46 protein-coding genes (2 of these 46 only partly in view) are annotated in these 57,671 nt (G+C 62.5%); 23 read left to right on the forward strand and 23 right to left on the reverse strand.

All coding sequences use genetic code 11. From position 1 onward, the window contains the following. On the forward strand, positions 1–457 hold the 3' portion of the coding sequence (locus tag ISP20_RS19185) for a TolB-like translocation protein (protein WP_204637742.1). 530 nt of this gene lie to the left of the window's left edge; 457 of the gene's 987 nt are visible here — the last part of the coding sequence; its start codon lies off the left edge, out of view; the stop codon is at positions 455–457. An 18-nt stretch (positions 458–475) separates the two neighbouring features. Here the strand turns inward: ISP20_RS19185 and ISP20_RS19190 are convergent, their stop codons facing one another. The 4 genes from ISP20_RS19190 to bioD form a co-directional block, all read right to left on the reverse strand. Then, positions 476–1,498: an alpha/beta hydrolase gene (locus ISP20_RS19190; protein WP_204637743.1), complete on the reverse strand. Its 1,023-nt coding sequence runs from the start codon at positions 1,496–1,498 to the stop codon at positions 476–478. A gap of 158 nt (positions 1,499–1,656) precedes the next feature. Further along, on the reverse strand, positions 1,657–3,864 hold the full coding sequence (gene dcp, locus ISP20_RS19195; RefSeq protein WP_204637744.1) for a peptidyl-dipeptidase Dcp: 2,208 nt from the start codon (positions 3,862–3,864) through the stop codon (positions 1,657–1,659). Positions 3,865–4,017: 153 nt separating this feature from the next. Further along, positions 4,018–4,368 (reverse strand): hypothetical protein, encoded by a 351-nt coding sequence (locus tag ISP20_RS19200; RefSeq protein ID WP_204637745.1) that lies wholly within the window; start codon positions 4,366–4,368, stop codon positions 4,018–4,020. A gap of 51 nt (positions 4,369–4,419) precedes the next feature. Continuing rightward, complete coding sequence (gene bioD, locus ISP20_RS19205; protein WP_204637746.1) at positions 4,420–5,091, reverse strand: dethiobiotin synthase; 672 nt, start codon at positions 5,089–5,091, stop codon at positions 4,420–4,422. 128 nt (positions 5,092–5,219) lie between these two features. Between bioD and ISP20_RS19210 the strand changes: the two genes are divergently transcribed. After that, positions 5,220–5,714: a GAF domain-containing protein gene (locus ISP20_RS19210; protein WP_204637747.1), complete on the forward strand. Its 495-nt coding sequence runs from the start codon at positions 5,220–5,222 to the stop codon at positions 5,712–5,714. 184 nt (positions 5,715–5,898) lie between these two features. On the opposite strand, the gene yihA is transcribed toward ISP20_RS19210, so the two are convergent. Further along, the gene (yihA, locus tag ISP20_RS19215; protein ID WP_204637748.1) at positions 5,899–6,534 is read right to left on the reverse strand and encodes a ribosome biogenesis GTP-binding protein YihA/YsxC; all 636 of its coding nucleotides are present in this window, start codon (positions 6,532–6,534) and stop codon (positions 5,899–5,901) included. A 110-nt stretch (positions 6,535–6,644) separates the two neighbouring features. Between yihA and ISP20_RS19220 the strand changes: the two genes are divergently transcribed. From ISP20_RS19220 to ISP20_RS19240, 5 genes are all read left to right on the forward strand, one after another. Beyond that, positions 6,645–7,424, forward strand: a complete 780-nt coding sequence (locus ISP20_RS19220; protein ID WP_204637749.1) for a c-type cytochrome — start codon at positions 6,645–6,647, stop codon at positions 7,422–7,424. Between the two features lie 69 nt (positions 7,425–7,493). Continuing rightward, entirely contained in the window at positions 7,494–8,357 is an 864-nt protein-coding gene (locus ISP20_RS19225) for a thiol:disulfide interchange protein DsbA/DsbL (RefSeq protein WP_204637750.1), read from the forward strand. Positions 8,358–8,528: 171 nt separating this feature from the next. Further along, positions 8,529–9,185 carry a thiol:disulfide interchange protein DsbA/DsbL gene (locus ISP20_RS19230; protein ID WP_204637751.1) on the forward strand — a complete coding sequence of 219 codons (657 nt, stop codon included), beginning with the start codon at positions 8,529–8,531 and terminating at the stop codon, positions 9,183–9,185. A 127-nt stretch (positions 9,186–9,312) separates the two neighbouring features. Then, a complete protein-coding gene (locus tag ISP20_RS19235) occupies positions 9,313–10,122 on the forward strand; it encodes an endonuclease/exonuclease/phosphatase family protein (RefSeq protein WP_204637752.1) in 810 nt (269 codons plus the stop codon). Next, positions 10,119–10,568 (forward strand): hypothetical protein, encoded by a 450-nt coding sequence (locus ISP20_RS19240; RefSeq protein ID WP_204637753.1) that lies wholly within the window; start codon positions 10,119–10,121, stop codon positions 10,566–10,568. Before ISP20_RS19235 ends, ISP20_RS19240 begins: the two co-directional genes overlap by 4 nt. Here the strand turns inward: ISP20_RS19240 and ISP20_RS19245 are convergent. Then, positions 10,467–12,089 carry a glycoside hydrolase family 17 protein gene (locus ISP20_RS19245; protein ID WP_204637754.1) on the reverse strand — a complete coding sequence of 541 codons (1,623 nt, stop codon included), beginning with the start codon at positions 12,087–12,089 and terminating at the stop codon, positions 10,467–10,469. The genes ISP20_RS19240 and ISP20_RS19245 overlap by 102 nt on opposite strands. Positions 12,090–12,294: 205 nt before the next feature. Here ISP20_RS19245 and ISP20_RS19250 point away from each other — a divergent pair, with 205 nt between their 5' ends. The 6 genes from ISP20_RS19250 to ISP20_RS19275 all read left to right on the forward strand — a co-directional run bounded on the left by ISP20_RS19250 (position 12,295) and on the right by ISP20_RS19275 (position 21,467). Further along, entirely contained in the window at positions 12,295–14,373 is a 2,079-nt protein-coding gene (locus ISP20_RS19250; protein WP_204637755.1) for a transglycosylase SLT domain-containing protein, read from the forward strand. Positions 14,374–14,393: 20 nt separating this feature from the next. Next, the gene (locus ISP20_RS19255) at positions 14,394–15,332 is read left to right on the forward strand and encodes a complex I NDUFA9 subunit family protein (protein WP_204637811.1); all 939 of its coding nucleotides are present in this window, start codon (positions 14,394–14,396) and stop codon (positions 15,330–15,332) included. 137 nt (positions 15,333–15,469) lie between these two features. Then, positions 15,470–16,699, forward strand: a complete 1,230-nt coding sequence (locus ISP20_RS19260) for a multifunctional CCA addition/repair protein (protein WP_204637756.1) — start codon at positions 15,470–15,472, stop codon at positions 16,697–16,699. Between the two features lie 166 nt (positions 16,700–16,865). Further along, a complete protein-coding gene (locus tag ISP20_RS19265; RefSeq protein ID WP_204637757.1) occupies positions 16,866–18,824 on the forward strand; it encodes a sulfatase-like hydrolase/transferase in 1,959 nt (652 codons plus the stop codon). Between the two features lie 88 nt (positions 18,825–18,912). Beyond that, positions 18,913–19,848 carry a glycosyltransferase family 2 protein gene (locus ISP20_RS19270; protein ID WP_204637758.1) on the forward strand — a complete coding sequence of 312 codons (936 nt, stop codon included), beginning with the start codon at positions 18,913–18,915 and terminating at the stop codon, positions 19,846–19,848. Further along, on the forward strand, positions 19,845–21,467 hold the full coding sequence (locus ISP20_RS19275) for a hypothetical protein (protein ID WP_204637759.1): 1,623 nt from the start codon (positions 19,845–19,847) through the stop codon (positions 21,465–21,467). The genes ISP20_RS19270 and ISP20_RS19275 overlap by 4 nt, the downstream gene beginning before the upstream one ends. 22 nt (positions 21,468–21,489) lie before the next feature. Here the strand turns inward: ISP20_RS19275 and ISP20_RS19280 are convergent, their stop codons facing one another. Further along, positions 21,490–22,683: a class I SAM-dependent methyltransferase gene (locus ISP20_RS19280; protein WP_204637760.1), complete on the reverse strand. Its 1,194-nt coding sequence runs from the start codon at positions 22,681–22,683 to the stop codon at positions 21,490–21,492. 99 nt (positions 22,684–22,782) lie between these two features. Next, positions 22,783–24,984, reverse strand: a complete 2,202-nt coding sequence (locus tag ISP20_RS19285) for a TonB-dependent receptor (RefSeq protein ID WP_239536166.1) — start codon at positions 24,982–24,984, stop codon at positions 22,783–22,785. Positions 24,985–25,195: 211 nt separating this feature from the next. On the opposite strand from ISP20_RS19285, the gene ISP20_RS19290 reads away from it, so the two are divergent. Both ISP20_RS19290 and ISP20_RS19295 read left to right on the forward strand, forming a co-directional pair. Beyond that, on the forward strand, positions 25,196–25,837 hold the full coding sequence (locus ISP20_RS19290) for a hypothetical protein (protein WP_204637761.1): 642 nt from the start codon (positions 25,196–25,198) through the stop codon (positions 25,835–25,837). Between the two features lie 58 nt (positions 25,838–25,895). Next, the gene (locus tag ISP20_RS19295) at positions 25,896–26,642 is read left to right on the forward strand and encodes a pteridine reductase (RefSeq protein WP_204637762.1); all 747 of its coding nucleotides are present in this window, start codon (positions 25,896–25,898) and stop codon (positions 26,640–26,642) included. A gap of 31 nt (positions 26,643–26,673) precedes the next feature. On the opposite strand, the gene icmH is transcribed toward ISP20_RS19295, so the two are convergent. From icmH to tssB, 9 genes are all read right to left on the reverse strand, one after another. After that, complete coding sequence (icmH, locus tag ISP20_RS19300; protein WP_204637763.1) at positions 26,674–27,498, reverse strand: type IVB secretion system protein IcmH/DotU; 825 nt, start codon at positions 27,496–27,498, stop codon at positions 26,674–26,676. Position 27,499: 1 nt separating this feature from the next. After that, positions 27,500–28,837 (reverse strand): type VI secretion system baseplate subunit TssK, encoded by a 1,338-nt coding sequence (gene tssK / locus ISP20_RS19305; protein ID WP_204637764.1) that lies wholly within the window; start codon positions 28,835–28,837, stop codon positions 27,500–27,502. Beyond that, positions 28,837–29,889: a type VI secretion system lipoprotein TssJ gene (gene tssJ, locus ISP20_RS19310; RefSeq protein ID WP_204637765.1), complete on the reverse strand. Its 1,053-nt coding sequence runs from the start codon at positions 29,887–29,889 to the stop codon at positions 28,837–28,839. The genes tssK and tssJ overlap by 1 nt, the downstream gene beginning before the upstream one ends. Beyond that, a complete protein-coding gene (tagH, locus tag ISP20_RS19315) occupies positions 29,886–31,229 on the reverse strand; it encodes a type VI secretion system-associated FHA domain protein TagH (RefSeq protein WP_204637766.1) in 1,344 nt (447 codons plus the stop codon). Before tagH ends, tssJ begins: the two co-directional genes overlap by 4 nt. Beyond that, positions 31,226–32,239 (reverse strand): type VI secretion system baseplate subunit TssG, encoded by a 1,014-nt coding sequence (gene tssG, locus ISP20_RS19320; RefSeq protein WP_239536168.1) that lies wholly within the window; start codon positions 32,237–32,239, stop codon positions 31,226–31,228. Before tssG ends, tagH begins: the two co-directional genes overlap by 4 nt. Beyond that, on the reverse strand, positions 32,209–33,975 hold the full coding sequence (gene tssF / locus ISP20_RS19325) for a type VI secretion system baseplate subunit TssF (RefSeq protein WP_204637768.1): 1,767 nt from the start codon (positions 33,973–33,975) through the stop codon (positions 32,209–32,211). The genes tssG and tssF overlap by 31 nt, the downstream gene beginning before the upstream one ends. A 21-nt stretch (positions 33,976–33,996) precedes the next feature. After that, a complete protein-coding gene (gene tssE / locus ISP20_RS19330) occupies positions 33,997–34,425 on the reverse strand; it encodes a type VI secretion system baseplate subunit TssE (protein ID WP_204637769.1) in 429 nt (142 codons plus the stop codon). An 11-nt stretch (positions 34,426–34,436) separates the two neighbouring features. Then, entirely contained in the window at positions 34,437–35,918 is a 1,482-nt protein-coding gene (gene tssC / locus ISP20_RS19335) for a type VI secretion system contractile sheath large subunit (RefSeq protein WP_204637770.1), read from the reverse strand. A 61-nt stretch (positions 35,919–35,979) separates the two neighbouring features. Then, positions 35,980–36,483, reverse strand: a complete 504-nt coding sequence (gene tssB, locus ISP20_RS19340) for a type VI secretion system contractile sheath small subunit (RefSeq protein WP_204637771.1) — start codon at positions 36,481–36,483, stop codon at positions 35,980–35,982. Positions 36,484–36,858: 375 nt separating this feature from the next. On the opposite strand from tssB, the gene tssH reads away from it, so the two are divergent. From tssH to tssM, 8 genes are all read left to right on the forward strand, one after another. Further along, positions 36,859–39,525: a type VI secretion system ATPase TssH gene (gene tssH, locus ISP20_RS19345; RefSeq protein WP_239536170.1), complete on the forward strand. Its 2,667-nt coding sequence runs from the start codon at positions 36,859–36,861 to the stop codon at positions 39,523–39,525. A 9-nt stretch (positions 39,526–39,534) separates the two neighbouring features. Then, positions 39,535–41,094, forward strand: a complete 1,560-nt coding sequence (locus ISP20_RS19350; protein WP_204637772.1) for a sigma 54-interacting transcriptional regulator — start codon at positions 39,535–39,537, stop codon at positions 41,092–41,094. Then, positions 41,091–41,783, forward strand: a complete 693-nt coding sequence (gene vasI, locus ISP20_RS19355) for a type VI secretion system-associated protein VasI (RefSeq protein WP_204637773.1) — start codon at positions 41,091–41,093, stop codon at positions 41,781–41,783. The genes ISP20_RS19350 and vasI overlap by 4 nt, the downstream gene beginning before the upstream one ends. Next, on the forward strand, positions 41,771–43,225 hold the full coding sequence (tssA, locus tag ISP20_RS19360) for a type VI secretion system protein TssA (RefSeq protein ID WP_204637774.1): 1,455 nt from the start codon (positions 41,771–41,773) through the stop codon (positions 43,223–43,225). The genes vasI and tssA overlap by 13 nt, the downstream gene beginning before the upstream one ends. A gap of 11 nt (positions 43,226–43,236) precedes the next feature. Then, positions 43,237–43,989 (forward strand): DUF2931 family protein, encoded by a 753-nt coding sequence (locus tag ISP20_RS19365; protein ID WP_204637775.1) that lies wholly within the window; start codon positions 43,237–43,239, stop codon positions 43,987–43,989. A 61-nt stretch (positions 43,990–44,050) separates the two neighbouring features. Further along, a complete protein-coding gene (locus tag ISP20_RS19370; protein WP_204637776.1) occupies positions 44,051–46,084 on the forward strand; it encodes a phospholipase effector Tle1 domain-containing protein in 2,034 nt (677 codons plus the stop codon). 12 nt (positions 46,085–46,096) lie between these two features. Then, a complete protein-coding gene (locus ISP20_RS19375) occupies positions 46,097–46,735 on the forward strand; it encodes a DUF2931 family protein (protein ID WP_204637777.1) in 639 nt (212 codons plus the stop codon). Between the two features lie 104 nt (positions 46,736–46,839). Beyond that, positions 46,840–50,541, forward strand: a complete 3,702-nt coding sequence (gene tssM / locus ISP20_RS19380; protein WP_204637778.1) for a type VI secretion system membrane subunit TssM — start codon at positions 46,840–46,842, stop codon at positions 50,539–50,541. 72 nt (positions 50,542–50,613) lie between these two features. On the opposite strand, the gene ISP20_RS21870 is transcribed toward tssM, so the two are convergent. From ISP20_RS21870 to ISP20_RS19410, 6 genes are all read right to left on the reverse strand, one after another. Next, complete coding sequence (locus ISP20_RS21870) at positions 50,614–50,871, reverse strand: PAAR domain-containing protein (RefSeq protein ID WP_204637779.1); 258 nt, start codon at positions 50,869–50,871, stop codon at positions 50,614–50,616. A 295-nt stretch (positions 50,872–51,166) separates the two neighbouring features. Next, entirely contained in the window at positions 51,167–51,697 is a 531-nt protein-coding gene (locus ISP20_RS19390; protein WP_204637780.1) for a hypothetical protein, read from the reverse strand. A gap of 89 nt (positions 51,698–51,786) precedes the next feature. Then, positions 51,787–52,734: a hypothetical protein gene (locus ISP20_RS19395; RefSeq protein ID WP_204637781.1), complete on the reverse strand. Its 948-nt coding sequence runs from the start codon at positions 52,732–52,734 to the stop codon at positions 51,787–51,789. A gap of 18 nt (positions 52,735–52,752) precedes the next feature. Then, positions 52,753–55,734, reverse strand: a complete 2,982-nt coding sequence (locus tag ISP20_RS19400) for a T6SS effector BTH_I2691 family protein (RefSeq protein WP_204637782.1) — start codon at positions 55,732–55,734, stop codon at positions 52,753–52,755. After that, positions 55,731–56,681 (reverse strand): DUF4123 domain-containing protein, encoded by a 951-nt coding sequence (locus ISP20_RS19405; protein WP_204637783.1) that lies wholly within the window; start codon positions 56,679–56,681, stop codon positions 55,731–55,733. Before ISP20_RS19405 ends, ISP20_RS19400 begins: the two co-directional genes overlap by 4 nt. Beyond that, positions 56,678–57,671: the end of a type VI secretion system tip protein TssI/VgrG gene (locus ISP20_RS19410; protein ID WP_204637784.1), read on the reverse strand. Its footprint extends 1,133 nt past the window's final position; only the last 994 of its 2,127 coding nucleotides appear in the window; the start codon falls outside the window, past its right edge; its stop codon occupies positions 56,678–56,680. Before ISP20_RS19410 ends, ISP20_RS19405 begins: the two co-directional genes overlap by 4 nt.

Here is a 57,671-nt window from a genome sequence, read left to right on the forward strand (position 1 = left end):
GCGTCCGGCCGAGGATGACGACTTCCGCCTGTTCCGCTCGCAATACCGCAACGGTGCTTACCAACCGCCGGTAGCGGTGGCGCTGGGCGATGCCTCCGCGCACAAGCTCGATCCTGCCGTGGCGCCCGACGAGTCCTTCATCGTGTTCGATGCCAACTTCAGCAGCAAGGACGATCCGGACCGTCTCTATATCGCGTTCCGCGAAGGCGATGGCTGGGGCAAGCCGATCGACCTGGGCAAGGACATCAACGTGAAAGGCCCCTGGGGCGCACACCTGAGTCCGGACCATCGCACGCTCTACTTCAGCAGCACGCGCTCGCTGCCGGTGCATTACCCACGCACACCGCAGCAGGCCCAGGACGACATCGCGCGCATGCAGTGGGACAACGGCAGCGAAAACATCTGGTCGGTGTCGCTGGCGCCGTGGCTGGATGCGCCTCACCCCTCGGGCGGCTGACCGGCGACGTTCTCGCCGTCACAGCCCCGTGGCGGCGAGACGTTCGCGCAGGAAGGCGCGCGTGCGTGCGAACGCTTCACGCGCTTCCGGCAAGGCGAAATCGAACTGGTATTCGTGGCCAAGCTTGGGTCGATGCGGCGCCGGGTAGAACAAGGCATCGACCGGAACCCCCTCGCCCTGCAACGCCTCCGCCAATGCCATCGATTGCGGCGCCAGCGGATCGCCGTTGCCAACGGAAATGAAGGTGGGAGGAAAATGCCTCGTCACGCGCGGCACGATGGAAAACGTATCGTGCTGGGGTGGTGGCGAGGTCGAACCGAAGTACGACCACACCACCGTGCGGCCGAACCATGACGGCGACGAGGTCATGGACCCTCCGTCGAGCGGACCACAGAACAACACCACGCCACGCAGGTGCGCGGACGAGACGCCGGAAGACATCGCCATCGCCTGCGCGTACTCGGTCGATGTCGCGATCAGCGCCAGCTGCGCGGCCAGCTGCGCCCCGGCCGAATCGCCGCCGAGCACCAGCCGGGACATGTCCAGCTGCAGTCGTTCCGCGTTGTCCGCAAGAAACGTCAGCGCGCGATTGAGCTGATGCACTGGCAACGGATAACGATGTTCCGGCGCCAGCGAATAGTCCACGGTGACCACCGCATAGCCATCGGCGGCCAGCATGCGCGCGTAGTTGGCCACGTCGCCGCGGCTGCCCGCCACAAAGCCGCCGCCATGAATCCACACGATCACCGGCAAGGCCTTGCCATGCATCGACAGAGGCCGATGGATGTCCATCAGCGCGTCGAGATCGGCCGGGTCGTAGCGCACGCCGGACTCGCTGTGGATCCCCGGCGGCACTTGGCTCGCCAGGGCGGCATTGGCCCGGGCGCCCCCATGATCGAACACCAGGCGGATCAGCATGGCCGACGGCCAGGGGCTGACCTGCACCGCTAGGGCGCCAAGCGCAACCAGCGTAACCAATCCGATACATACGCCCCACAGCAGGCGTTGCGGACGACGACCGGACGAACCTTGCGCAACCATGCAGGAACCTCGCAAGCGACGATGCCGAAAGAGGCCGTCGGGCCACCTGTTTCGTACGCCACCGATTCTTGCACGGTTAGCCCGATGCCATGGCGCGTGCGGCACAAAAAAAAGGGCCGGCAGAGCCGGCCCTCTTCGTCGCAACAAGCCTTGCGGCCTTACTTCTTCTGCGGCGCTTCCTTCAGACCACGGTTGAGCAGCATCGGCTCGATGCTCGGGTCCTTGCCGCGCCAGTTCTTGTACATGGTGGCCAGGTCCTGCGTGTTGCCCTGCGAGAGGATCATCGCGCGGAAGCGGTCGCCGTTCTCGCGGCTCAGGCCACCCTTGTCGACGAAGCCCTGGAAGGCATCGTCGGCCAGCATTTCGGTCCACAGGTAGGCGTAGTAGCCGGCTGCATAGCCGCCGCCGAAGATGTGCTGGAAGTAGCTGGAACGGTAGCGCGGCGGCACGTAGCTGAGGTTGATTTTGGCCTTGGTCAGCGCGTCCATCTCGAACTTGTCCGGATCCTGCTTGGGCGCATCCGGGCCGAGGCTGTGCCAGCTCATGTCGAGCAGCGCGGCGCCGACCAGTTCGGTCATGTCGTAGCCCTTGTTGAAGGTCTTGGCCTTCTTGATCTTCTCGACCAGCTCGGCCGGCATCGGTTCGCCGGTCTTATAGTTCTTCGCGTAGTTGGCGAAGATCTTCGGATCGGTGGCCCAGTGCTCGTTGAACTGCGACGGGAATTCCACGAAGTCGCGCGCGGTGTTGGCGCCCGACAGGCTCGGGTACTGCGTGTTGGCGAACATGCCGTGCAGCGCATGGCCGAACTCGTGGAACATGGTGATCACGTCGTCCGACGACAGCAGCGCCGGCTGGCCCGGGGCGGGCTTGGTGAAGTTGGCGACGTTGAACACCACCGGCTTGGTGCCCATCAGCTTGGACTGGTCGACCAGGTTGCTCATCCAGGCGCCGCCGTTCTTGTTGTCGCGCTTGAAGTAATCGCAATAGAACAGCGCCATCGAGGTGCCGTCCTTGTCGAACACTTCGAACACGCGCACGTCCGGCTGCCAGACGGGGATGTCCTTGCGTTCCTTGAAGGTCAGGCCGTAGAGCTGGTTGGCGGCATAGAACACGCCGTTCTGCAGCACGTTGTCGATCTCGAAGTACGGCTTGATCTGCGATTCGTCCAGATCGTACTTGGCCTTGCGCACCTGCTCGGAGTAGTGCTCCCAGTCCCATGCCTCGACCTTGAAGCCGCCCTTCTGCTGGTCGATCACCGCCTGGATGTCCTTGGCTTCCTGCTCGGCGCGCGCGGTGGCGGCCGGGGCCAGCTTGTCCATGAAGCCGATCGCCGCTTCCGGCGTCTTGGCCATCTGGTCTTCCAGCTTCCACGCGGCGTAGTTCGGGTAACCCAGCAGCTTGGCCTGTTCGGCGCGGATCTGCGCGATGCGGGCGATCATGTCGCGCGTATCGTTGGCGTCGCCCTTCTCGGCGCGGCCCCAGGAATTCTTGAAGATCGCTTCGCGCGTGGCGCGATCGTTGAGGCTCTCGAGCACCGGCTGCTGGGTGGTGTTCTGCAGCGGCAGCACCCACTTGCCGTCGAGCTTGCGGGCCTTGGCGGCTTCCACCGCGGCCTGTAGGTCGCTGTCGGACAGGCCGTCGAGCTTGGTCTTGTCGTCGGTGACGAAGGCGCCGTCCTTGGTCGCGGCCAGCAGCTTGTTGACGAACTGCGTGCTCAAGCTCGATTCCTCTTTGTTGAGGTCCTTGAGCTTGGCCTTGTCGGCATCGGACAGCTTGGCGCCGCCGTGCACGAAGTTCTTGTAGGTCACTTCGACCAGGCGCTTGGATTCGGGATCGAGCTTGAGCGAATCGCGCTGGTCGTAGACGGTCTGGATGCGCTTGAACAGCTTGTCGTTCATCACGATCGCGTCCTGGTGCTCGGCGAGCTTGGGCGCTTCGTCTTCCTGCACCTTCTGCAGGGTGTCGTTGGTGTTGGCACCGCTGACGGCGTTGAACGCCTGCATCACGCGCTGCATCAACTGGCCGGACTTCTCCATCGGGATGAAGGTGTTCTCGAAGGTCGGCGCCTCCGGGTTGTCGGCGATCTTCTCGATCTCCGCCAGGTGCTGCTTCATGCCTTCCTCGAAGGCCGGCTGGTAGTCGCCATCCTTGATCTTGTCGAACGGCGGCGCCTGGAACGGCAGCGTGCTGGGTTCGAGGAACGGATTGACGGCGCTGACCTCGGCCGGTGCGGCGGCCGTGGAAGCCTTGGCCGGCGCGGTGCTGGCGGGCGCGGGTGCGGGCTGGGCGGCCTGCTCGTTCGACTGCTGCGAGCAGGCGGCGAGCGCAATGGACGTGGCTATGACAAGCGTGCGGAGACGAAGCATCGAGGTTCCCCATGGAAACGAGACAAACGGACGCTGAGACTAACCACAGCCCGACACGAGTGCCAAGGGCTGGAAGTACCGGAGGTCATTTCCAGGGGTGGGCCGCCGTTGCGCAAGCGCAGCATCGGCGGCTACCCGGCGCGCCGGTCTCGCTCAGGCCTGGCGCATGTCGCGCAGCTGCCAGCTGTTGCCGATCAGCAGGTTGAGACGGTGCCGCACGATCCGCATGGGCAGATCGGTGATCAGGTCCATGTCCGTGTGCAGATCGCTGACCCGCGCGCTGGCCGTGGCCTGCGGATCGACCGCGCCCAGCGACGGATCGACGTCGTCCGGCTCGTCCTGCATGGCGCGCCAGCGTTCGAACAGATCGGGGCTGCGCATGGCGTTCTGCACCGCAGCAGCCAGGTCGTTCGGACCGGCACCGTCATAGCTCAGGGTGGGCACCGGCCCACGGGCACGGGCCAGGTCGGCGACGGAAAGGTAGTAGTGGCTGCGAATGGCCATGGTGCCTCCTGCGGTGTCGACGCACGTATCCAAACATGCGCCATGTGAACGTCATTCCAAGACCAGGGTGAGATCCAGGTGAGCCGCGGCATCCTGCGGCGGCACACCGTGCGGAAGAATGCCCAGGCACGGCGCAGGCAGCTGGTGGCGCAGGGTTTCGATGTTCTCCTCCACTGCATCCATGGCCGGATCGATGCGGTTGCCGATCCAGCCCACCAGACGGCAACCGTCGGTGGCGATGGCGCGGGCGGACAGCAGCGCGTGGTTGATGCAGCCCAGCCGCAGGCCCACCACCAGGATCACCGGCAGCTGCCATTGCCGCGCGATATCCGAAGCGAGCAGGCTGCGCGACAACGGCACCAGCCAGCCGCCGACGCCTTCCACCAGCACGTCGTCGTGCATGCCGCGCAGTCGCTCGAACGCTTCGTAAAGCGGGGCTAGGCGAATCTCCACGCCCTCGTGCGCCGCCGCCAGATGGGGCGACAGCGGTTCGCGCAGCGCCACCGGATTGATCCATTCGTACGGCATCGGCGAGCTGCTGGCGGCCTGCAGCGCGAGCGCATCGTCGTTGCGCAGGCCCTGGGGCGTTTCCATGCAGCCGCTGGCCACGGGTTTCATGCCGCAGACCTGATTGCCGCGCCCCCGCAGCAAGTGCAACAGCGTGCAGGTGGCATGGGTTTTACCGACACCGGTATCGGTGCCTGCAATGAAGAATGTCGACATGAGCGATCCCCTGATGGTGGTGCCCGGCGCTGCCGTGCCGATGACACGTCGCAGGCGCATAATACGGCCTTTGCGGTCGCCCGCTCGCCGCCCTCGGGCGAGCAGCGGACTCGAGAGGATTCGATCCCATGTATGAAGTGAAGACGCAGGCCTACGCCAGCAAGCGCGAACACTACGAAGACCTGTGCAACCAGGCTCGCGGGCTGCTGGAAGGCGAGCCCAATGTGATCGCCAACGCGGCCAACTTCGCCGCACTGGTCTATCACAGCCTGCCCGATTTCAACTGGTCCGGCTTCTATCTGTACGACGGTACCGAGCTGGTGGTGGGTCCGTTCCAGGGCAAGCCGGCGTGCATCCGCATCGCGCTGGGCCGCGGCGTGTGCGGCACGGCCGCGCAGACGCGCGAGACGCAGGTGGTGCGCGACGTGAATGCGTTCGACGGCCACATCGCCTGCGATGCGGCGTCGCAATCGGAAATCGTGGTGCCGCTGGTGCGCGCCGACGGCAGCCTGTTTGGCGTGTGGGACGTGGACAGCCCGTCCATCGCCCGCTTCGACGAGGAAGACCGCGCCGGCATGGAAGCGCTGTGCGCGATTTTCATGGCGGCCGTGGATAAGGATTGAGCTGGTCGAAAGATCCACGCTCCCCACCGTCATTCCGGCGCACGCCGGAATCCAGTAGCGATGCATAGGGTCTTCGCGCTGCACCCAACGCAGGCCATGATCGGGCGACAGCCTTCCCCTGAGGCCACTGGATTCCGGCCTGCGCCGGAATGACGAGCGAAAAGAACGGGACTCGAACCGGCGCTTACTGCCGCGGCGTATTGAGCAACGTCATCACCATGTCGCGCGCTTCCTCCACGCCGGTGGGCGTCTGCGAGGAAAAAATCTGCGCCGTGGCCTGCGTTTCGCTGGCCGTCAATTCCTTGCGCAAGGCCGCCAGCGACTGGGCCGCCTGGCTCCGCGACAATTTGTCCGCCTTGGTCAGCAAGACGTGGCAAGGCAGGTGGGTGGCGAAGCAGAACTCCAGCATCATCCGGTCGAAGTCCTTGAGCGGATGGCGAATATCGGTGATCAGCACGACTCCGCGCAGGCTGCGGCGGTGATGCAGATAGGCATCGATTTCCTGCTTCCAGTGCTCGCGCAACGCCTCGGGCACCTTGGCGTAGCCATAGCCCGGCAGGTCGATGAGCCGCGCCGGCTGGGCCGCCTGGCCTTCCTCCTGGATCAGCGTGGGCAGCGAAAAGGCCACCATTTGCTGCGTTCGTCCGGGCGTCTTGGAGGTGCGCGCCAGGCCGCGATGCGCGGTCAAGGTATTGAGCGCGCTCGACTTGCCGGCATTGGAGCGGCCAGCAAACGCCACCTCCGCGCCGGTATCGGCCGGAAGCTGTGAAATTCGGTGGGCAGCCAGTACGAACTGGGCGCCTTGCAATGGATTTGGCATGGTTTGACCGGCTAAGGTGGCGCAGAGATAATCCGGTAGTTTCTGCCAGTTGCGGACGTGCTGGCCAGCGCGGACCGTGCAGCCATAGCAGTTTTTCGGGAGACAAGTGTATGAGTTTTCGGCCTGCAGGTTTTCGGCCCGCTGTTGTTCGTTATGCCGTAGTCCTCGTGTTTGCGCTGTCTTCCGGAGCAATCCTGGCACAGGAAGCGAAGAATCCCGCCCCCGCGGCGACGGCGGCTGCGCCCGCTGCGGCACCTGCCGCTGCTGAAGCGGCGGCCAAGCCGGGCGAGGCCACCGCGGCCGTGAAGCCGGGCGACGCCACCGCCGGCCAGGGCAAGGCTGCCGCCTGCGGCGCCTGTCACGGTGTGGATGGCAATTCCACCGACCCGCAGTACCCCAAGCTTGCCGGCCAGAGCGAGGCGTACATCGTCCACTCGCTGGAGAGCTTCAAGTCGGGCAAGCGCCAGAACCCGATCATGCTCGGCATGGCCTCGCCGCTGTCCGAACAGGACATGCATGACATCGGCGCCTATTTCGCCAGCAAGACATCGCTTCCGGGCGTGGCCGACCAGGCCCTGGTGGAGCGCGGCGAGCAGCTCTATCGCCAGGGCGACACCAGCAAGGGTGTGCCGGCCTGCATGGCGTGCCACAGCATCGATGGCCGCGGCAATCCGGGCGCGCGGTATCCGCAGCTGACCAGTCAGCATGCGCAGTACATCGAAGCCACCCTGAAGGCCTGGCACGACGGCACGGTGTGGGGTGACGACGCCCACGCGCAGATCATGCCGGGCATCGCCAAGAAGCTGGACGAAAAGGACATCGCCGCGGTCGCCAGCTACGTCGAAGGCCTGCACGCCGCCGAAGGCGCAGGCCCTTCCGCCGCCAAGTAAACGCCTAAGACACGCCGGCCGTTGGCCGGCGTGTCCGTTCCAAGCCAAGCAATGTATTCGAGGATCACCATGCTGAAGCGTCTGTCGTTCCTGTGTATCGCCCTGCTCGCGCTCGCCGCGTGCAGCAACAACAACGACAACGCCAGCCAGGCGCCGCAGCCCACGCCGGCTCCTGCCGCCACGGCACCGGCCACGCCGCCGGCACCCGCAGCCACCACCGCGCCGGCAGCAGCCAGCACCGCAGCGCCGGCGGCCGCCAGCACCACCGCACAGGCAGCACCGGCCGCTCCTGCCGCACCGGCCACGCCGTTCGTCGACGACGGCAAGTGGGTGGAAGGCAAGCACTACTTCCGCATCGAGCCGGCGCAGGCCAAGGTCAGCAACACCGACAAGATCGAAGTGACCGAAGTGTTTTCGTACGGCTGCCCGGCGTGCAACCAGTTCCATCCGACCATGAACAAGCTGGTGCAGGAACTGCCGTCCAACGCCGTCGTGGCGTATCTGCCGGCCTCGTTCATGCCGCAGGAAAACTGGCCGATGCTGCAGCGCGCGTTCCTCACCGCGCAGGCGCTCGGCGTGGCTGATCAGGCCAACGACGCGATGTACGACGCCGTGTGGAAGTCGCAGGAACTCAGCGCAATGCAGGGCGCGGGCCTGAAGCCCGCCTCGGCACTGCCCACCATCGACGACGCTGCCAAGGTGTATGCGAAGTTCGGCGCCGATCCGAAGGAATTCGCGGCGGTGGCCAACTCCTTCGCCATCAACACCAAGGTCAAGCGCGCCGACGAAATGCTCAAGGCCTACGGCGTGGAAGAGACGCCGACGCTGGTGGTCGACGGCAAGTACCGTTTCACCGCGCGTTCGGCCGGCGGTTACGACCAGGCAGTGGAACTCGCCAAGTGGCTGGTGTCCAAGGAAGCGGCGGGCAAGTAGAGGTAAAGAGTCAAGTCGCCCGCTGCGCGGGCTGTAAAGGGTTAATGGGAAGAGCGGCTAGCTGTGAGCTGCAAGCCCTTTCTTTTTCCCTTTACCATTTACCCTTTACAGCCCGCGCAGCGGGCGGATTCACTCTCGACCACCATCACGCCCTTCGAAGAGATCTCCTCAATGTTCAAGCGTTTTGCTCCGCTGCGCGCGCTCAGCCTGATCGCCGGCCTGCTGCTGGCCACCGCGTGCACCGCCACCGGCTCCAGCGACGTCGCGCCGTACACCGACGGCGCCGAGTACGTGTCGCTGCCGGCACCGGCCCATCGCCTCAGCAATGAGGGCAAGGTCGAAGTGGTCGAGGTGTTTTCCTATGGCTGCATCCATTGCGCGCATTTCGCGCCCATCGCCGAGCAGATGCGCAAGCAGCTGCCCGCCGGTGTGACGTTCAAGCTGTTGCCGGCCGTCTTCAGCGACGAGTGGCTGCCGTTTGCCCGCGCCTACTACGCCGCCAAGAAACTGGGCGTGCTGGATCAGACCCACCTGGAACTGTTTCACGCCAAGTTCGACGAGCACTATCCGATCTCCAACCTGGATGAGCTGGCCGATTTCTACGCCATGCACGGCGTGAAGCGTGATGAGTTCATGCGCATCGCCAGCTCCGACGAAGTGACCCAGCAGATCCGCAAGGATTCGGAGCTGGTGAAGCAATGGCAGGTCGACGGCACCCCGACCATCGTGGTCGACGGCAAGTACCGCTCTGCCAACGTGAAGACCCTGGCCGAACTGTCCGCCGTCACCCAGTGGCTGGCCAAGCGCGAGCTGGCTGGCGCCAAATAAGCCCCATCGTGGCCGCGGGGAACTTGCCCCGCGTTCACAACCGACCGGGCATCCTGAGGGTCTGACTTCAGTCTGATCGCCGCCGAGATGGCGGCGATCACCCTTTTGCGACTACTCTCCCCGCCCGATGAATCGCGCCGACCCGACTCCCGCCCGAGCCCCTGAACGCCGTTTGCGTCTGCTGAGCTGCAATATCCTGGCGGGCGCCAGCGTGCAGCGGTACCGCGAATACGTCACCCGCAGCATCAACGCCGTGCTGCCCGGCCGCAGCAAGCTCGACAACCTCGACCGGCTCGCCGAAGTGTTGCCGCAATTCGACGTGATCGGCCTGCAGGAAGCCGACGCCGGCAGCCTGCGTTCGGGCTTCCTCAACCAGACGCGCTATCTCGCCGAAGCAGCGGGCATGCCGTTCTGGAGTCATCAGCCGAATCGCCCGATGGCGCGGCTGGCGCACTCCTCCAATGGCCTGATCAGCCGTCTGGAACCGAGCAGCGTGCTCGACTATCCGCTGCCCAGCCGCATCCCCGGCCGTGGCGCGTTGCTGGCCCGTTTCGGCGAAGGCGACGAGGCGTTGGCGGTGATGATCGCCCACCTCTCGCTCAGCGCACCTGCGCGTGCGAGGCAGTTGGGCTTCATCGCAGAGGTGTTGCAGGACTTTCCGCACGCGGTGCTGATGGGCGATCTCAACACCGAAGTGCGCAGTCCGGAAATGAAACATCTGTTCGCCAAGTCCAGCCTGGTGCCGCCGGATCAATCGACGCCCACCTTTCCCAGCTGGAAGCCGCGTCGGGCGCTGGATCACATTCTCACCTCCGAGAAAATCCAGCTCGACAAGGTATGGGCGTTGCCGCAGGCGTTCTCCGACCATTTACCGATAGCGGCCGAGATTCGCCTGCCCAGCCATATCGCTCCACACCCGCACCGGATGCGCCGATGAATCGAGTTTTACGCCTTTCCCTGCCCTGGTTGACGCTGATCGTGATCGGCGTGTGCGCCTATGCGCTGCGCTATGGCCTGGTGGAATCGCCCGACGTCGCGCACCTGTGCGAGAACGGCCGCTCGTTCACCTGCGATATGCGGCACGCCACCGTGATGGGCTTCGTGCTGGCGCCCTTGAGGCTCAGCGCCAGCTACAGCTATCAGATGGGCATTTACGGTTGGGTGGCCTTGCTCGCCGCCGTGCTGGCGCTGTTCTGGAAGAAGCCGGCGACAGCATGGTTTTCCGCGGCGACCGGCATGGTCGCCGTCGTGTTGTATTGCTTTGCGCCCGGCGCGCTGGCGCTATTGGTGGGCTGCTTGCGGCTGGTGCGTCTGCAGTCGTCCGGCTCGACGCCATTCGATCATCACCGCACCGGCACTGGCCAGATTCAGAGCCAGCCATAGCCAGGTGGTCGGATTGAGCCCGATCTCCTGCGCCACCACGACGGCGGCCAGCAGGGGCAGCAGGCAGGCCATAAAGCGCTCTTCGATGATCGGCACCACGCAATGGCCTGCCGATTCCATCAGCGCGACGATGAAGAAGCCCACGGCGGGCGGCCAGAACAGGCCCAGCGGGAAATCGCGGTAGCGCCCGTCGAACACCAGCAACAGACCGTAGAAGGCCAGGCCAAACATCCATCCAAAACGCCAGCGCCGATCCGGCAGCTGGATCGGTGCGGTGCCTGCCAGCCGAGCGGCGATGCGCCGGGCCAGATAAATCGCGGTGAGCAACGACAATACGCAGAGCAGGCCGGTGAACACCCACTCCATCGCGTTGCGGCAGTCATAGATCATGCGTCGACCCTGCCACGCGATGGACATGGCTGCAGCAAAACCCGCGAGCACGAGCGCGATGCGACTGCGTGCATTGCCCAGCTCACGACGCCAGAGGCCGGCCAGCAAAAACAGCGCAGCGCCGGCCGCGCCCGCGTACCAGCCGACGATCCAGTTCGGTTCTTCGACCACCGGACCCTGCATGCCGAATTTGGGCCGCGCATCCACGTCGAAGATGCCCCAGTAGCCGCCGACCGTGCCTTCCTGATCGCGTTTCCACGGCTGGTCGAAGGCTTCGATCACGTTGTACGGCATGTCCACGCTGCCGGCGTAGACCAGGAATTCGCGCAGATAACGAGCCTCGTTGACCAGGCTCGCGCTGGCCTGCCGGCGCGGACGACCTTCGCTCGGCCAGCCGGTTTCGCCGATCATCACCTCACGGCCGGCGAAGCGCGCTTTCATCTGTGCATAGACGTCGGCCACGTGACGGATCGCATCCTGCGGCGGCACCGGTTCGTCTTCCCAGTACGGCAGGATGTGGATGGTGAGGTAGTCGACCGAGTCGGCCATCTGCGGATAGCGCAGCCAGAATTCCCACACGTCGGCATAGGTCACCGGCACGTGCGTGTCGTGAATCGCATCGCGCACCTGCTTGATGTAGCCCGCCAGCGCCATGGGCGACTGCTCGCCGCGCAACAGCACCTCGTTGCCCACGATCACACCGCGGATCACCTCAGGATGCGCCTTGGCGGTGGCGATGCCCATCGTCACTTCGCGCTCGTTGAGCTTCAGGTCACGGCCGAGCCAGATGCCCATCAGCACCTTCATGCCGTATTTCTGGGCGATTTCCGGCACGGCGTTCAAGCCGAAACCCTGCGAATAGGTGCGCACGCAATCGAAGCGTTCGGACAAGGCCTTCAAATCGGCGTCGATGCGCTCGGGACTGACGAACGCTTGCGGATCGAGCGGCGTTTCGCCCGGTTTGCGGAACGGCGCATAGGACACGCACGCAATGCGCGCCGACGGTGCGTCGGGCAGCGCCACCGGACGTCCGATCTGCCACCACCAGAGCGCGCCGGCCACCACGGCCACCACGAGGATCAGCCATGCCAGCGGTGCAACACGGGAGGACGGCGAGGACGGGGGCGACATGCACTTCCTGGTATGCGCCGGACGCGGCGCCTCGTGGGTGGCGGATTCTAACAGGCGCCAGGACTTCGCCATGTCCGTCCAGAACCGCCCCCGGGTTTCACGTCACGCTCAGCGGGGGGTGGCCATGCTTGCGTGTCACGCGCTGCGCGCCGCCCCCGGCGGAACTGCGATCGTCATCGCGCGAGTCTTGGCACAAGGAGTAGTCATGTCCCTGCACGCAGCACCGCGGCGAGTCGCCCGCCGCCTGCTCACCCTGGCGGCCGCCCTGTGGCTGATCGGCGCGGCTTCCGCCGCCGAGCCCAGCGAAGCGCAACGCACCGCATTCAAGCAAGCCTACGCCGCGGCCCAGCAGGGCGGCGACGGCTGGCGCTCGGCGGCCAGCGGTCTGCAGGACTATCCGCTCTATCCGTATCTGGAAGCGGCCTCGCTCACCCACGACATCCGCCAGATCCAGCGTCCGCAGGTCGAGGATTATCTCAAGCGTTATCCCGCCCTCATCCCCGCCAGCGACTTGCGTCGCGACTTCCTCACCGAACTCGCACGCCGGCAGGACTGGGACAATTTTCTCGCCATGTATCAGCCGGGTCTCGGCGATGCGCTGGCCTGCAACGCACTGCAGGCGCAGTTGAGCAAGGGTGCGCAGCTCGATTTCGATCGCGATCTCTCCGCGCTGTGGAGCAAATCCAAGCTGCCCAGCGCCTGCGATCCGGTATTGAGCGCAGCGCACGATCAAGGGCTGCTCACCGAAGCGCGCCTGTGGGATCGCATCGACCGCGCCGCCGATGCCGTGCAGCCGGGCACCATCAACGCGATCGCGGGTTGGCTGCCGGCCGAACAGGCGCAATCCGCACAGCGCATCGCTTCGGCCCTGAGCGATCCTGGTGCTGCCGTGGTGGCCGCCAATCAATGGCCCGATTCGCCGCGCAACCGGCAGGCTGCCACGCTGGCGCTGGAGCGTCTTGCGCGTCGCCAATCGGTCACGGCCGACATTGCCTGGCAGAAACTGCAGGACCGCTTCGCCTTCACGCCCGAGCAGCGCAATCGGGTGATGTATGCGCTCGCACTGTTCCATGCCACCGACTACGACGCCGACGCGCTGTCGCGTCTGATCGCCCTGCCGGCCTCGGCGCAGACGGATACCAGCCGCGAATGGCGCGTGCGCGCCGCACTCGCCCAGCAGGACTGGACCGCCGTGCTCGCGGCCATCGATGCGATGCCGGCCACGCAGCAGCAGGATGGCGAATGGCGCTGGTTCCGCGCCCGCGCATTGGCCGCCACCCACCGCGAGGCCGAGGCGCAGCGCACGCTCACCAGCCTGGCGGCCGAGCCCACCTTCTTCGGTTTCCTCGCCGCCGATCGCATCAACGCGCCGTATGGCATCTGTCCGATCGAGCTCAAAGGCAACCCGCAACGCGAGCGCGCCCTGCTCGCCAACCAGGGCCTGCTGCGCTCGTTCGAACTCTATGCCGTAGGCCTGCCGAAGCAGGCCCGGCGCGAATGGACCCAGGCGCTCGACGGCGCCGATGCGGAAACACTGAAGCTCGCGGTGGATCTGGCCTATCGCCGGGGCTGGTACGACCGCGCGGTCTTCACCTTCAACACCGGCGATGCGCTGCGCTACTACGAGCAGCGCTTCCCGCTGGCCAGCCAGGACGGGCTGGTGCCGCAGGCGGAGCAGGCTGGCATCGATCCGTCGTGGGCGTACGCCATTCTTCGCGCGGAAAGCGCCTGGATGGCCGATGCGCGCTCAGGCGCCGATGCACGCGGCCTGATGCAGCTTCTTCCGTCGACGGCGGTACTGGTGGCCAAGCGCAACGGCGTCACCTGGACCGGCGGCGACTCGCTCTACGATCCCGTGATCAACATCATCCTGGGTACGCGCTATCTCGCGCAGATGGCGGCCCGCTTCAACGGTGCGCCGTGGCTGGCCAGCGCGGCCTACAACGCCGGTCCGGGCAAGGTGGACCAGTGGCTGCAGGCGCGCGGCTCACTGCCGCCGGACCTGTTCGTCGCCACCATCCCGTACAAGGAAACGCGCGAGTACGTGGCGCGCGTGATGTCCTTCGCGGTGATCTACGACTGGCGCCAGCACGGCAATGCCGTGACGCTGTCGCAGCGACTCACGCCCATTGGCCAGACCTACACCCTGCCGGACAGCCGCAGTGAGCGTAAGCTGGTGACCTGTCCGGCGGTGGCACCACCCGCACCCGCAGAAGCCGGTTCGGCTGCGCCCGCCAGCAGCATGGCACCCCCCGCTGCAGCGAGCAGCAGCGGCACACATTGAGGCGGAATCAGCCAGTGACATTGAAAGCCAAACAATTGGTCGTGCTCGGCGGCAGCGGTTTCGTCGGATCGCACCTGTTGCCGCGACTGGCCAAAGACGGCCATCGCATCCTGCTGCTCTCGCGCAATCGCGAGCAGCGGCGCGCACTGGGTGTGCTGCCCGGCGTGCGTATCCACAGCGTGGACGTGTATGACGCCAACGCGCTGCGCCGCCAGTTCGAAGGCGCGGACGCGGTGATCAACCTGGTCGGCATCCTCAACGCCTTCGGCAATCAGACCTTTCACCATGCGCATGTGGAACTGACCCAGCGCGTGCTCGGCGCCTGCCAGGCGGCGAACGTGGCGCGCCTGCATCACATGAGCGCGCTGAAAGCGGGCCAGGGCCTGTCGCAATACCTCAAGACCAAGGGCAAAGCGGAAGCGGCGGTGCGCAATTCCTCGCTGGACTGGACCATCTACCAACCCAGCGTGATGTTCGGCGCGGACGGCGGCATGGTGCAGCGTTTCGCCGGCCTGCTGCAGCAAATGCCGGCACTGCCGCTGGCGCGCGCTTCGTCGCGGATGGCGCCGACCTGGGTCGGCGATGTGGTCGAAGCGATGGCGCGTTGCATCGGCGACGACAAGCTCGGCATCGATCGCGGCTTCGAGCTGTACGGCCCCGATGTGTTCACGCTGGGCGAGATCGTGCAGCTGATCCGCGACACCATGGGCGTGCGCACACCCATCCTCCCGCTGCCTGACAGCCTCGGCCGCCTGCAGGCACAGGTGGCCCAGTTGCTGCCGGGCAAGCCCTTCTCTCTGGACAACTTCCATTCGCTGCGCACCGATTCGGTGGGCAAGTCGGATGGCTACGCAGCGCTCGAGATCAAGCCGCAACCGCTGGCCGCATGGCTGCCGGTGCTGTTGAACGTGCTTCCCCGCCAACGGCGACTGGATCACGCGCGCTCGTCCGGACGCTGACTGGCGTCTGTGCGGGACGGTACTGGCCGTCCCCTTGTGGGAGCGCACTTGTGCGCGACGGCCCGGCGTCACGGCAAGGCCGTCGCGCACAAGTGCGCTCCCACACAAACCTTCGGCTCTTCAGGCAAGATCAGCGCATGCGCATCTACCTCGTCGGCGGCGCCGTCCGCGACAAACTGCTCTCACGCCCCGTGACCGATCACGATCACGTCGTGGTGGGCGCGCGCCCCGAGGACATGCTCGAACAAGGCTATCGCCCGGTCGGCAAGGATTTCCCGGTCTTCCTGCATCCCAGGACCAACGAGGAATACGCACTCGCACGCACCGAGCGCAAGACCGGACACGGCTATCACGGCTTCGCCTTTCACGCCGATCCGTCGGTGACCCTGGAACAGGATCTGGCGCGGCGCGATCTCACCATCAACGCGATGGCCGAGGCCGAGGACGGCCAACTGGTCGATCCGTTCAACGGTGCGCGAGATCTGCAACAACGCCTGCTGCGGCATGTATCGCCCGCCTTCCTGGAAGATCCCGTGCGCCTGCTGCGCGTGGCGCGTTTCGCCGCGCGTTTCGCACCGCTGGGCTTCACCGTCGCGCCGGAAACCATGGCACTGATGCAGCAGATGGTGCGCGATGGCGAGGTCGATCACCTGGTGCCCGAACGCGTGTGGCAGGAAACGCGCAAGGCGCTGGGCGAAGCGCAGCCTTCGGCGTTCCTGCGCGTGCTGCGCGAATCGGGCGCGCTCGCCGTGCTGTTTCCGGAAGTGGATGCGCTGTATGGCGTGCCGCAGCGCGCGGAATTCCATCCGGAAGTCGATACCGGCGTGCACATCGAAATGGTGCTCGACATGGCCGCGCGCATCGCCCCCGGCAATGACGTGGTGGGCTTCTGCGCACTCACCCACGACCTGGGCAAGGCGCTTACGCCTGCCGACGTGCTGCCGCGTCATCTTGGCCACGAGCACGCCGGGGTTGCCCCGCTGCGGCAGCTCGTCGCGCGCCTGAGGGTGCCCACCGAACACGCCGCGCTGGCCGAGCTGGTATGCCGCGAGCATCTCAACGTGCACCGCGCCTTCGAACTGAAGCCCTCGACGGTGCTGCGCCTGCTCACGTCGCTGGATGCGTTGCGCCGCCCTGAACGGCTGTCGCTGTTCCTCGCCGCCTGCGAGGCGGACAAGCGCGGCCGCCTGGGCCACCAGGACGACGCCTACCCTCAGGCGGCCTATCTACAGCGTGCCTGCACTGCGGCCGCGGCGGTCCGTTCCGAGTCGTTCGTGGCGCAGGGTCTGCAGGGCCCGGCCATTGGCGAAGCCATGACCGCAGCACGCGTGGCGGCCATCGCGGCGTTGCGGCCCTCCGCCGCCTGAATGCGGCCAGCCGGCAAAGCCAAATGAAAGCCTATCCAAAGTAAGGTAACCGGCTAGAAATCTGTCCGTTTGGTGCGACTGGGTGGGTCCGTGTATAAACGCGGACGCCCTCCAGCCCGCCCTATCTGCGGCCAGGCATTCGTTTCCAGCTTTTCCGGAGTCTTCCGTGCCGACTGCCTACCAACCGACTTCACCGCTGCGCCAGCGGTTTCGCCCGCTGTGGTGGCTGGCCATCAGCTATGTGCTGATCGGCGCACTCACCCGCATCGTGCTGCTCTTCATGGCCGGCGGCGGCGTCCCGCACAATCCGCTGTACTGGGCCTATGCGTTCGGCGTCGGCCTGGCCTACGACCTGATCACCTTCGCCTTCCTCGCCTGGCTCTTGCTGCTGTATCTGTGGCTCGCGCCGCGGCGGCTGTATGCGTCACGCGCGGGGCAATGGGTGCTCTATATCGCGGGCGCGGCGACGTTGTTCGGGCTGCTGTTCGTGGCGGCGTCGGAGCTGGTGTTCTGGGGTGAATTCGGCACGCGCTTCAATTTCATCGCGGTGGATTACCTCGTCTACACCACCGAAGTGATCGGCAACATCCGCGAGTCGTATCCGCTCGGCACCTGGATCAGCCTGCTCGCCATCGCCACGCTGGTGGTCGTCTGGCTGAGCCGCGGCGGCCTGCAGGCACGCGACGGCGGCAGCACCTTTCTCCAGCGCGGCAAGGTCGTGCTGGTGTGGCTGCTGATCACGGTGGTAGCGGCCGTAGGCGTCAAGGGCACCTACAAGGACCGCACCGACAATGCCTATGTGAACGAGCTCTCCGGCAACGGCGTGTTCGAATTCTTCGCCGCCTTCCGCAGCAGCCATCTGGACTACTCGCGCTTCTACCGCACCTTGCCCGATGACGTGGCGTTCAAGCGCGCGCGCGAGCTGGTGAAGACGCCCGAGGCTACCTACCTCAGCGACGACCCGCACGATCTGACGCGCGAGATCCGCCACGCCGGCCCCGAAAAGCACCTCAACGTGGTGCTGATCAGCGTGGAGAGCCTCTCAGCCGACTTCCTCTCGGAGTTCAGCAGCAAGCGCGGCAACATCACGCCCAACCTCGATGCGCTGATCGACCAGAGCATGTTCTTCGACAATCTCTACGCCAACGGCACGCGCACGGTGCGTGGCCTGGAAGCGTTGTCGCTGTCGGTGCCGCCCACGCCGGGCGACTCCATCGTGAAGGCGCACAACAACGAGAACCTGTTCTCCGCCGCCAACGTATTCAATGCGCGCGGCTACCAGTCCGACTTCGTCTACGGTGGCTACGGCTACTTCGACAACATGAACTACTTCTTCGCGCACAACGGCTATCGCGCGGTGGACCGCAACGATATCGGCAAGGGCGAAACCATCCACCACGAAAACGTGTGGGGCGTGGCGGACGAAGATCTCTACACGCTGGCGCTCAAGCAGATGGACGAGGCGCAGGCGCAGGGCAAACCGTTCTTCCTGCACATCATGACCACCTCCAACCATCGCCCGTTCACCGTGCCGGCCAATCGCGTGCCGCAGAAGAACGGTACGCGCGAGGCGGCGGTGGCCTATACCGACTGGTCCATCGCCGACTTCATCAAGCGCGCCAGAGCCAAGCCCTACTTCGACGACACGGTGTTCGTGATCACCGCGGACCACTGCGCCTCCAGCGCGGGCCGAAGCAGCGTGCCGATCAACCGCTATCACATCCCGCTGTGGATCTACTCGCCCAAGCACATCCCGCCGCAGCGCGTGTCGCGGCAGATGGCGCAGATCGACATCATCCCCACCGTGATGGGCCTGCTGAATTTCAGCTACCGCAGCCGCTTCTTCGGTGCCGATATCTTCCAGCTCGAACCGGGCCGCGAACGCGCCTTCCCGGCAACCTACGAGAAACTCGGCTACCTGCACGGCGACGTGATCACCGTGCTCGAACCGCAGCGCAAGCTCGAACAGCTCAAGCCCAACTTCGCCAACGGCGACGCCGTACCCAACACGCCAGTCGACCAGGGCCAGGTCGACGACGCCACCGCCTACTACCAGGCAGCCGCCAACCTGTTCAAGCACGGACAGATGGTGAAGCGGCCGGATGACGACAAGCCGGTGAACTGACACCGGCACGCGGGAAGCAAAGGGCGGCCTTTTCTGAGAAACTGCCGCCTTTGGGCATGCCTGCCCGGGCATGTACGGAGCTACACGGATGTCTCGCGTCGCAGTACTGATTCCTTGCTACAACGAAGCCATCGCCATTCCCGTGGTGGTGCGCGACTTTGCAGCCGCGCTGCCTGGCGCCCGCATCTACGTCTACGACAACAACTCGAGCGACGGCACCATCCAGGCTGCCGCGGCCGCCGGAGCCACGGTGCGCCGGCAGGATCTGCAGGGCAAGGGTCATGTGGTACGGCGCATGTTTGCCGACGTCGACGCCGACATCTATGTACTGGTGGACGGCGATGCCACATATAACGCTGCCGACGCTCCCGCCATGGTCGATCGGCTCCTGAAAGAGCAGCTCGACATGGTGGTGGGCTCGCGCGTCAGCGACGAAATGGAGGCTTATCGGCGCGGACATCGATTCGGCAACTGGCTGCTCACCGAGCTGACTGGCCGCATCTTCGGCCGCACGTTCTCCGACATGCTTTCCGGCTACCGGGTCTTTTCGCGGCGCTTCGTGAAGTCTTACCCCGCCCACGCAGCGGGTTTCGAGGTGGAAACCGAGCTCACTGTGCACGCGCTTGAGCAGCATATGCCCGTCGCCGAACACCCCACACATTACGTCGCACGCATGGACGGCTCGGTAAGCAAGCTGAGCACGTGGACCGATGGCTGGCGCATCCTGCTGACCATCCTCAAACTGACCAAGAACGGTCGGCCACTGGCTTTCTTCTCCATCGGCGCCATCGTCAGCTCGATTCTCTCGCTGATGCTGGCGATACCGCTGATATCGACCTATGCTGAAACCGGACTGGTGCCCCGCTTCCCCACGGCCATTCTCTGCGCGGCGCTGATGTTGCTTGCCGCCATTTTCCTGGTGTGCGGATTGATCCTGGACACCGTGACGCTGGGGCGCCGTGAAGCCAAGCGCCTGGCTTACCTGGCCTGCCCGCTGCATCAACTCAAGGATGCGGACGAGTGATGCAGCGAGACGCGCAACACAACCGCTACGGCTTTGCGATTCTCGGTATCTGCCTCGTTTTTGGCGCCACTCTGTCGGTCCTGCTCGGACAGGATATTTCCTGGGACAAGCAGAACTACCACATCTACAACGCTTGGGCGTTTCTGCACGACCGCCATGACAGGGACATCATCCCTGCCAGCATGCAGACGTATTTCAACCCGCTGCCCGACCTTCCGTATTTCCTGCTGGCATCCGGCCCTTTGAACGCATGGCCGCGGGTGCTGGCTGCCGTGCAAGGGTTGTGGTTCGGTGCGCTGGTCTATCTGGTCATCTGCATCGGGAAACGGCTCGCATGGTTGCAGCACCGCCGCTTCGGCGTCGCCGACATCATTGCCGCGCTCATCGGTGCGTCGGGCACGATGGCAGTATCCCAGGCCGGCAGTACCAGCAACGAAGTCCAGCTGGCCGTGTTCGTATTGCTCGGCCTGTATGTATTGATGCCTCTCCTGGCGGACGACACGCCGCCACGCCCGTTGTCCCGCGCGTTGATGGCGGGACTGTGCTGCGGTCTTGCGGTTGGCTTCAAGCCTACGGCCATGGTCTATGTACCCGCCATGGGCCTGGCCCTGTTGGTCGCCATGGGCATGACACGCAAATTGGCGTGGCAGGCGACAACGCTGTACGCCATCGGCAGCGGCATCGCATTTCTGGTCGCCTACGGCGCCTGGGGATGGCATCTCTATCGAACGACGGGCAATCCGGTCTTCCCGCTGTTCAACCAGGTCTTTCATTCGCCACTGACCATGGCGATGGACGGCACGGACCCGAGGTTCCGCCCACGCAACCTTGAGCAGTGGCTGTTCTATCCGTTCTTCTGGATAAAGAAGCAGGAAGGGCTGGTCACCGAAGTGATCTTCGCGGATCGGCGCTACGCGCTGGCCATGCTTGCCGCAGGCGCCTTGCTGGCGGCACGCGTGTTGCGCAAAACGTCTGCGCTCACGCGTGATCGGGGAACGACCATGCTGCTGACCTTCACCGGCATGGGGTACGTGCTTTGGTTGGGGCTGTTCTCCATTCTCCGCTATGCCATATCCATCGAGGCGCTCACCGGCCTTTTGATGTTGTGCGCCATCCGCGCATGGTGGCCCAGGCCCTGGGCGGATATGCCTCGCTTGGCCCAGCTCGGCATGCTGCTGTTGCTAGTGTTGTTCCTGCGAACGACGACCTACCCGGACTGGTGGCGCGGCGCATACACCAGCCATGTGCTGGAAACCGATCTCCCCCGGCTTGAACCCGACAGCCTCGTCATTCTGGCGGGTGCACCAAACGGATTCCTCGCGCCTCAGTTCCCTGACGCCGAACAACTGCAATTCGTCGGCATTACCTGGCTGACCCAGAGATCCAAGGGATATCGGCTGTGGGAGCTGACCCAGCAGCGCCTGCAGCAGCATCAGGGCCCGACGTATCTCGTTCGCCGCAACGATGCCGATGCGAAGGATGCGCTGAACACCGTGCGGGAGATCCTTCCCGCCAGCCGCATCACGGATTGCAAACCGATACAGACGAACATGGCCATGATGCGCACGCAGGAAGACGTCGCAATGGGGCTCAGCCTTTGTCGCCTGGAGAGGGGCTGATCGGCCTCAGAGCTGATCGGCCTCAGAGCCGATCGCCCTGATCCGCCTCCAGCACATCCGCAGGCAATGGCAGCACCTCCATGCCACGCGCGAACAGCATGACCTGGAAGCGCTCGCCCATCTGCTCCGGCAGCGTCAGCTTCTTCACTTGCTGGGCGAGGTTGTAGCGCGTGGTTTCGTCCGCGGCGGCTTCGTAGGACGCACCGAAAATGTCCTGCAGCCCGCTGCCGATGAGGAATTGAGCCTGCGGCATGTAGCCGGCCACGCCGAAACCCGCGCTGTTGCCGGCTTCGGCCAGCGCGGTGAAATCGACTGATGCAGTCAGGTCGTTGAGGCCGGGAAAATACAGCGGATCGTTGTGCGAGCGATGGCGGTAATAGGCGCGCAGCGTGCCATCGTTGCGTTCGGGCAGGTAATACTCGCGGCGCACATGGCCGTAGTCGATGAACAGCATGACGCCGGCGGTCAGCGAGCCGGCGATGGCCTGGATCCAGTACGGCAGCTGCGGAAGGATCTCCGAGCGATAGCCATCGGGAAATTCCGCTTCGAGATCGCGCTCGACATGACGCACGGCGCCCGACACCAGCGCATCGGCGGGACGATCCACGCGCATCAGGCGCCCTTCGCCATCGAGCGCCACGTATTCTTCGTAGATCTCGCCCTCGCGCATGACGAAGCGCGTGGTCGGCAACGCATCGATCACTTCGTTGGCGAACAGCACGCCTTGCCAGTCCTGTTCGGGCGGGCGGTCCAGCCACAGCACGTGGGCGAACAGCTCCGGCGGTAGCGCCGCCGCGAGACGGTCGCGCTGGCGTTCACGCAGGTCGGCACTGGGTTCGAGGATGTAATAGCGACGCGGAATGCTGCCGTTCGCGGCGAACGCCTTGAGCGCGGCCTCGGCAAAGGAACCACTGCCACCGCCAAGCTCCAGGAAGTCGGCCGATTCGCCGAGCATCTCGATCACGGGATAGGCGGCATTCACCACGCAACGCGCGAACAGGTCGCCCAGTTCCGGCGCGGTGATGAAGTCGCCCGCTTCGCCGAACTTGGTCTTGCCGGCGCTGTAGTAGCCGAGGCCCGGCGCATACAGACAGCGTTCCATGTACTGCGAAAACGGCATGGGGCCGTGCGCGGCGATTTCCTCGCGCAGGCGCGTCAGCAGTCGGTCGGAGTGGGCGCGCTCGTCGGCGCCGGGATCGGGAAATCGGGAAGACATGCGCGTTGCCTGCGGGGAAACGCGCAAAGTTTAACCCATGCCCCGCCATAGCCTCGTGAGGGGGAGACTGGCTATGACGGGGACATCGGCCCAGCTGACTTAGAAACTGAAGTCCTTCTGCAGACTCAGGTACACGCCACGACGCGGGCCGAACTGCGGAGCGCCCACGCCGACGCCGGTACCGTCGCGCAGCTCGTAGGTGCGATCGAGCGCATTGATCAACGCCAGCTGTGTCTTCACCAGGCCAAGGCTGCCGAGGGTGAAGTCGTGGCCCACGTTGAGGTTGAGCTGGAAGTAGTACGGCAGCGATTCGCCGTTCGGCACCAGGCCGTCCTTGCGCAGGCCGCTGCCGAAGAGGTAGTCGGCGCCGATGCGCGTGGTCTTGGAGAACGAATAGGTGATGCCGCCCGACGAGGTCAGCTTCTGGTCGTGATCCAGATGGATGTAGTTGTCGTAGATGTAGGCCAGGTCGTCCGGACTGAAGTTGTACTGGCCGGTGATCACGCGCTTGCCCATCGCACGGTTGTACGACGCGTTGAAGTACGCGGTGATCGGGCCGTTGTCGTAGTTGGCGGTGAGTTCCAGACCGCGAATGCGACCGAAGTCGTAATTGAAGTTGGAGTAGATCAGCGCCGCACCGAACTGGCCCTCGTCCTGCAGGCGGCTCACCTGGCGGTAATACGCATCGAGGCCCACGGTGAAAGTGGAGCCGAACTGCTGCTGGATGCCCAGGTCGTAGTAATTGGAGCGCTCCGCCAACGGCAGGTTGTTGCCGCCGCTGGGCAGCTGGTTGGTGGTGCCGTTGAAGCGGGCGATGTTGCTGTCGTCGATCACTTCCGTCGCCGGCGGGGTGAAGTAACGCGAATAGCCGGCATGGATCGTCGTGCTGTCGGTGGCCTGGTAGACCACGCCAAAACGCGGGCTCAGCTGGCTTTCCGTGCGGAACAGCTCATAGCGGTCGCCGCGCACGCCGTAGTTCACCGTCCACTTGTCGCCGATGCTCCACTCGTCCTGCAGATAGGCCGACCAGGTGCGCGCCAGCAGATTGGTCGCGTCATAGATCGCGATCGGCGTGGTGCTGGCCTGCGAACCGTCCGGATTGGCGGGGAAGGTCAGCGAGTTGTTGGTGGTGTTGCCACGCTCGAACTCGCCGTAGATGCCGTAACGCAGCGTGTGGCTTTCGCCCAGCGGCGTGGCGAAATCCGCCTGCAGCGTATCGGCGCGGTTGGTGCGATTGATGGTGGATGCCACACCGTTGAACATCAGGTCGCCGATCTCATCGGGATCGAAGCCCACATGGGTGTAGCGCTGGCCCAGCGACACCTGGTAATCGGTCTTGCCCCACTTGCCCTGCAACGACAGCACGCCGAAACGCGTCTGTTCCTGCTGCCGCTCGTTGAGGTCGGCGGAGTTGAAATCCACCGTGTCCAGATAACCGAATTGCGGCGTCTGGCTCGGGTTGTTGGGGATCTCGAAGCGATTGTTGGTCGCGCCGAACATGAAGCTGAGTCGCGTGTTGTCGTCGATCAGATAGGAGATGTCGCCAAAACCCTTCACCTGGTTGGTGTGGTCGTGGATCGGCGTGCGGCTGGCGGTCGGGTTTTCGATGCCGACATCGTTCTCCAGGTAGTTGGCGGTGAGGAACCAACTCCAGCGATCATTGCTGCCCCACAGCGAGGCATTTGGGTTCAAGGTGCCGAACGAGCCGCCGGTGATGCCGACGCTGCCGCCGTTGCCGAGGTCATGGCCACTCTTGGTGTCGATGTCCACCACCGCCGCCGTGCGCAGGCCGTACTGCGCGGGGAGCGCGCCGTCGAGCAGCTTCACGCTCTGGATGGTGCGCGCGTCCAGCGTCTGGCCGAAACCGGAGATCGACTCGGGGATGATCACGCCGTTGATGCGGTACTGCAGGTTCGCGTGGTCGCCGCGCACGTGCACGCCGCCGTAAGAGTCCTGCACCACGCCCGGCGCCTGCAGGATCACCTGGTTGAGCGGGGTCGAGTCGCCCAGCGGAAGCTGCTGGATCGCTTTCTGGTCGATCACGTACTGGCTGCTGCCGGTGTCCGGCGACAGCGAATTGCGCGCCTGGTCGAGCGCCGCGGTCACGTCGACGGCACCCAGCTGCTTCACCTTTCCAGCAGGCTGGTTGCGGGTGGCGCTGGTGGTGCCGGCATCGTTGCCGTCGGTGGCGCCGGAGGGCGCGACATTGCTGGTATCCGGGGTCGGACTGGTCTGGGCGAAGGCGGCGGGAACGGCGCCAAAGGCAACGGCAAGACTCAAGGCGAGCAAGGTACGTTTCATCGGGTTTCCGGGAGGGGGCAGTGATGTTGTTATTTTCGATACGTTATAACATTGCCATTCTAGCCTACCCGGCGCCTGCCCCAAAAGTCATGCCTGCCCCCACAAGTTCATGCGTTCAGGCGCGACCGGGGCTGCAGGCTCAGCGGGATTTCACCCAGGCGGCCTAGACTGAGCTGGCGCGCGGCACCCGCCGCTCCAGCGAGCACGGCCCATGTCACCCTCTTCCGATCAGCTTCCGGCCGTCATCGCCGACCACGGCCGCGTGACCCAGGCCATCCTGGATTTCGTGAGCCAGATTCCGGACAGCCAGGTGCCCGGCGCCCGCGAACCCGAAAAGGAGGCCCGCCGCCTCGCCACCCGGGCACAGCAGCGCGCCGCCCTCACCGCGGGCTCGCTGGCGCTCCCGCCGGGGCCGTTGGGCTGGCTCACCGTGCTGCCGGAGGTCATCGCGATCTGGAAGATCCAGGCGCAGATGGTCAGCGACATTGCCGCCGCCTACGGCCAGCATTCGGAACTGGGCCGCGAGCAGATGCTGTGGTGCCTGTTCCGCCACACCGCCGCGCAAGCCTTCCGCGATCTGGTGGTGCGCGTGGGCGATCGCCTGCTGTTTCGCCGCGTCACCTTTGCCGTGGTCGAACGCGTGACCAAGACGATCGGCATCAAGGTGACCCAGCGTGCCGTCAGCAGCAGCCTCTCGCGCTGGATTCCGGTGGTGGGCGCGGTCGGCGTGGGCAGCTACGCCTACTACGACACCGGACAAGTGGCGCGTACCGCCATCGCCATGTTCAGCACGCCGTTCGCGACCGAGAGCGTCGACGAAGCGCCCGTCGAAACCACGGCCTCCCCGACGTGACGCCACGCGTGCTTTACGGCAAGCTCCCCGCTCGGCCGCGTCACGCAGGAGCCCACGCATGAATGCACGTCACGAGCGCCCCGTCGCGCTGATCACCGGCGCCGGAAAACGCGTGGGCGCGGTGATCGCCCGCTCCCTGCATGCGGCCGGCTATGACCTGGCCCTGCACCATCGTCACTCCGCCGCCGACGCGGAATTGCTGGCCGCCTCGCTGGAACGCCAGCGCAGCGACAGCACGTTCGTGTTGCAAGCCGAACTGGCCGAGCTGGAAGCGCTGCCGGGCATGGTGCAGCGTGTGCTCGCCCGTTTCGGCCGTCTCGATGCCCTGGTCAACAATGCTTCGGCGTTCTATCCCACACCGGTGGGCAGCGCGACCCTGGCACAGTGGAACGAACTCTTCGCCTCCAACGCGCAAGCACCGTTCTTTCTGGCGCAGGCGGCGACGCCCGCGTTACGCGAAGCACGTGGCGCCATCGTCAACCTGGTGGATATCTACGCGGAACGTCCGCTCGCCGATCATCCGATCTACTGCATGGCCAAAGCCGCGCTGGAAGCGATGACGCGCTCACTCGCACTGGATCTCGGCCCCGACGTACGCGTCAACGGCGTCGCCCCCGGCGCCGTGATGTGGCCGAGCGACGGCAAGCCGTACGACGACCAGCAGGCCATGCTCGCCCGCACCCCGCTGCAACGCGCGGGCTCACCGGAGGATGTCGCCGGCGCGGTGCTGTGGTTGCTGCGCGATGCCCCGTTCGTGACGGGGCAGATCATCCGCGTGGATGGCGGACGTACGCTTTCCGTGTGAAAAGCCACCGGAAGCGCCGTCTACAGCCGCGCTAGCGCTTGAGGATGGTATCCAGGGAGCGAAGCACTTCGCTGGTCGTTTGCTCCAGGCTCATGGCGTAGATGACATAGACCACCGCGAGCAGCGCGAGAACGCCGCACCAAGGCGCCCACCATGGCCACTGTCTTCCCACGTTATAGCGTCGACTGGCGACGTTGGCATGCGCATCGGTCAGCTGCTCCGGCGTTTCGCCACGCATATCGCGAAGCACCTCGTGCAGCTTCTTGATCAACCCTTGCAAGGCTTCGGCCTGGTTGTGTTGCAGACCGTACTTACCCTTGAAGCCGAGGCAAAGGCACAGGTACTTGAACTCGAGTACATCGCGGTATTTCTTGGGATCCGTTTGCATTCGCGAAAGCACGGTGAAGAACTTTTCGCCGCCCCAGGTCTCACTGTGATAGACGCTCAGCATCGAGCGTTCCGCCCAAAGCGAATGAGACCCCCAGCGCGTCTGCATGACGGCTTCATCGATAAACGTACACAAGGCGTAGCGATAGGCGAGCTGCGTAGCGCCGTCGTAGCCATGTTTTCGCACCTCCTCATCCATCGAGGCAATATGGTCGCGCACGGTACCGTACAGCTTGTCCACGCCGAGGAAGCTATCCATGCGGCGCAAGCCGATCACCAGACCGAACAAAGGCAGCGCCGCGTCGACCAACGGATTCAGTCCATGACCGCGCAGGGAGAAGCCAAGGTCAACGTCATCGTCGATGAAGCCAACGGTCTCGAATGCAATCTGCTTCTTCTGCGCCACCGTCGGAGCGGGCGACGACCGAAGAAAGCTGCCGTGGGGTTGAGCAGTGTTGGAGTTGTTCATGTCATTCGCTCCGGATGGCCCAGAACTGAAGCTCCAGCTCGGGGAAGTCACCAGCGATATGGAAGCCGAATCCCGCGGTGTCCCTCATCATCTGCCAGCTCGGATGCGTACGATCGAGCTGGAAATAAGTGAAGCCGGCGTGGAAGGGGAGATGACGCGGCGCCACCGGCAATGGACTCAGGGGGATGCCAGGCAGTTGCAGACCGACCAGCTCGCCTAGCTTTTCCATCGAAGCCACCTTCGCCTGCTGAGCAAACTGCTGCCGCAGCCTTTCCAGGGGCATGCGTGCACGTACGGCCAGGATAAAGTCGGCGCTGGATAGCAGGCCACGATCCTGCACTGCCGCGGTAAGGATGCCGTACTGCTGCTTGATGATCGGCAGCGACACCGCGCGCGGCTGAAGTACCGTGCTCAGAGCGCGGCGCAAGGTTTCCTCCAGCACGCGAAACGACAGCCGCGGATTGTCATGTTGGTAGGGAGGATATTCCTGCGGAAGTCGCCCTTCGTCGGTGAACGTCACCAGTTCGCCGCAGGCTTGGCTGAACGCGATATACAACTGTTCCGGATGAACGTGGCGAAGCCGCGATAGATGAATGAAATACGGATAGAGGCGGTTGAGTACCTGTAGCAGGTTGAAATCCGTCACGTCGGCAACGCCTGATTGCCCTGGTGAACCGATGCGCTCGGCGATGTTCTTCGCACGCTCGCGCATCAGGCCAGCCGTTTCGCCAAGGAAGCGCTTGAGCTGCGGGATGGCATTGAGCGAAAGCCCGGTCGGATAGAACGCCTCATCCAACACCAGGCTTCCGTCGGGACGCCGGTCGAGAATGCGGCATAGCGCGATGCCGGTGAACGCGCTACGGTCATCGCGCTCCAACGTCAACTGCAGATGGAGCGATGCCAGATCCATTGAGACATAGTCGCCCTCCTGGCTATGAGTATCCCTCACCTCCTCCGTACGCGCCGCGTAGCGCATGTTCGCGTAGGTCTCTGGCCATTGAACCTCGAGCACCCCATCCGAACGCAGCGGCAAAGTGAGATAGACCACTTGATTGGCCAGCGACGCATCGGTGATGGCCAATGGAACGGGCGGCGGCTGGTCGTTGGGAATGTCGAACACGCTGCCGTCCGGCATCACACCGCGGGCACGCACGATGGCGATCTTGCCGAAGCTCAGGTATTCCTGATTGAGTTCCAGTTCGCTCAGGCCATACAGATGTTCGCTGACCGTGCCGATGCGCTGGTTTGCGTAGTGCTCCAGCGCGCGCTGCTGCTGCTGGAAATGTTGGGGCTTGACGAACAAGCCCTCGCTCCAGATAACCAAGTTTTTCGACGTCATCACTTCTTCCTTGTCGGCTGGTGGTAGCTCTCGTCGACCAGTCCAACCTCGATGTCCTGGAAAACCACTAGCAGCGAGTACTTGAAGCCACCCGCTTCGATCCGCATGACCTGTTTCCAGCCGGCGCCGCGCTGATCATGGAAATTGGCCAGCACGGCGATATATCGCGCGTTCTTGTCGATCTTCGCGAAATCGACGAATTTGAACTGGCCGGGCTGCAGCACATAGTCGTCATCTTCGACATAGGTGCTACCGAGCGCCTTCTTGAGGTCTTTCAGCAGCAGGTCGTGATCGGCGTTGAGGAAAACCGAATCGTCTTTCAACTGCAGAATCTTGAAGGACACCGGCGTGGCGATACTGCGGTTATCCGGGGTTGCTTGGACCAAGGAGGTAAGGGCCGGGCTATCGGCGTACTGGCCTAGCGCGGGCGCCTTGGCGTTCTGGGCATCGGCGCTTGAGCTATCGTCGCCTGTCCTCAGCGGTACCGGTAAGCCATCCGCTGTGGCAGGCGGCTTTTGCCCAGCGGCAAAGGGAATGATCGGACTGGCTGCATGGAAGCCGATACCGAAGCCACCAACTGCGCCAAATGCGTAGGGCGCCAGCTCGCTGGAACGCGTCACGATGGCCGGCACAATCGACGGTTCGTCATTGCCATCTGAAGCGGACGCTACCTGGGCAACCGAGGTGCTGCCCGGCGCTGACGAAATCTGCAACGGGGCCTGCTCGCCCTTCTCGGAACCCGGCTCCTGCAGGTAGTCGAGCAAGGCCTTCATTTTCTCCGCCAGCTCGGCCTTGCTGCCGCCGCTCAGGTTGACCAGGTAGGGGCCTTCCTTGGCATGGGTGTCGACCGTCACGGCAGCCATCTCGGGAGTCTGCATGACAGGCTGGGCGGTGTCGGGCGACAACGCGTCTGGATTGGGGTTGACGTTCGGCGCTGCATAAAGGCTCAACGAGACCTGCGAGGGGGTCTCGGCATTCTTTCCCCTGGACGTTGCGCAGCCGGCCATGCTCAGGCCTGCCAGCAATACCAAAGTGACGTGATGGAGCCTCATTGCGCCTCCGCGCGGAGGGCGCGATCGTAGGTCTGCTCGAAAATCTCCCAGAAGAGTTTTTCAAAGCCCTGCTGTCGCGAAGAAGCCAGCTCGTTGAAATAGTGCGTGTACATCTGCCACGCCCAATCGTCTGCTTCTTCGGAGTGATGTGGGCGATAGCGCTGAAAACGCTGCATCAAGGTGTCCGGGGCGAAGGAACGAAGCAGCGCTTCCAAGCTCGCACCAATAGCCTGGACCACGGCGCCATGATGACGCCGAACCTGCTCAAGGCTCTCCTCCACCGCCGCCTTGGGCGAGAGATGCACCACGCTGCGCCCGCTTCCAAACAGTGCCTGGACGGTATCCTGGTAACTCAGCCCCAGGCGCAAGGGATTGTCTTCAATGGGTTGCAGCGTACGATTCAGCAACGCAAGCCGGTCATCGCCCCGTGGAGACGCGTTGTAGAGCGCCGTGAGGCCAACGATCGCAGCGTGCAATGCGGCACCACTCTCCAGCAGGAGACGGTACGCTGCCTGGCTATCCAGGCCGCCAGGCGACGTCTGTAGCCCTTCCAGCAGCGGGGCAAGCAACTGCCGCGGATCGCCTCCAGCCGATTGTTGTCCGGCAAGCCAACGCTGAGCCTGTGCCACTTCCGTGCTTGGGTTGGTCATTTGTCTCTCTCCAGGGATGGTGTTGGGGGCGCCGGACACCGCTTCGAAGCGCGTGGCGCCAAGATCGCGCTGGGACGTTGCGGTCACTAGGCCGTAGTGGGTGGTATCGAGCGGATCGCAGGCGGGCGACGCGTTCTCGCGGTCCGCCAGATCAAGCGCTACCAGCGGATCGAGCTCCTCCCGGCGATCGGGACCAACGGCCAGCGACTGAAAGGCTGCCGTGTCACCGGCCGAGCGCTCCCAGGGATTGGCAAGCGCAGCCATTCCTTCATCAGCATGCGCCACGGCCAGCTCATCTCCCTGAAAGAGCTCAGCGACGTCGTGCGTCATCTCATCGCCGGTTATCGAGTCCGTCTCGTGCATGTGCACGGTCAGTCGATAGGGACCGATCTGCAGCGTGTCGCCCTCGCCGACGCGGGCGCCGACACGGTGCCCCAAGGGCGCGTGAGAGCCGTTGATGTGCGTTTCGCCCGAACGATCGACCACGCAGAAATGGCCGCCTTCCTGGCAGATCTCGCAGTGGATGGGTTTGATGCGATCCAGGCGGTCCAGAAGAATCCAGTTGGCGCCTCGGCAGCCGATGGTGCCGCCCTCCCGGTCGAACCGATGACGTGGTGTGCTGCCGTACTGGAGTGCCTCAGGATTGCTGACGACCAGCGTGATGTAACGTGGAACGACAGGAACATTCATAAGCGCACCTTGATGCGGACGTACGATTGCTTGCGAAGGCCCTTCTGGTCGACGAAGCTGGTCCAGCCCAGATGGCTGCCCTGGTCCTTGCCGAGATTGAACGGCGGCACTTCTTCCTGGCGCAGGCCCAGTTCCAGGTCGTAGGCCGAGGGATCGCGCAAGAGGAATTCGATCAGTTTGCGCAATCGCTCGAAGTTCACGCCGCTGGGCAGGAATTCGCGGAAGCGCGATTGGTCCAGATCGGAAATGACGATGCTGAATTTGCTGTGCCGGGTTCGAACACGGCTCCCGATGACGAAATCGTCGCCCAACGTGCCACAACGCTTCCCCAGCGAAAGCCGCTGCTGCTCGGGAACATGCATGTATCGGTGTTCGAACTCCCTGATATGGACTGCCGGCACATCGAAACAGTGCGCGATGATGCCCCCCACGACGGAAGGCGACCGGCTCCGGCTGGCAATCAGGCCGGCGTAGCTGAGCAGGCGGCTCCACGGTATCGGCGTCGCGCCTCGGAGTTCCTCGTCGTTGAGGCCGATCAAAGCGAAGATGTAGCGGGAGAATCCGTCTCGCGCCTCGCGTTGAAAGCGCACGTAGTAGCGGTACTTGCGCCATGCCTGATGCAGTAACGTGAGCAGGCGGTGATTGAAGAAATCAAGGAAGGCTGGCCGAATACCCATGCCCTGGCCGTGCTCGTAGGCAAGGCGATCCAGGTAATAGCTGGGCAGCGGCGAGTCGGGTCCGTGCAAACCGAAGAAACTCGCCTGCACCCGATAGTTGCTGCGTGCACCGGCGGGCATGCGCTCAGCCAGCGTGATGTCCGATGCGGGAAAGCCTAGCCCCGCATAACTGCTGAGGCGGATGCGCTGGTGCTCGGGCTCGATGGCGTCGATCGACTCCAGATCGTCGCCGTGCAGGCCATGCAGTTGCTCGATAAGACGGAAGAAGTTGTGGTTCCTGGCGTCCTCAAGCAGGACATTGGCTAGATCTGCGGTTGCTTTCCGATCAGCCATGGCCATTGGTAGCGCTCGTTGTTGCTGGCGTTGAGTACGTCCAGCTGATGAAAGGAATTGATACTGGCGTACAGGGCAAAGAAATGGCTCAGCACGGTCGCGAACAGGTACAGGTCGCCCTCACAGAGAAAGGCAGCCTGGTCGAGTGTCAGCTGCGTTTTAAGACCGCGAATGGGCAGCCCCTTCATCAGCACATCGGCGGGCGTGGTCACCGCTTCGTGCACGCCGCTCAACCGCTTGCGTGTCGCGCGGGCATGTTGGATGTCATGCAGTGCGGCAAAGTCGTACGCTCGAACCACCGCCTTCAGTGGCTCGGCCGATAGCAACGACAGATAGTTGAGGGACAGATTGGATACCAGCGTCCATAGCAGACTGCCATCCAGCACAGGTCGATAGGACGGCGTAGGCCGAATGATGTTTCGATAAGCGGCATACATCGGCGTGGTCTGCGTGGGCATGCATATGTCGCCGACACCCAGCGCCAGCGGAAGATCGCGGTTGGTGCAAGTGAGCGCCAGCGACACCGTTTCGCCCTGACCGATGAACGCTGTTTCATCGCCGCGGACGAAGGCGATGCGGTGATGGATGCCGGCATCGGTGAGGGATTGCTGGATGCGCGTTCGGTAGTAGAGGGACGTGCGGCCGTGCGCGTGCTCGATCTCGTGCTGTAACGACTCGAACGGATAGAACGTACGCAGGCGATCGCCTCGTTCGCCGTTCGGCTTGCGCTGGTGGCTGGCCACCTCGTCGATGCTGAAGATCTCACATGCATCGAGGCGGTGACCCGACGGAAGAAGCTGCTCGTCGATAGCTCGCCCTTCCAGCTGGATCGGCTCGGCGTCATGCGCGAACAGATTGACGGCAGGCGCGCAGTAAAGCGCGATGTCTCCTGTGCGAAGGCGTATGTTCGCCGGCATCGGACGCGAGAAATGAAATTCCAACCGTACCCGACTAGCTTTCCTGGCCGGCCATACGGAACGTAGCCGTTGAAGGCAGAAGAAGTGAAATCGCTGCGGGAAAATGAAGTATTCCTGCAGTATGCGATATCCGTCGAACACGTTCTTTGGATAGGGCAGCAACGCCTCTTCCGGGCTGAAGCCAGGAAATGAGACATGCTTGGCCGACAACTGGCGTATCTCGTCATCGACGACGAGGGTGACGCCGCCGAGATACTTGGCCAGCCAAAGGTAGAGCGTACGGGCCGTGGATTCGTCGCCGCTCAGGTGAAAGTCGAGTTGATCGCAGTCGAATGTATCGAGCGCATTGTCCGTCGTCGTGGACAATTCGATACGGACAATGGATTTTTCACGCGTATGCGCGTCACTCACTTCGTGCAGTCGGAACGGGTAAAGCACCACGTCGGTGCAAGTACGAAACTCGCATTGCACGCCTTCCACGGGGCGCGACAACATGCGCGCTCCCTTGGGTATCACCTGCCGTTGCGTGATGGCGTGATCCACCGGCTCGAAGCACATGATGGTGCTGCTCGGCAGCGGACGAAGGTAGTTCGGCCACAGCAGCTGCAGCAGCGTGTGGGTCAGTTCCGGAAAGTCGTCCTCGATCTTCAGCCGCAGCTTGGCTGTCAGGAACGCAAAGCCCTCGAGCAAGCGCTCGACATCGGGGTCGGCTGCCTCTTCGCCGAGGAATCGCGCCAGTTGCGGATTGTCCTTGGAGAATTCACGGCCGAGCCGGCGAAGATAATCCATTTCTTCGCGGAACTTGTGTCGCAGCGACATGGGTTGATTCTTTCCTTGACGCTAAGTGACGCGTGCCGACTGATCCTGATGGCGGATGAGAAGGTCAATCTCCAACTTCTCCTCCACGTTCTGAATGGGTACCAGGCAATCCAGCCTGAAATGAAGATCCAAGGGCTGCTCCGGGTCCGGAGTCGCCCTTACCCCGAGTACATGCACCCGAGGCTCATATGCCGCAATCAAGCGTTCGATATCCCTACGGACACGAACCACCAGGTCAGCGCTGCCGACAGCAGCGTCGTTGAAATCACTCAAACCGAGATCGGGGCTGCTCTGCGAGCAACCCTCACGCGTATTGAGCAACCACTGCAGGTGCTTCTTGATCGCCCCGATGCGCTCGGAGGCCATGTGCTGCCTGGAGCGAACCCGTAGAGGCAGGGCATCCGGTTCAAGTCGTTCGAACAGGCTTCCCTGTCCCCCTGACCTTGGCATGGCCGAGCCCCTTATTCGCGATCGAGACGACCCACCAGCGACAGTTCGAAGTTGGCACCCATGTACTTGAAGTGCGGACGAACCGCCATCGAGACCTGGTACCAGCCCGGATTCCCCGCCACGTCCTGAACTTCGATATGTGCGGCGCGAAGCGGACGCCGGCTACGCACATCGGACGACGGGTTCTCCTGGTCGGCGATGTATTGCTTGAGCCAGCTGTTGAGCTCGCGTTCGAGGTCCTGGCGTTCCTTCCAGCTGCCGATCTGCTCGCGCTGCAGCACCTTGATGTAGTGCGCCAGTCGATTGATGATGAACATGTAAGGCAGCTGCGTGCCCAGCTTGTAATTGGTCTGCGCCTGCTGGCCTTCGGCGGTCTTCGGAAAGATCTTTGGCTTCTGCACCGAATTGGCCGAGAAGAAGGCCGCGTTGTCACTGTCCTTGCGCATGGTGAGAGGAATGAAACCCTCCTCGGAAAGCTCGAACTCCTTGCGGTCGGATACCAGTACTTCGGTCGGAATCTTCGCCTGCAGCTGGCCCAGCGACTCATACATGTGCACGGGAAGGTCGTCCACCGCACCGCCGGACTGCGGACCAATGATGTTCGGACACCAGCGGTAATTGGCGAAGCTTTCCGTAATGCGGCTGGCCATCAGGAAGGCGGTATTGCCCCACAGATAGTTATCGTGGCTGCCCGACGTCGCCTCGCGATAGACGAAGCTGCGCGCGGGATTTTCCAGCGGATCGTAGGGCTGGCGCAGCAGGAACCGGGGCATGGTCAGGCCGAGATAGCGCGCATCTTCCGACTCGCGCAGACCGCGCCACTTCGCAAATCGCGGCCCTTCCAGAATGTCCTTCACCTCCTTGAGGTTGGGAAGATCCTGGAAGCTGTTGAGGTTCAGGAATTCCGGGCCCGCAGCCGAAATGAACGGCGCGTGCGCCATCGCGCCCACCGAGGCCACGTAGCTGAGCAGCTTGATGTCCGGCGCCGACGGTCCGAACGTGTAGTTGCCGATGATGCTGGCCACCGGCTGACCACCGAACTGGCCATAACCGGCGGTGTAGATATGCTTGTACAGGCCGCTGCGCGTGATGTCCGCCGAGCCCTCGAAATCCTCCAGCAACTCGTCCTTGGTGACGTGCAGGATCTCGATCTTGATGTTCTCGCGAAAGTCCGTGCGCTCCACCAGCAACCGCAAGCCGCGCCAGGCCGACTCCAGGTCCTGGAACGCCGACTGATGCAGGATGGTATCCATCTGCTGGCTGAGTTTGCGGTCCAACTCGGCGATCATCTGATCGACCAGTTGCTTGTTGACTGGTTGTTCGCGCTCGTCGGTCTTGAGCATCTCCGCGATGAAGGCTGCCACGCCGCGTTCGGCGACGGCATAGCCCTCATGGCTGGGTTCGATGCGGGTCTGGGCCATGATCTGGTCCAGCAGACCGTGTGCGGACGACGCGGGTGCCGCGACTTCAGCGGCTGTGTTCTTCTGTGCCATGGGTGTTCCTTATCGACGCAATGTGATGCGGTGGACGCGCTCCGTGATGGCGCACGTCCACTCAGGCCTTGGAGGGCTGCTCCAGCACCAGGTTGAGCTCACTGGCCAGCTTGGCGCGCGCTTTCTCGTCCGCTAGAAGCGTCTGCAACTGCTTGCGAAATGCAGGCACGTTGCCCAGGGGGCCCTTGAGTGCCACCAAAGCCTCGCGCAGTTCCAGCAACTTGCGCAGCTCGGGCACCTGCCTGGCGACCGCGTCCGGACCAAAGTCCTTCATCGACTTGAACTGCAGATCGACATTGAGCGTGTCGTCGTTCTCACCAAGCTTGGAAGGCACTTCCATCTTCAGGTTGAGGCGAGCTTCGGCCATCACGTCGTCGAACGTGTCCTTGTTGATCTCCACCGCCTGCCGGTCTTCCACGGCATCCGCCTCGGCATGACCCTTGAAGTCCCCGGTGACTAGAAGCTTAAGCGGCAGCTCGATCTCAGCCTTCTGATCGCCCGTAGCGGGCACGTACTTGATGTTGATGCGCTCCTGCGGCGCAACGGAACCGACTTTCTTGGCCATGGCACTTCCCAGATGACGTGACGGAACTCCCATCCCTAAGGCAGTGCTGCCTCGAGCTTCTTAGACAAGGCGTCAACGAGGGCGATCTGCGGGAGGGGTTAGACGGACGGACGGTAACGCGCGCGCGACAGGGTAGACAGTCGGATGTTGCCTTGCATGTATGTCGCCATGGGCTTTCAGGCTGTAAGTGAGCGCGAAGAATTCAGCTTTCCATGCGCGCACAGGCGCGGAAAGACGGCATTTCAGGAACATCGGAATCGCGAGCGAGATATCGCCTACAACGCGCCAGATAGAAACGGACACAGCCCGTTATTGGGGCCTATGGTTTCGTGAAGAAAGGCGTGATCTCTTTATAGAAGCCCCCCAAAGCCATCCATGCATCACTTCGACACGGTGGCCACGTCCACTCGGCAGGCTCTTGAGGGGATTGAACCAGGGACGGATGCCCATAGCATGCTCAGAATTGATCTATCGGCGCTCATCGAACGCCTTAATCCCACTTGCCGGCACGGACTGGAAGAAGCTGCCAGCCTCTGCATCAGCCAACGTGGCGCCGAGGTAACGGCTTCGCACCTGCTGTTCAAGCTATTGGACAATCCGCTCGGCGACGTTCGCCTGGTACTTCGGCATGCGGGCATCGAGGTCGAAGCCGCGCGACAGGCGCTGGCCGGTGCATTTCCCGAACAGGAAGGTGGCCACGATCAATACCCGGCATTCTCGCCCCTGCTGATCGAACTACTGCAAGAAGCATGGATGCTTGGATCGCTGGAACTTGGACAGGCTTCCCTCCGTGGCGGCTCGGTACTGCTGGCCGCATTGCTGAATCCCGCGCGTTATCTCCCGTTGGCCGCGATACGTACATTGGACGGCATCAATCGAGAGTCGTTACGCAAGCAGTTTTCCGTAGTGCTGGCCAACTCGGCCGAAACGCCTGAATCGACGGCGCCGTCTCCTGCAGTACAGGCCAGCGGTGCAGATACCGCGCTGACCAAGTATGGCCACGATGTCACGGCGCAGGCTCGTGAAGGGCGCATCGATCCCGTGCTGTGTCGCGATGAGGAGATCGATCTGATGATCGACATTCTCTCCCGACGTCGGAAAAACAATCCGATCGTGGTGGGCGATGCCGGCGTGGGCAAAAGTGCGGTCGTGGAAGGCCTCGCTTTGCGCATCGTGCAGGACCGCGTACCCGAAACGCTCCGATCCGTCGCACTGTGGTCGTTGGACCTCGGTGCGCTGCAGGCTGGCGCAGCTATCAAGGGTGAATTCGAGAAGCGCCTGAAAGCCGTCATCGATGAAGTCAAATCATCGACGCAACCGATCATCCTGTTCATCGATGAGGCCCACACCCTCATCGGCGCAGGCAACGCGGCCGGCGGCAGCGATGCCGCCAATCTGCTGAAGCCTGCGCTGGCACGCGGCGAACTGCGCACCATAGCCGCCACCACGTGGTCCGAATACAAGAAGTACTTCGAGAAGGATCCTGCCTTGTCCCGGCGCTTCCAGCTGGTGAAGCTCGAAGAGCCTACCCAGGAGCAAGCCGTCCATATCCTGCGAGGGCTTCGCCCCGTCTACGAAAAAGCCCATGGGGTGATGATCCGCGACGACTCCCTTCAGGCCGCTGCAACGCTATCGGCCCGATATCTGGCGGGCCGGCAGTTGCCAGACAAGGCCATCGACGTGCTCGATACCGCCTGCGCACGCGTGGCCACCGCGCTTGGCGAACCGCCTCGCCGGCTCTCGTCGCTGGAGCACGAACAGCTGCAGATCGATGCCGAGATGGAAATCCTTCATCGCGATCGCCGCTTTGGCCGACCGATGGACGGCAAGCGCCTGGAGGCAATCGAAGGCGAGCGCACCCGTATTGCAGAGCGCATCGAACGACTTCGCCAGGACTGGGCCCTGCAAAAGCAAAGCGTGGATGAATTGGTCGCGTTGCGCCGCAAACTGACGGATCTTCCCGATCAGCAGGATGCGTGCAACGACTCCCTCCCCATGCTTGCGGCCCATGTCGCCGAGCTGGCGGACTTGCAGCGGGACGGCGCATTGATCCATGCCGATGTCGGACCCGAGCAGATCGCGCAGGTGATCGCCGACTGGACGGGCATTCCGGCTAACGCCATGACCAGCGATCGCATGGAACGCCTCAACGCCCTGCCGACAGCGCTGCGCGAGCGCGTGAAGGGTCAGGACGACGCCATCGAGCGCGTATACAAGCACCTGCTAACGGCTTTGGCCGATTTGCGACGACCGGGAACGCCGCTAGGCGCGTTCCTCTTGGTCGGACCCAGTGGCGTAGGCAAGACCGAAACGGCCCTGGCACTCGCGGACGCGCTTTTTGGCGGCAAGCAATTCCTGACCACCATCAACATGTCCGAATACCAGGAGAAGCACACCGTCTCGCGCTTGCTGGGGGCTCCTCCCGGCTATGTGGGTTATGGCGAGGGCGGCCTGCTTACGGAAGCGATTCGGCAACGTCCCTATTCGGTCGTGCTGTTGGACGAAGTGGAGAAAGCGCACCCCGAGGTGCTCAACATCTTCTACCAGGCGTTCGACAAAGGGGAACTCGCCGATGGCGAAGGCCGGCTTATCGACTGCAAGAATATTCTGTTCTTTCTTACCTCCAATCTTGGCTTCGATCAGCAAGACGATGGCTTGAGCGACCTGGACGAAGACACCTTGCGTTCGCGCTTGGTGCATTTCTTCAAGCCGGCCTTGCTGGCACGCATGCAGGTGGTCCCCTACCGATACCTCGACGATGCAGTGCTTGCCGAGATCATTGATGCCCGCATCCAGCGCCTGGCAACTCAATTTGACGCGCGCTACAACGCCAGGCTCGTAGTGGCCACGAGTGCCACGGACGAATTGCGCGCTCGCTGCACACGCCACCAAAACGGTGCACGCATGCTGGATGCAAGCATCGACGGGGAGCTGCTGCCGCCCTTGTCACTCTCGGCTCTGCAGCGCCTGGCTTCGGGTCGCCCCTTCGGCCAAGCCATGCTTGACTGGAACGGCGCAGCCTTCACGGCAGTGCTCGATTGAGCTGACCCCATGGATTCTCTTGCCGTTGCCACTCTAGCCCGCGCCATGGCGGAGGCCATCGACCTTTATGCGCTTTCGCGCTGCTTCCTGGCTGAACTCGTCGCGGCGCATCCGCTGGCAAGCGCCTGCTGCTATCGGCGAAGCCTCGCCGAAGATCGATTGGTTCCGGTGGCCTGCACGCAAATATCGACGGATGCACTTCCGCTGCTCGACCTGGACGAATTGGAAAACCCCCTGGTCTATGCCTCGCGCTCAGCCAAGCCATGCTTCGTGGAGGATGTGACTCGTCTTGTAGACGTTGGCGCAGGCTTTGACGCGCTGAGAGAAAGCTGGTCCGCTGCACCTGCACTGCTGGTCGTGCCGTTGAAGAGCGCCGGAAAGTCCGTATCGGGCGTCGCGGCCTTGCTTGGAACCGCGGCGTCCCTGACCAGCTGGCGGCAGAGCCCGCTGTGGCAGCTGCTGCTGGCGGCGTATGAAAGCCTGTTCAGCCGCCTTGGCGACATGGCCGATGCGGAAGAAAGCATCCGCTATGAAACATCCGTTCGCCGGACTTTGGAACGCGACCGGAGCAAGTCACTCGCCAAACGGCTCGCGACGGAATTCATCGGCAACAGCGAGGCGGCTCGTCATATCCGGGAAGAGATGCTGCGCCTGGGCGAGTCCAGTCTTTCGGTGCTGATCACGGGAGAAACCGGCTCCGGCAAAGACCATGCGGCATGGCTCATTCACCAGGCATCGCCGCGGGAAGGGCCGTTTGTGCCAGTCAACTGCGCCGCCATTCCCAAGGACCTGATCGAAGCCGAGTTGTTCGGCAGCACACGCGGCGCGTATACCGGCGCCACGCAGGCACGGGCAGGACTGGTCGCCGAAGCGCATGGCGGCACGCTGTTCCTCGATGAGATCGGCGACATGCCGATGGCCATGCAGGGCACCTTGCTGCGTGTGCTCAATGAAAAGAAGTATCGGCCCGTGGGTGCTACCAAGGAACGCGAGTCGAACTTCCGTTTGATCTGCGCCACGCACCAACCGCTGCCACAACGCATTCGCGAAGGACTTTTTCGCGAGGACCTTCACTTCCGCATTCGCCAACGATGGCTGCATCTGCCACCTCTGCGTGAGCGTCCGGAGGACATCTCAGCCCTGGCCACGCATGTGCTTCTTCAATACAACCGCGACCACGGCCTGCACATCGGGGGATTCTCCGCCGCTGCGGCGAGCTGGCTAGGCCAGCAATCCTTCCCCGGCAACGTGCGCGAACTGCGCAGCCTCGTGCTCGCCGCAGCAGAGCGAACCCGCACGGGCAAGACCATCGCCATGGAAACCCTGCAAGCGCTGACCTCCGATGAAGATACGGGCGCCCATCAAGGCGACGACGGCTTGCAGCAACTGATGTCGCTCGACAGCCTGCCCGATGCCGTGGAGACCTTCGAACGCACCATGGTCAGCCAGCGCCTTCGACAACTCAACGGGTCACGTAGCCGCACCGCGCAGAGCCTTGGCATTCCCAAGCGAACGCTGGCCTACAAGTGCAGAAAATGGAAACTGGACCGGGACATGGACTTCCCATGAAAGCACGCTTCTTTGGGCTATCGGCCTCTATCTTCCTCCTGGCTGCTTGCAGTGCGCGCGAGAGCGACGCTGACAAGCGAAACACCGCCAGCACCCCGGACTGCACCGCTATTGCCTCCGCCGTCGAGCGGCTGGCTTGCTTCGATACCGTTGCGGGGACACCGGTACATCTGCCTGCAGCGGCCGCATCATCGGCTTCCAGTACGGATGCGATGATCCGATCGCCGATGCTTGACCTGGTACAGCGCAACGAGACTCCGCGCCGCGCCGGTGATCACCACTTCCTGCTGTCGCGCGCCCAGGAAGAAGGTTCGTACGGCACGCAGATCGTGATATCCGCACCTGCCTTGGGCAACACAGCGTCGCCCCCGGTGCTCGCCATCAGCTGCCTGTCCGGCATTTCGCGTATCCAGCTCATCGTTGGCCAGCCGATTGCCAACAATCGTGTGCGCATGCGCTTACTGATGGATGGCAAACCCATCGGCGATGCCGGCGTCTGGCAAACCCTGGATGGCGGCACCATCGTCGATGCCGGCCGTGGCCTCGTGGCTATCGATCTACTCAAGCGCATGGGTTCGGGAGAACGCCTTCGCCTGGAGAGCAACTACAGCCCGACGGATGGCTTGCTGTTCGACGCCAGCGGCTTGCATGAACTCATCGCAGAGCAGCGCGAGGCATGTCACTGGTGAAGGGATTCGCTCCGCTCGACATCGCCTCGCTGCTCGCCCCCATCAGCGCGCAGGCACCCGCAGGTCTCTTCGAGGAAGAAGACGATGCGTATCAGGCCATCGACCAGGAAATGGTCAAGCTGGGCGGTCTCAATGAGCAGCGCCTGGATTGGGCATGGGTCGATGACGCCTCGCGCCAGTATCTCGCCAACCAGTGCAAGCACTTCCGCATTGCCGGCCATTTGATGGCGGCCCAGCTGCGCACACGCCAATGGCGGGCGTGGATCGACGCTGGTGATTTGCTGGCTGGCATGTTGGAACACTACTGGCTCACTGGCTATCCCAAACCTGGCCCGGAAGGCCTCGGCGCCAAGCGGAAAACGGCCGCTCTTCTGATGGATCGGCTGTACGAGGGGCTGACAGCCCTCGACAGCGCCAATTTTGGCGAGGACTACCAGCAAGACGCCCACCGGGCATTCAAACAGCTGCAGCTTGCGGCGGCCGCCGCTCAACTCGACGCAACCACGCTCAGCCGGATAGAGGCGCGGCTGCGCTCCAAGGTGGAGGCATCGCGCCGTCCGGAGACGCCATCCTCCAGTACCTCGCCGTCACCCGGAAAGACCGGCGGCGCAGCCGTCAGCGAAGAGTTCTTCGTGCCGCCCAGCAACCTCAAACTGGGCGATGAGCGCGAGAACCGGCGCTCGTTGCTGGCCGTGGCGGAATTCATCACGCAGCAGGATGCCTACGACCCAACGGGCTACCAACTGCGCCGCTTCGCGCTCTGGGCGCATCTGAACGCCGCACCGCTTGCACGGCGCGAACAGCGCACCGAGCTGATGGGTGTTCCTTCGGACATCGCCCAGGGTTACCAGGACGCCTTGCGCCACAACAACGTCAACCCGGTATTGCTGCTGCGCGTGGAACGCAGCGTCGCGTCGTCGCCCTACTGGATACGCGGCAGCTACCTCGCGGCGAGCATCGCAGCGCGACTGGAAATGAAGGAAGTCGCCGCTGCCATCCGCCTTTCCAGCGAACGGTTTGTGCGTCGCGTTCCGATGCTCACCGAACTTTGCTTCGCCGACGGCCGCCCCTTTGTGGATGCCGAAACCATGGGTTGGCTGAGCGGCGCCGCCGATGGCACTACCCAATCAAGCCACGTGCAGGAGTACGGCAACCTGCGCGATGAACTGGTGGCCCAGCTGGACAACGAAGGTGTGGAAGTGGTGCTGCGCCGCCTGCAAGACCTTCAGACCGCTGCCAGCTCGGCACGCCAACGCAGCTACGCCACCGTCATCGCCGCCGATCTGCTGGCCTCGCGGGGCCTGACGTGGCTCGCCAACGACCTCTATGCCAGCGTTAGCCGCGCCATGCAGTGCACTACGGCCGAGCAGTGGGAGCCGGCGCTGTACGAGCACATCGAGAGGCAGCAGCCGGCGCAGATGCTCATCGGCCAGGCACGTTAGGAGTGGTGCTGATGAATTTCTTTTCGAATCGTTCCATCGAACTCAAGGTCCCGAACCGCGCGAGCGCGAATGAAACATCCGAGGTCGCCTTCGGTGGCGAGGAAGGTAGCGCAAAGAGGCGACGTCGCCGGCAAGCATGTCCGCTGGTGCTTTTCATGGTCCTGGGCCTTGCGGCCTGCGGTGACAGCACGACAGAGCGCATATCCGGTCCCTGTCCGCATTGGGCGATACGGGTGTATTCGCCCGACCACATGGAAACATGGATAGAAGCGCTCTACGTCAGGGACGATCACGACCGGTGGATGCAAATACCTCAAGGCATGGCTGGACAACTGCCACAGACGACCGGCTGGAGCGACCTCAAGGGCGGCGGCGGCGGGCCGCGATTCCTGGATGCAGGCGCACCGATGGAAATCTACGTGCGCTGGCAGTCATTGGTCGAGCCGCAAACGTACAACTGGCGCTTCACGGTGCCCGAGTCCATGCGCGAACTGCTGGTGAAGCGGGAGATGGGAAAGGTCTGGTACAAACCCCGGCCCGAAATGGCCTGCCGCAGCGACATCACGGTGGGCGTGGCTCCGGGCGGCCACGCCATTTTGTGGGTGGCTGGGAAGGGGCTTGCTCCCGTCGAAATTATGCGGGGTCACGCCACAGTCGAACCTTTAGGACCGGACCAAGGGCTCCACGAGGGACGCTACGTCCGCATCTCTGACGAGGCTAAGAAATACGTCGAGGCGCACGGCATCCCCTACGACAGCTGGTAACTACCTCCCTTTAATCCTTGGACGCCCCAAATCAAGCCATCCTTTTCACGGACGAAATGACATGTCCCATTCCAGCACTCCTCGGCGCAAAGGCATCACCTGCTGCAGCACCACCGATCATGGCGGTTTGGTGCTGGAAGGTTACGCCCTGGCGAACCACAAGGGGCACCGCGTGGCCGGCCTGGGGCATCGCGTGTATTGCCCCCAATGCAAAGGCATCTTTCCCATTGTGGAGTCGAGGAAGTCCTTCGCTGGCTATGCACCGGCGGTCGAAGGCATGCGCACGGCCTGCGGCGCCCGCTTGATCGGTATGTTCGATGACCTGTGGATCGATGATGACTCCGGCTTGGCGAACCTTGATGCGCCGCCCTCACATGCTGGCAACACGGGCGCAGCCGCACCGTCGCCGGCGGTGACGGGAGCAGACAGTGTTTCGCAGGAAACCTTGGAAGCTGCCCAGGATGTGCAGAGGGTTCACGTGACGCTACGCATCGGCGTTGGCTGCGATGGCACCGGCAATAACTTCAGCAATAGCGCTAAAGCGCTGGCGCTGTGTTCACCGGAAGCGCTGAAGCTCGACCCTGCCCTGCATCCGGACATCATCGAAGCCATGAAAGCGTCTTGCCGTAGCGATCACGGCATGGAGGGCGCCAGTTATGACGGTGGTGAAACCAATGTGCATCGGTTGTACAACCTGTACAAACTCACCCGCTCTCTCAGCGAGGCGGAGACGGTGCGCGATGATCGGCACTATGTCTATCGCAGCGTCTATGTCCAAGGCGTTGGCACACTCGAAGAACATCCGGACAGCCTCTATGCAAGCGGCATGGGTTACGGCGCCACCGGGGTGATTGCACGCGCCGAAGAAGCCATCAACAGCGTCGTAAAAGAGATACATGGGTTTGTTAGAGAGAACCCCGAGATCGTCATCGACGCTATTGAATTCGATCTTTGGGGTTTCAGTCGAGGTGCGGCGGTCGCTCGTCACCTGGCATGGCTGATTCTGCACGGCAAAGGCGACAACCTGATCACGCGCTCATTCGACGAAGTACCCCAAGGCGTGAGCGTGGGAGCCGCGGGATCCGGCCTGGGCGTTGCATGGACCGCGGGCCGGCCAAACACCGTCAGGCCGATGGACAGGGCGTTGGAAGGTGCGGGCCTTCCGTTGAAACGCGGATTCAGCAGCTCGGATCTCATGGTTTGCTTTATCGGCCTGTTCGATTGCGTGGCGGCCATCGGCAAGCCCAGCGATGCCCACAACGATCCGGTACATCTTGACCTGTCCGGCAAGAACATAGGCTGCGTGATACATCTGGCTGCGCGCGACGAATGCCGCCTGAACTTCGCCAGCAATCCGGTCAAACCCTACAACACTGTTCTGCTGCCCGGCGTCCACTCCGACCTCGGTGGCGGCTATGCCGAGCTCGGCTGGGAACACCTTGTCCTGGGCCAACCGGAGACCAGCAGCTGGCGCATCGATGACCGTTCGCCGCCCAGCACCACGCAAAGCGAGGCATGGCGCCGCGCCTTCACCCAGATGAGCGATTACGGCTGGTCGGAATACACGCTATTGGACAACGACGGCGCCGTAGGCGACTCGAGCACGGTCAATCAGCTCCGTATTGCCTGTTGGACCCGAACGGTGATGAAGCGCGGGGTGTGGGGAGGCGAGCCGCAACCGTGGCAGACGGTGACCGCCGCAGTAACACTGAAGCGGCAGGTGCGCGGCGAGTATCAGCTCGTCACTTTGCGCATCATGCACGCGTTGGCGGTTGAGGCGGGCGTTCCGTTCAAACCTATCCCTAACGATCCTGAGTTTGCATTGCCCGAAGAGCTGGTGCCCATCTATCGAAAGCTGCTGGCATACGCTCGGGCAGACGGCCGCGGCAAGAACGATCTCACTGGTGAAGAAGAACGCCTGTTGAGCCGGCGCTACATTCATCAATCGGCCAATTGGAATCCCATCGACTGGAAACCCGCATCCAGACCAGGCGACGACGACCCCGCACCCACCGCATTCGCGTCACCGTTTTTCGTGATGCGGCCAGCCCCGCACCGCAAGCGCAATGTGTTCGATCCACCCAGCGGCCATTGACGGAGCATACGCATGATCCCCCGCCTGCCAGCATTGCTGCTCGTATTTCTCGGTCTATCCGCTTGTGGCGACAGCAGGACAGATCGTATCTCCGGCCCCTGTCCACACTGGGCCATCACGACGGTCTCGCCCAGGCATATGGAGGCCTGGATCGAGACACTTTATGTCAAGGACAGCCACGGCAGTTGGTTGCACATCCCGCAAGGTGTGGTGGGAGAGTTGCCGGACACGGTGGGCTGGAGCGGTCTTCACTACGGCGGAGGCGGCCCGCAATTCCTCGATGCGGGCGCGCCGATGGAGATCTACGTGCGCTGGCAGTCCCTGGTCGAGCCGCAAACCTACAACTGGCGCTTCACGGTACCCGAATCCATGCGCCAAATGCTGCTGAAGCGGGAATTGGGCAAGGTCTGGTACAAGCCCCGACCCGAAATGGCCTGCCGCAGCGACATTACGGTGGGCGTGGCACCGGGAGGCCACGCCATCCTATGGGTCGATGGCCAGGGGCTTGCTTCCGTCGAAATAACGCGCGGCCAAGCCACCGTGGAGCCACTCGGACCAGGACAAGGCTGGGGGAAAGGTTACGCCTACCCGCCCTCAGAAGATGCCAAAAAATACGTCGAAGAACACGGCATCCCCTACGAAAGCTGGTAACACCTTTCGTCTGAGCAACGCTGGCTTCGTTACTTCGAAGCGAGTTCGCGCTCTTAGAAAGAAGATCAATTCAGGAAAGAAGCAGGACATCCAAGGACGTTCCTATGACTAACTATTTGGCCCCCATCAAACGCTACGGCCCCATCCTGTTGCGCCAATTAAAGAACGCGAGGCCTGCGCTCCTGCTGCTCGGCATCGTCTTTCTGTTGATCGCCATCTGGTGGCTGGGGCCGCAGTGGACATGGCACGAGAAGAAGCCGTTGGCCTCGCTATCGGCACGTGTTCTGCTGACGGTCTTGCTGCTGCTCATTCCCATACTCGTATGGGCGCTCGCACTACGTCGACGCAACAAAGCGTTTGAAGCCAAGGAGATGCAGGCGCAGGCCCGACTCGACGACAAGCGCATCAAATACATCGACGCGCAACAGCGGTCGCTGGACCACAGCCTTTCCGTGCTGAAAGCCAGCCTGATGGGCCGCCAGGGGCTGTACAAATTGCCGTGGTATCTGGTCCTGGGCATGGAGAAAGCTGGCAAGACCAGCTTCATCAATCGGTCCAACCAGAATTTCTATCTCACCGGCATGACCAAGGCAGCAAGCCAATCTTCACAGGCTGATCCCGATCTAGCCTTCACCATCGACTGGTGGATGGGTGATCAGGCCGTATTGATCGACATGCCCGGCGAACTGATCAGCCAGGCCGACAACGCTTCTGCGGACGTTCCTGCCAAGGTGGCCGACGCCGATGCCGATGCCGATACGGCGGCCACCGCTCCATCCATCCCGCCAGAAAAGAAGAACCAGCGCGAGCTTCCGTCCGGTGTGCGTCGTCGGCTCTGGGAGCACCTGATCGATTGGCTGGGCCGCAATCGCAGTCGCCGGCCGTTGAATGGCTTGGTCCTGGTGATCGATGTGGTCACCTTGCTCAACCAGAAGCCTAGTGATCGCGAAGCGCAAGCCATCCTCCTGCGAACGCGGTTGACCGAACTCGGCGGCCACCTTGGTACACGCCCGCCGATCTACGTTGTGTTGAGCAAACTCGACCAGATCGACGGTTTCGCCGCTTTCTTCTCCCGCTTACCTCGATCGGTCCGCGAGGACATCTTCGGATTTACCTTCACCCTCGATTCGGTAAAGAACTTCGATGCGTGGCTGGCAGAATTGTCCAGGCACTACACGGAGATGGTGGGTCGTCTCAACGAACGGATCTTCGATGCACTAAGCGAGCAAGCCGGCCTCGATCAGCGAGAGGGGTTGTTCTCGTTGACGCGCGAGCTCGAAGGCTTGTTGCCGATTGTGATGCGCTATCTTTCGAAGGTGCTCGGTAGTGATCGTTCCGGTGCGCCTGCGTTGCCGCGAGGCGTCTACTTCTCCTCGGTCTACCAGCAAGGGCTGCTCAACAACCCCTTTGTCAACGCTGCTTCCGAAGCCTTCGGAGTGGACGATACCGTATCCGCATCCCAGCCGGAGAACCGAGGCACCGTCTACTTCGCCCAGCAGCTATTCCAGCGCGTCATTTACCCGGAAGCGGGTTTGGCCGGCGACAACATCAAGGTATTGGGCGACAAGAAGCGCGCCCTGCTGATCAACCTGGGCGTAGCCGCACTGGGCGGCCTGCTCGTCGTGGCGGGTTGGCAGCACTACTACACGCTCAATCGCGATCTTGCGCGCAATGTGTTGGCAAAGAGTCGTGATTTCAGCGGCAAGAGTGTCGACAGTGCGGCCGATCCGACGGGCCGCAATCTGCTGGGTCCACTTGACCAGATTCGCGATGCCGTCACCGTCTACGGCGATTACCGCAATGCATGGCCGGTGTTGGCCGACATGGGGCTTTATCAGGGTCGCAAGATCGGCCCAAAAGTGGATGAAGCCTACTTGCAACTGCTCTCCCGTCGCTTTCTTCCTGAACTGGCCGGCGGTGTCGTCGCCACCATGAACGACTCGGACAAAGCCAATAACGACGACCTGGCGGCGCTGCGCGTCTACCGCATGATCGACGACCGAAAAAATCGACGTCCCCCCATTGTTGAAGACTGGATGGCCAAGTACTGGCAGCGGGCCTTCCCCGGTGACGGCCTGGTGCAGGACGACTTGATGCGCCACCTCGACTACGCCATGAAGTATGCCGACGCGGATCTACCTGAGTACCGGGAACGCATTACCGGCGTCCAGCAGACGCTACGCCAGATTCCGATGCCGCAGCGTGTCTACGCCACCATGCAGCAGCAAGCGGGCGAAGCGCTGCACGCGCCGCTGGACCTGCGCCACGAGATCGGTCCGGCGTTCGACATCGTCTATCGAACGAGCAGCACGGGCAACGCCGCAAACGAAAGCACCCGCATTGATGCGCTGCTCACGGCCAAAGGCTTCCGCGATTACTTCGAACCGCATAGCCGTGATCTCACCGATCTGGCGATGATCGATGAATGGACGCTCGGACAACGCGAGACCATCAACTATTCCGAAGCCGACAAACAGGCACTGGCCGGGTGCATCCGGACCATCTACACCGCTGACTATATCGCCCGCTGGCGGCAAGGAATCAACCAGTTGGATATCGTCGACTTTGCCGATATCGGGCAGGCGGTGGCAGTGCTCGAAAACGTCACGAGTTCCGCCGCCCCTCTGCGCCGACTAGCGGAAGTGGTTCGCGACAATACGGTCATCTATCCAACAGGCGACACCAAGGCCAAGGCCACCGACCCCACCATCGATCCGGCCACCCGTCAACAAGCATCGGACATCGCGCGATCCTTCGCGCCACTGACCGACCTGCTCGCCGCGCGTGGCGACAAGCCCTCGTACATGGATGAAGCCATGGGCGCCATCGCCAACGTGCGCGACGCCGTGAAGACCGTGCAAGACAGTCCGGACCGTGGCAGGGCAGCCTTGGCCATGGTGCTCGATCGCTTCGCGCTCAAGGGACAGGATCCGATTGGCATCCTGCAACGTGTAGCCGCTGGATTGCCGGAACCCCTGAACATCCAGACCAAGAAGCTTGCCGATGAATCCTCGCAGGTACTGCTGGTCGAAGCTCTGCGCGAACTCGAGCGTCGCTGGAATTCCGACGTCTACAGCTTCTACAGCGAACATTTGGCCAGCCGCTACCCGTTCAATCCCGCCAGCCAGGCCGATGCATCGCTGGAGGACTTCGAAGCACTGTTTGGTCCCCAGGGCCGTCTGCAGCAATTTCGCGAGAAGTACCTGAAGACCTTCTTCGAGGACAATCTCGATGCGCTCTATTCCGAGCGCCGTGGCGGCTACCTGGTGCGCACCGACGCGTTATCGCAACTCGAGGCGGCCAATCGCATCCGCGATGCCTTCTTCAACAATCGCAGCGCACTCGGTGTGCAGTTCAACGTCACCCCGCTTGGCCTGACGCCCAATCGCCGCAGCAGCGTGCTCGGCATCGAAGGCCAGCTGATCCCCTACGATCACGGTCCCAGCAACAGCATTGGCCTGATCTGGCCGAACAGCCTGGGCGACAGCACCGACAGCCGCATCACCCTCGTCAACGGAAGCGGCAACGGCAGCAGCCTGATCTTCCGCGGCCCGTGGTCGATGTTCCGCCTGTTGAGCCGCGCGCAATTGACCGGTGCATCGCCCACCAGCGTGGACCTCAGCTTCTCCGCCGACGACGGCGCCGCCATGCGCTACCGCATCACCTCCGAGAAGGCCAACAACCCGTTCACGCAACGCATCTTCAGCGGCTTCGCGCTGCCACGCACATTGCTGCGGGACGGTAGCGCGACGCCAGCGGGCCAGCCACCCGCCGCACCGACCAAGCGAGCAACGGCCGCAAGATAGACGCGATAACGTGACGATAAGAAAGGCCCGGCTTCCGCCGGGCCTTTTGGTATCTGCATACTATGGAGTGGACTAATCGACCATCCAACTTTCGTCCCCTTCCGATAGCACGCCGCCGTGATCGGTTGCATCGCCTTGACGCGCCACGGCGCGGCCTTCGATTTCGCAGCTTGGCGACCCCGACGTAATTCGCGCACCGCAGCTGACGCTATCCCCTACGCGGGCCACGGCCTCGCCGCCGACCAACGCGTGAGGTGCACCGCTGGTGACCGTACCCTCGCCATGAATAGGACATGTGTGGCGGTGTCCGACTAGCACAACTGGCTTCATAAGCTTGACTCCGTTCGTTTGATTCCATTTCTCGTCAGCGATTCCAAAGCGATGACAAGAAGTGCGTAGTCCGTATGTCGATCTATTACTTTTCGCCTGCGAATACCAACTTATCTGTGAAACTCGGTATACAACGCAGGTAGGCACTGCGGACGCAGAAAAAATTTTCTTGAGGAAAGAAGGCTACAGCGTGAGCAGATTCGGCCACGGCACCACCAGACGCACCGCACGCCGCTCCAGAAACCGGAAGTCTTTCATCGACTGATAGACCAGAACAGCGATCACCTACGGCTAGTCATCCGTCTTGCAATGATGGCAAAGCATAGACCGGACGCTGTTGCCAGCTATAGCGGATTGTCGCCGGCATCTTTAAGCCAGCCAGAAGGAGCTGTACCGCCGCGAAAGCGCTTATACCTACCGTGGCCAAGTGTGTACGATGCATCACGGTGTAGAACCAGAAGGCAAGCGCAACCGCTAACAACCCTGCCGTGATGAAGAACACCTTAAGCGAGGTACTTCCGCCGCGATACAGAAAGTGGGTCGGCAATCGGGCATTAAGCTCGGACACCCAGAATGCATAAGACGCCGGCGCTTGGGCATCCTTGTCCGCATCGCAAACTAACTCGAAAGATGTATCACCATCGACTTCAATTTCCGCCTTGTACACTCTTCCAGCCCGCGTCAAACGAATATTCTGGATGGTATTGATTTGTATGGATGTCACCGTGCCTGCGGATGAGACGTTCGACATCACGCCACCTGAAATTCGAAATGTTTCTTCTTTGGTTGTCCCTCGATTGCTCGTGTATGCAACGTCGTTCGTCATCTTAGAAACCTCCATCTTCCTTGCGGCAAGCTAGGCTCCGGCTAGCTAAATCTCTGTCATAGAAAAGGTGCCTTTATCTTCCATCTCTTTTAGGGTCGGACACCCCGCTGCGCCATCTCGATGGTGACCAGCGGACCAGTCTCCCCTTCCATCGCTTCGGGCGGCGGCAAGAGCGGCCGAATACCCACCAAACAGCACAGCGCCCACCAGCACAGTGAGATGGACAAAGTCAGCGGAAACAGCACTGCCCAAAACGGCAGCGTCAGCCAGCGCTTGCCTTGATGCTCACCGGGCTCGCCGGTAAACCAGGGCACGTAGTGGCGAAATGCCTCGCGTGGTGTCAGCACGATCCTGTGCAGCGGCAGCATCCACCAGTTGGGTTCGGCGGGAATGGGCAGCGTGTCCGGGCCGTGAGCCATGAACGTTCGTACGTATTCCCACACCTCGGCAACGAATTCGGTACGCGGATCGGCGTCGTCATTGCTCATCAATCGAACCAGAAACATGCCCTCCGGCATGCGCTTCTGCCAGAAGCGGTGCGGCGGAAGCGGGCGGACGCTGGGAACCAGCATCTCCAAGCGGAAGCGTCTGACGGCACCGACATTGGTGGCGTCCACGAATGATGAGGGGCTGGCTTGCACACCATGCCAGTCGCCTTCGTACAATTGATCACCCTCTTTGCCATATATATGCTGCGTGTGCCGATTGAAGTAAATGTGGGACATTTTCAAGCGCCGCAGATGCATCGCTGCGAATAAAACGAAACCGCCAATGGAAAGAGGAATTAGCAGTCCCACCCACAGAAGATCCGGATTTGATGAGATAACACTGAAAAGGATGTATAGCAGCCAGACACCAAAAGGGATCGTAAGTATCAGCACGAGGACGTACATCTGTGCTAGCAGCACTGATATTTCAAGAAAGGGACGACGCAAGCACAGAACGTTTCGACCCATTCCGATGTACTGATCGCCAATCTTCGGTTTTGCTCCCGTTGCTAAGGACTTCGGTGTCCATATCGTTTGCGGCGTTGCCATTAGTCCATTCCTTATTCTTCAGCCAAGCACAAAACTAGCCGCCACTTCTGCGGCCTCACTCAGACCCTGATTAGGTCGGTACGCCAAGCGAAACTGCAAGTTATTGCCGCTATCGATGGCTCGCCGATAGTGCACGAGCAAACCATGAGGCGTAATTCGCGTACCTGGCACCGCGTCAGCGTAGATGGCCAGCGGCAGGCGTTCGCCTGGGCGTGGTGGCACACTAATTTCGTAATCCCAGCTGCTTTGATTCACAATGAACCCGGGCAACAGGATGGTAAATTCGGCCGTGTTGGCTTCAAGCCAGTTGTGCTCAAACGTTGAGTCAGCTCCCGCCCAACCCAATTGTTTGGCGGCATCAGCATTGAGCAGAACTGGCCCGAAGCTGGCCTGGTACCAACCTTGCAGTTCTTCACTCAGACCTTTGAATGCTTGCGGCCGGTGATCTGCCTCGTATCGACTGCTGTCATCACCCATGCGATTGCCGAAGATGCTGCGCGTGAGCCACAACTCCATAGAACGGTGATTCTCCGCGTCGGCCTTTCCGTACAACCATAGAGCTGTCCCCATCAACGCGGCTCCTACGATAGCCACCGCCGCCGCCCCCCATCCGACGACGGGAATAAAGGCAACGCCGCCTGCAAAACCGATGAGACCTTCCGTTAAAGCAAATCCACCAATCGCCATGGTTACGCCGCCAACGCCCGTGTAAAACGCCGCGCGATAATTTTCCGAATTACCGAGGCGCACAGTCTTCTGCATATCTGTCGCCAAGCCGGCAAGTATCGCCGGATACCCCGTCCATCGCGTAAACGCCACGCTACTAAGAAAACTCTTCACCGCCAGTTGATAACCCACGCCCGGCAGGCGGGTCGCTATGGTCGAGAGAATGCCCACCTGGATTACTCGCGCACTCACCATGGCCGAACCCAGCGAGCCCAGAAAGCCCATAATGGCCGAAGCAAGATTGGTCGCGTTTTCGCTGCTGTAGTGGCTACTGATTTCCTTTTGGGCAGCCATCAAATTGACGTAGTTGAAATAAAGCACAGCAAAGTTGAGCGCACCCAGCGTGCCCGTCTTGCCCCAGCCAGCCAGCGTCGGACGGACGACGACAGTTCTGGTTTCGGTCAAAGTGACTGTGCGAGAGCCTGTTTCTACTCCAATCGCCTTGCTCTCCACGATGCGAGCCATGCCTGTGTCGATAAGTGCCTGCACGTCCTCCGTGAGCCTGGCTTCGTTACCGTGGAGTTGATCGGTAAGACGGTAACGCGTCCTCAATAGACCGAGGATGTCTTCCATCTGTGCTTCGTTCGCGGCGGCCTGGACCCGTTGCCGCAAGTTACGACTCTTGTCCCAACGAGCCTGACCTTTCAACCGCTTCATCAGCACGGTGGTGGTGGTTTCCGCGATAAGGTCGGTGGCGCCATTGACCTCTTCGAACTTCGCGCCAAGCTCATTGATAACGGTGGCGCTGGCGCTCAACAGCGTGCCTTTAAGGTCATCCTTCTTTTTGAATTGCTCGACCGCCAGCCTGAAGGGATTGTAGGCAGCCAAACCCATATAGATTGGACTGGCCTTGTCGTCGACCCAGCTTTCCAAGCGCTTGTATCGCGGATCTTGACCGTCCTGACCCAGCAAGCAGTTGCCCATGTTGTGCATGCAGGAAGCAATCGTTTGCTCCAGACCCTGGGCCGACACCTTGTGGTCCCGATCGTATGAAGAGAACGCGGCGGCCAAGCTATAGGACTTCTCCAAATTGCCGATCTCAGCTGTGGCCAGCCAGGCATCGTGGTTGGCGCACGCAACAGCTAGGCGCTCGAGCAGCGTCATCAACCGCTGGTCAGCGCTATCGCGTTCTGCGAGAAATTGTTTGTACAGCTCTTGATTCATGCGCGTTGCAAAACGCCAGCCATCCGGTGACAGGTTCTTATCGGTAAGCACTTCGAACTTCAGTTCGCTATCGGTAGGAATGCGTCGCCCATAAGGTTGCGCGCGATGGCCTTCACCACGAAGTTTTGCGAGCGCGTCGGGCTCACGATTGGCAGGAATACTGCTAGCCTTGTACATGCCACGCAGCGCTTGATCGAGCAAAAAGGCGACCACGCTCTTGCGGTGAAAGTCCGCACTCTCGGGCTGCACTTTCTCCACATCCAGGCGCATGCACGCGGGCAACTTAGAGCTAGCGGCCTGGGTGCTGCCTGCGAGCAAGGTATTCTTGAGATCCAAGGCTTGATGCTGCCTGGCTGCCACAGTCAAGCCGAGCTCAAGCGTCAACCCTTCCGCGTCATAGAGTGCAACAGCCACTGGTACGCGCGGCTGGGTGTGAGGGTAATTCGCCGCCTGGGCGAGGATGATCTGCAGAGGCAGTTCTTCGGTACTGAAGCACGCACTCCAGGCCAAGGGCACGCGTTGCGATCTAGGTTTGTAATCCTCGACCCAAGTGCTCAGCGCAGAAGCAGGAAGCACATGCTTTTGCTTGGATGGAGTCTTCTCGCCGTTGGTCAGCTCATGCATATCCAGCGGCTGCATCAGGCGCTTACGCCATGACGCGCTGGCCATTACCTTGCCGGTGATGGCGTTGGTCCATAGATGCGTGCTGTAGCCGATCCATACTTCTTTGGCGGTGTCTGGACAGGTGTCGGCCCATACCCAATAGGACGATCCGCCTTCGCGATAGGCATTGCGCTTGTGATAGTTCTCCAGCCCGGTATAGGTCAGCTCGCGATATTTGCCTTGCCCGTCGTATTCGTGAATGACGAGTTTTTCGCCTTGCGGACCTTTCATGTAAACGTAGACGTAACCGGGCCGCAGGGAGCGCAAGGTATAGGTCGCTTCCTTGAGTGCAGGAAGGCCCTGATCCAAGGCATAGCCCGAACCGGCATAGGCGTAAGGCTTGGCCCCCGGATTTCCCGGGAGCACGGCGTAACGCACCGGAACGATGGGAATACGGGAGCTACATGCGGGGGACGTGGTCGCGCCGCCGGCCGACGATCCGTTCATGGGATGAATTCCTTTTCGTTGACGAGTGCCGCTACCGCGCGCAGACGATCCTGCGGTGATTGTTCGAGGTCGTTGAGCAGGGCTTGCGCCGTTGGATCAACCTGCAGCTGCGGATGACGTGCGAGCAACAGAAAGCAGGTTCGAAAATCGTGATCTGAAATGATGTTGAGCTTGCCGGCTTCGGTCAGTGTTTCTCGTACATGGCTTTCTGCATCTCCAGCACTCAAGGTGCTGTAATCGGGCAGTATCCTCAGCTCATTGGCAACGCTGGTGATGAAGTTCTCGCGCATGTTGTGATCGAAGGCACTCAACTCATCGGCACGCAGGTGAAGCCAGCCGATGGCTGTTTGAGCCGTCCGGGGCGAAGCCTGCTCGAGCTGATACCAATAGTGGGTGGTGGCTCGGCTTTCCCTCCATAACAGCTGTGTCATGGGGCCCAGCCACGCGTCGCGGTGTGGCGCGTCGAGCGCGCGCAACCACGCTGAAAGGTGATCTGGTCGGAGGTCGAATTGGGCCTGCCCTTGATCGGGCATCACGAAGCGCGACAAGCTCGCCAAGTGGTGGTGAATGACGTCAATGTCCTGGGATGCGCCGATAAACAGCAAGGCATTGGAAGTCGGCCAGTGTTCCAGCGCATGTTGCACTAGCGGTGCATCGTCCGTTGCATCGACGAGAAGCGGGCCACGCTCGGGTTCCTGAGACAAGCCATCCCAAAGCCATCGGCGCATATTGATTGGACTGACCGCACGCACCAGTTCCGTCACGCTTGGCGCAATGGCAGAGGCGTCACCGGCATCGGACGGCGATGGCCGATAAGCCCAGTCTTCCAGCGCTCGTGTATGCAGCAGGAGATAGATGAACGGGGTGGAAGGAATCGCGTTGCTCGGCGATTTCGTGCCCATCAATGCAGGCAAGCCGGAGTGTTCGACGGTGGGAACGTTGTTCATCCCACGCGCCCCTTCTTGCACGAGCAATCTGCTAGTGCGCAGCTGCCGTCGGTCTGCCTGCCACATAGCCGATCGATCGGCTTTCCAGCCGCGGGCGCACCCTTAATCGCGAAGGGGTTACCGACTCCCGGGCCACGCTGCTGCACCGGACCCTTCAGCTTGATCACCGTGCCTTCGATAGTGATGCCACTACCATCGATGGTGATGCTGCCACCTGGACCCTGCAGGACCACCCGCTCGCCTGTTTGCAGCTGATAACGTTGCGTCTGCCGCTCGATGCTCTGACCCGCAGTGAGCTTGTGGTGCCCTTGCACGTTCTGTTCGACATGGCCACCCACATCGATCAGATGATTGGCCGTGGTCTGGTCCTTGCGGTGATTGCCGACGTTCTCGATGCGGTCTTTGCCGATGGTGATGGCGTGATTGCGCTCGATCCGAAGGAAGTCGTCCTGGCCGATTTGATGGCGGCGATCGCGGCCGACGGTGACCTGCTCATCGTTGCCCACGGTCTCCGTGCGGTCGTGGCCGATGCCGATGGTCTCGTCGTGCTCGACGTTCTCCTTGCGGTCGTGGCCGATCTGCGTGGTCTCGTCGTGATTGACCACGATGTTCTGGTCTTTCTGCGCGTGGACGAAGATTTCTTCCTGGTCCTTCTCGTCTTCAAAGCGCAATTCGTTATAGCCATCCCCTTTGTGGGTCTGGCTCTTGATGGTCGTGCGCGTCTTGTGACGCGGCAGTTCGTAGGGTGGCGGGTTGGTGGCCGGGTAGGTACGGCCGGTGATGATCGGTTGGTCTGGATCGCCATCGACGTAGCTGACGATGACTTCCTGGCCGATACGCGGAATCGCCATATGCCCCCAGGCAGCGCCGGCCCAGTTCTGGCTGACCCGGACCCAGCAGGAGCTGTACTCGTCGCGGTTGCCGTAACGATCCCAGACGAATTCGATTTTTACGCGGCCGTATTCGTCGCAAAAGATCTCTTCGTTCTTT

It is taken from the genome of Dyella kyungheensis (genome assembly GCF_016905005.1).
Classification (GTDB): domain Bacteria; phylum Pseudomonadota; class Gammaproteobacteria; order Xanthomonadales; family Rhodanobacteraceae; genus Dyella; species Dyella kyungheensis.

What these genes read in the sequence shown, in the direction of transcription:
- ISP20_RS19190 (WP_204637743.1), bottom strand. Translation starts at nt 1,498, where the DNA reads ATGGTTGCGCAAGGTTCGTCCGGTCGTCGTCCGCAACGCCTGCTGTGG.
- dcp (WP_204637744.1), bottom strand. Translation starts at nt 3,864, where the DNA reads ATGCTTCGTCTCCGCACGCTTGTCATAGCCACGTCCATTGCGCTCGCC.
- ISP20_RS19200 (WP_204637745.1), bottom strand. Translation starts at nt 4,368, where the DNA reads ATGGCCATTCGCAGCCACTACTACCTTTCCGTCGCCGACCTGGCCCGT.
- bioD (WP_204637746.1), bottom strand. Translation starts at nt 5,091, where the DNA reads ATGTCGACATTCTTCATTGCAGGCACCGATACCGGTGTCGGTAAAACC.
- ISP20_RS19210 (WP_204637747.1), top strand. Translation starts at nt 5,220, where the DNA reads ATGTATGAAGTGAAGACGCAGGCCTACGCCAGCAAGCGCGAACACTAC.
- yihA (WP_204637748.1), bottom strand. Translation starts at nt 6,534, where the DNA reads ATGCCAAATCCATTGCAAGGCGCCCAGTTCGTACTGGCTGCCCACCGA.
- ISP20_RS19220 (WP_204637749.1), top strand. Translation starts at nt 6,645, where the DNA reads ATGAGTTTTCGGCCTGCAGGTTTTCGGCCCGCTGTTGTTCGTTATGCC.
- ISP20_RS19225 (WP_204637750.1), top strand. Translation starts at nt 7,494, where the DNA reads ATGCTGAAGCGTCTGTCGTTCCTGTGTATCGCCCTGCTCGCGCTCGCC.
- ISP20_RS19230 (WP_204637751.1), top strand. Translation starts at nt 8,529, where the DNA reads ATGTTCAAGCGTTTTGCTCCGCTGCGCGCGCTCAGCCTGATCGCCGGC.
- ISP20_RS19235 (WP_204637752.1), top strand. Translation starts at nt 9,313, where the DNA reads ATGAATCGCGCCGACCCGACTCCCGCCCGAGCCCCTGAACGCCGTTTG.
- ISP20_RS19240 (WP_204637753.1), top strand. Translation starts at nt 10,119, where the DNA reads ATGAATCGAGTTTTACGCCTTTCCCTGCCCTGGTTGACGCTGATCGTG.
- ISP20_RS19245 (WP_204637754.1), bottom strand. Translation starts at nt 12,089, where the DNA reads ATGTCGCCCCCGTCCTCGCCGTCCTCCCGTGTTGCACCGCTGGCATGG.
- ISP20_RS19250 (WP_204637755.1), top strand. Translation starts at nt 12,295, where the DNA reads ATGTCCCTGCACGCAGCACCGCGGCGAGTCGCCCGCCGCCTGCTCACC.
- ISP20_RS19260 (WP_204637756.1), top strand. Translation starts at nt 15,470, where the DNA reads ATGCGCATCTACCTCGTCGGCGGCGCCGTCCGCGACAAACTGCTCTCA.
- ISP20_RS19270 (WP_204637758.1), top strand. Translation starts at nt 18,913, where the DNA reads ATGTCTCGCGTCGCAGTACTGATTCCTTGCTACAACGAAGCCATCGCC.
- ISP20_RS19280 (WP_204637760.1), bottom strand. Translation starts at nt 22,683, where the DNA reads ATGTCTTCCCGATTTCCCGATCCCGGCGCCGACGAGCGCGCCCACTCC.
- ISP20_RS19285 (WP_239536166.1), bottom strand. Translation starts at nt 24,984, where the DNA reads ATGAAACGTACCTTGCTCGCCTTGAGTCTTGCCGTTGCCTTTGGCGCC.
- ISP20_RS19290 (WP_204637761.1), top strand. Translation starts at nt 25,196, where the DNA reads ATGTCACCCTCTTCCGATCAGCTTCCGGCCGTCATCGCCGACCACGGC.
- ISP20_RS19295 (WP_204637762.1), top strand. Translation starts at nt 25,896, where the DNA reads ATGAATGCACGTCACGAGCGCCCCGTCGCGCTGATCACCGGCGCCGGA.
- icmH (WP_204637763.1), bottom strand. Translation starts at nt 27,498, where the DNA reads ATGAACAACTCCAACACTGCTCAACCCCACGGCAGCTTTCTTCGGTCG.
- tssK (WP_204637764.1), bottom strand. Translation starts at nt 28,837, where the DNA reads ATGACGTCGAAAAACTTGGTTATCTGGAGCGAGGGCTTGTTCGTCAAG.
- tssJ (WP_204637765.1), bottom strand. Translation starts at nt 29,889, where the DNA reads ATGAGGCTCCATCACGTCACTTTGGTATTGCTGGCAGGCCTGAGCATG.
- tagH (WP_204637766.1), bottom strand. Translation starts at nt 31,229, where the DNA reads ATGAATGTTCCTGTCGTTCCACGTTACATCACGCTGGTCGTCAGCAAT.
- tssG (WP_239536168.1), bottom strand. Translation starts at nt 32,239, where the DNA reads ATGGCTGATCGGAAAGCAACCGCAGATCTAGCCAATGTCCTGCTTGAG.
- tssF (WP_204637768.1), bottom strand. Translation starts at nt 33,975, where the DNA reads ATGTCGCTGCGACACAAGTTCCGCGAAGAAATGGATTATCTTCGCCGG.
- tssE (WP_204637769.1), bottom strand. Translation starts at nt 34,425, where the DNA reads ATGCCAAGGTCAGGGGGACAGGGAAGCCTGTTCGAACGACTTGAACCG.
- tssC (WP_204637770.1), bottom strand. Translation starts at nt 35,918, where the DNA reads ATGGCACAGAAGAACACAGCCGCTGAAGTCGCGGCACCCGCGTCGTCC.
- tssB (WP_204637771.1), bottom strand. Translation starts at nt 36,483, where the DNA reads ATGGCCAAGAAAGTCGGTTCCGTTGCGCCGCAGGAGCGCATCAACATC.
- tssH (WP_239536170.1), top strand. Translation starts at nt 36,859, where the DNA reads ATGCATCACTTCGACACGGTGGCCACGTCCACTCGGCAGGCTCTTGAG.
- ISP20_RS19350 (WP_204637772.1), top strand. Translation starts at nt 39,535, where the DNA reads ATGGATTCTCTTGCCGTTGCCACTCTAGCCCGCGCCATGGCGGAGGCC.
- vasI (WP_204637773.1), top strand. Translation starts at nt 41,091, where the DNA reads ATGAAAGCACGCTTCTTTGGGCTATCGGCCTCTATCTTCCTCCTGGCT.
- tssA (WP_204637774.1), top strand. Translation starts at nt 41,771, where the DNA reads ATGTCACTGGTGAAGGGATTCGCTCCGCTCGACATCGCCTCGCTGCTC.
- ISP20_RS19365 (WP_204637775.1), top strand. Translation starts at nt 43,237, where the DNA reads ATGAATTTCTTTTCGAATCGTTCCATCGAACTCAAGGTCCCGAACCGC.
- ISP20_RS19370 (WP_204637776.1), top strand. Translation starts at nt 44,051, where the DNA reads ATGTCCCATTCCAGCACTCCTCGGCGCAAAGGCATCACCTGCTGCAGC.
- ISP20_RS19375 (WP_204637777.1), top strand. Translation starts at nt 46,097, where the DNA reads ATGATCCCCCGCCTGCCAGCATTGCTGCTCGTATTTCTCGGTCTATCC.
- tssM (WP_204637778.1), top strand. Translation starts at nt 46,840, where the DNA reads ATGACTAACTATTTGGCCCCCATCAAACGCTACGGCCCCATCCTGTTG.
- ISP20_RS21870 (WP_204637779.1), bottom strand. Translation starts at nt 50,871, where the DNA reads ATGAAGCCAGTTGTGCTAGTCGGACACCGCCACACATGTCCTATTCAT.
- ISP20_RS19390 (WP_204637780.1), bottom strand. Translation starts at nt 51,697, where the DNA reads ATGACGAACGACGTTGCATACACGAGCAATCGAGGGACAACCAAAGAA.
- ISP20_RS19395 (WP_204637781.1), bottom strand. Translation starts at nt 52,734, where the DNA reads ATGGCAACGCCGCAAACGATATGGACACCGAAGTCCTTAGCAACGGGA.
- ISP20_RS19400 (WP_204637782.1), bottom strand. Translation starts at nt 55,734, where the DNA reads ATGAACGGATCGTCGGCCGGCGGCGCGACCACGTCCCCCGCATGTAGC.
- ISP20_RS19405 (WP_204637783.1), bottom strand. Translation starts at nt 56,681, where the DNA reads ATGAACAACGTTCCCACCGTCGAACACTCCGGCTTGCCTGCATTGATG.